The sequence below is a fragment of the Corynebacterium capitovis DSM 44611 genome (assembly GCF_030440535.1).
GTDB classification, from domain to species: domain Bacteria; phylum Actinomycetota; class Actinomycetes; order Mycobacteriales; family Mycobacteriaceae; genus Corynebacterium; species Corynebacterium capitovis.
This window is the reverse complement of the sequence record NZ_CP047117.1, coordinates 1-57,671: the sequence shown is the minus strand read 5'-3', so window position 1 is coordinate 57,671 and position 57,671 is coordinate 1. Positions and strand designations below refer to the sequence as shown.

At 64.5% G+C, this 57,671-nt stretch carries 49 protein-coding genes, 3 tRNA genes and 1 pseudogene (1 of these 53 running past the window's edge); 21 read left to right on the top strand and 32 right to left on the bottom strand.

Translation table 11 applies throughout. The annotated features are described in order from the left end of the window. Positions 1-1,459, bottom strand: partial view of a DUF885 domain-containing protein gene (locus CAPI_RS00265; RefSeq protein WP_040356665.1) — the 5' portion only. 143 nt of this gene lie to the left of the window's left edge; only the first 1,459 of its 1,602 coding nucleotides appear in the window; it begins with the start codon at positions 1,457-1,459; its stop codon lies off the left edge, out of view. A gap of 37 nt (positions 1,460-1,496) precedes the next feature. Between CAPI_RS00265 and CAPI_RS00260 the strand changes: the two genes are divergently transcribed. Continuing rightward, on the top strand, positions 1,497-2,567 hold the full coding sequence (locus tag CAPI_RS00260) for an ROK family protein (RefSeq protein ID WP_026157090.1): 1,071 nt from the start codon (positions 1,497-1,499) through the stop codon (positions 2,565-2,567). 109 nt (positions 2,568-2,676) lie between these two features. After that, complete coding sequence (locus CAPI_RS00255) at positions 2,677-3,942, top strand: dicarboxylate/amino acid:cation symporter (RefSeq protein ID WP_018017270.1); 1,266 nt, start codon at positions 2,677-2,679, stop codon at positions 3,940-3,942. Here the strand turns inward: CAPI_RS00255 and CAPI_RS00250 are convergent. From CAPI_RS00250 to bioB, 4 genes are read right to left on the bottom strand one after another with little or no spacing between them, the layout of a single operon-like run. After that, positions 3,910-4,839, bottom strand: a complete 930-nt coding sequence (locus tag CAPI_RS00250; protein ID WP_018017269.1) for a Sir2 family NAD-dependent protein deacetylase — start codon at positions 4,837-4,839, stop codon at positions 3,910-3,912. The two genes, CAPI_RS00255 and CAPI_RS00250, sit on opposite strands and share 33 nt — an antisense overlap. Further along, on the bottom strand, positions 4,839-6,194 hold the full coding sequence (amn, locus tag CAPI_RS00245; RefSeq protein ID WP_018017268.1) for an AMP nucleosidase: 1,356 nt from the start codon (positions 6,192-6,194) through the stop codon (positions 4,839-4,841). Before amn ends, CAPI_RS00250 begins: the two co-directional genes overlap by 1 nt. Before the next feature lie 13 nt (positions 6,195-6,207). Further along, positions 6,208-6,402 (bottom strand): biotin synthase auxiliary protein BsaP, encoded by a 195-nt coding sequence (bsaP, locus tag CAPI_RS00240; RefSeq protein WP_018017267.1) that lies wholly within the window; start codon positions 6,400-6,402, stop codon positions 6,208-6,210. Then, complete coding sequence (gene bioB, locus CAPI_RS00235; RefSeq protein WP_018017266.1) at positions 6,399-7,409, bottom strand: biotin synthase BioB; 1,011 nt, start codon at positions 7,407-7,409, stop codon at positions 6,399-6,401. Before bioB ends, bsaP begins: the two co-directional genes overlap by 4 nt. A 58-nt stretch (positions 7,410-7,467) precedes the next feature. Between bioB and CAPI_RS00230 the strand changes: the two genes are divergently transcribed. Then, complete coding sequence (locus CAPI_RS00230; protein WP_018017265.1) at positions 7,468-8,757, top strand: M20/M25/M40 family metallo-hydrolase; 1,290 nt, start codon at positions 7,468-7,470, stop codon at positions 8,755-8,757. Here CAPI_RS00230 and CAPI_RS00225 read toward each other — a convergent pair. The 7 genes and pseudogenes from CAPI_RS00225 to CAPI_RS00195 all read right to left on the bottom strand — a co-directional run bounded on the left by CAPI_RS00225 (position 8,746) and on the right by CAPI_RS00195 (position 16,255). Continuing rightward, positions 8,746-9,912: an alpha-amylase family protein gene (locus CAPI_RS00225; protein ID WP_018017264.1), complete on the bottom strand. Its 1,167-nt coding sequence runs from the start codon at positions 9,910-9,912 to the stop codon at positions 8,746-8,748. The genes CAPI_RS00230 and CAPI_RS00225 overlap by 12 nt on opposite strands. A 295-nt stretch (positions 9,913-10,207) precedes the next feature. Then, a pseudogene (glsA, locus tag CAPI_RS00220) lies at positions 10,208-11,416 on the bottom strand (glutaminase A); the annotation flags it as partial. A gap of 493 nt (positions 11,417-11,909) precedes the next feature. Continuing rightward, the gene (locus CAPI_RS00215) at positions 11,910-12,320 is read right to left on the bottom strand and encodes a DedA family protein (protein WP_425393251.1); all 411 of its coding nucleotides are present in this window, start codon (positions 12,318-12,320) and stop codon (positions 11,910-11,912) included. Positions 12,321-12,413: 93 nt separating this feature from the next. Next, positions 12,414-13,766 (bottom strand): MFS transporter, encoded by a 1,353-nt coding sequence (locus CAPI_RS00210; protein ID WP_018017260.1) that lies wholly within the window; start codon positions 13,764-13,766, stop codon positions 12,414-12,416. After that, positions 13,756-14,766: a S66 family peptidase gene (locus CAPI_RS00205; RefSeq protein ID WP_018017259.1), complete on the bottom strand. Its 1,011-nt coding sequence runs from the start codon at positions 14,764-14,766 to the stop codon at positions 13,756-13,758. The genes CAPI_RS00210 and CAPI_RS00205 overlap by 11 nt, the downstream gene beginning before the upstream one ends. Positions 14,767-14,789: 23 nt before the next feature. Then, on the bottom strand, positions 14,790-15,779 hold the full coding sequence (locus tag CAPI_RS00200; protein WP_018017258.1) for a cation diffusion facilitator family transporter: 990 nt from the start codon (positions 15,777-15,779) through the stop codon (positions 14,790-14,792). Next, positions 15,779-16,255, bottom strand: a complete 477-nt coding sequence (locus tag CAPI_RS00195; protein ID WP_018017257.1) for a transporter substrate-binding domain-containing protein — start codon at positions 16,253-16,255, stop codon at positions 15,779-15,781. Before CAPI_RS00195 ends, CAPI_RS00200 begins: the two co-directional genes overlap by 1 nt. A 136-nt stretch (positions 16,256-16,391) precedes the next feature. Here CAPI_RS00195 and CAPI_RS00190 point away from each other — a divergent pair, with 136 nt between their 5' ends. Further along, the gene (locus tag CAPI_RS00190) at positions 16,392-17,567 is read left to right on the top strand and encodes a zinc-dependent alcohol dehydrogenase (RefSeq protein WP_026157088.1); all 1,176 of its coding nucleotides are present in this window, start codon (positions 16,392-16,394) and stop codon (positions 17,565-17,567) included. Between the two features lie 162 nt (positions 17,568-17,729). On the opposite strand, the gene CAPI_RS00185 is transcribed toward CAPI_RS00190, so the two are convergent. Then, positions 17,730-18,089 carry a hypothetical protein gene (locus CAPI_RS00185; RefSeq protein ID WP_018017255.1) on the bottom strand — a complete coding sequence of 120 codons (360 nt, stop codon included), beginning with the start codon at positions 18,087-18,089 and terminating at the stop codon, positions 17,730-17,732. Between the two features lie 486 nt (positions 18,090-18,575). Continuing rightward, positions 18,576-18,659, bottom strand: a tRNA-Leu gene (locus CAPI_RS00180). 196 nt (positions 18,660-18,855) lie between these two features. Between CAPI_RS00180 and CAPI_RS00175 the strand changes: the two genes are divergently transcribed. From CAPI_RS00175 to CAPI_RS00135, 9 genes are all read left to right on the top strand, one after another. Next, entirely contained in the window at positions 18,856-19,710 is an 855-nt protein-coding gene (locus CAPI_RS00175) for an FHA domain-containing protein (RefSeq protein ID WP_018017254.1), read from the top strand. Positions 19,711-19,727: 17 nt separating this feature from the next. Beyond that, entirely contained in the window at positions 19,728-20,174 is a 447-nt protein-coding gene (locus tag CAPI_RS00170; protein WP_018017253.1) for an FHA domain-containing protein FhaB/FipA, read from the top strand. Beyond that, positions 20,171-21,490, top strand: coding sequence for a PP2C family protein-serine/threonine phosphatase (locus tag CAPI_RS00165; protein ID WP_018017252.1), 1,320 nt, complete (start codon positions 20,171-20,173; stop codon positions 21,488-21,490). Before CAPI_RS00170 ends, CAPI_RS00165 begins: the two co-directional genes overlap by 4 nt. A gap of 1 nt (position 21,491) precedes the next feature. Continuing rightward, entirely contained in the window at positions 21,492-22,838 is a 1,347-nt protein-coding gene (locus tag CAPI_RS00160) for an FtsW/RodA/SpoVE family cell cycle protein (RefSeq protein ID WP_018017251.1), read from the top strand. Next, complete coding sequence (locus tag CAPI_RS00155; protein ID WP_018017250.1) at positions 22,835-24,265, top strand: penicillin-binding transpeptidase domain-containing protein; 1,431 nt, start codon at positions 22,835-22,837, stop codon at positions 24,263-24,265. Before CAPI_RS00160 ends, CAPI_RS00155 begins: the two co-directional genes overlap by 4 nt. After that, positions 24,266-25,711 (top strand): serine/threonine-protein kinase, encoded by a 1,446-nt coding sequence (locus CAPI_RS00150; RefSeq protein ID WP_018017249.1) that lies wholly within the window; start codon positions 24,266-24,268, stop codon positions 25,709-25,711. It abuts the gene before it with no gap. Next, entirely contained in the window at positions 25,711-27,621 is a 1,911-nt protein-coding gene (gene pknB / locus CAPI_RS00145) for a Stk1 family PASTA domain-containing Ser/Thr kinase (protein WP_018017248.1), read from the top strand. The genes CAPI_RS00150 and pknB overlap by 1 nt, the downstream gene beginning before the upstream one ends. A 26-nt stretch (positions 27,622-27,647) precedes the next feature. Beyond that, positions 27,648-27,920 (top strand): cell division protein CrgA, encoded by a 273-nt coding sequence (gene crgA / locus CAPI_RS00140; RefSeq protein WP_018017247.1) that lies wholly within the window; start codon positions 27,648-27,650, stop codon positions 27,918-27,920. A gap of 149 nt (positions 27,921-28,069) precedes the next feature. After that, positions 28,070-29,446: a hypothetical protein gene (locus CAPI_RS00135; RefSeq protein WP_018017246.1), complete on the top strand. Its 1,377-nt coding sequence runs from the start codon at positions 28,070-28,072 to the stop codon at positions 29,444-29,446. A 389-nt stretch (positions 29,447-29,835) separates the two neighbouring features. On the opposite strand, the gene CAPI_RS00130 is transcribed toward CAPI_RS00135, so the two are convergent. Then, entirely contained in the window at positions 29,836-30,360 is a 525-nt protein-coding gene (locus tag CAPI_RS00130) for a peptidylprolyl isomerase (protein ID WP_018017245.1), read from the bottom strand. Between CAPI_RS00130 and CAPI_RS00125 the strand changes: the two genes are divergently transcribed. Then, entirely contained in the window at positions 30,359-31,798 is a 1,440-nt protein-coding gene (locus CAPI_RS00125) for a lamin tail domain-containing protein (protein WP_156806815.1), read from the top strand. The genes CAPI_RS00130 and CAPI_RS00125 overlap by 2 nt on opposite strands. A 52-nt stretch (positions 31,799-31,850) precedes the next feature. Here the strand turns inward: CAPI_RS00125 and metE are convergent, their stop codons facing one another. Both metE and CAPI_RS00115 read right to left on the bottom strand, forming a co-directional pair. Next, positions 31,851-34,106 carry a 5-methyltetrahydropteroyltriglutamate--homocysteine S-methyltransferase gene (gene metE, locus CAPI_RS00120; RefSeq protein WP_018017243.1) on the bottom strand — a complete coding sequence of 752 codons (2,256 nt, stop codon included), beginning with the start codon at positions 34,104-34,106 and terminating at the stop codon, positions 31,851-31,853. A gap of 11 nt (positions 34,107-34,117) precedes the next feature. Next, positions 34,118-35,074, bottom strand: a complete 957-nt coding sequence (locus CAPI_RS00115) for a methylenetetrahydrofolate reductase (protein WP_018017242.1) — start codon at positions 35,072-35,074, stop codon at positions 34,118-34,120. A gap of 244 nt (positions 35,075-35,318) precedes the next feature. Here CAPI_RS00115 and CAPI_RS00110 point away from each other — a divergent pair, with 244 nt between their 5' ends. Further along, a complete protein-coding gene (locus CAPI_RS00110; RefSeq protein WP_018017241.1) occupies positions 35,319-35,963 on the top strand; it encodes a hypothetical protein in 645 nt (214 codons plus the stop codon). Here CAPI_RS00110 and CAPI_RS00105 read toward each other — a convergent pair. Next, a complete protein-coding gene (locus tag CAPI_RS00105) occupies positions 35,960-36,535 on the bottom strand; it encodes a TetR/AcrR family transcriptional regulator (RefSeq protein WP_245531622.1) in 576 nt (191 codons plus the stop codon). The genes CAPI_RS00110 and CAPI_RS00105 overlap by 4 nt on opposite strands. A gap of 80 nt (positions 36,536-36,615) precedes the next feature. Between CAPI_RS00105 and CAPI_RS00100 the strand changes: the two genes are divergently transcribed. The 3 genes from CAPI_RS00100 (at position 36,616) to CAPI_RS00090 (ending at position 39,917) form a co-directional block, all read left to right on the top strand. After that, on the top strand, positions 36,616-37,269 hold the full coding sequence (locus tag CAPI_RS00100; protein WP_018017239.1) for a P-loop NTPase family protein: 654 nt from the start codon (positions 36,616-36,618) through the stop codon (positions 37,267-37,269). Continuing rightward, the gene (locus CAPI_RS00095; protein ID WP_018017238.1) at positions 37,266-39,389 is read left to right on the top strand and encodes a YhgE/Pip domain-containing protein; all 2,124 of its coding nucleotides are present in this window, start codon (positions 37,266-37,268) and stop codon (positions 39,387-39,389) included. The genes CAPI_RS00100 and CAPI_RS00095 overlap by 4 nt, the downstream gene beginning before the upstream one ends. A gap of 66 nt (positions 39,390-39,455) precedes the next feature. Beyond that, the gene (locus CAPI_RS00090) at positions 39,456-39,917 is read left to right on the top strand and encodes a hypothetical protein (protein ID WP_018017237.1); all 462 of its coding nucleotides are present in this window, start codon (positions 39,456-39,458) and stop codon (positions 39,915-39,917) included. Between the two features lie 133 nt (positions 39,918-40,050). Here CAPI_RS00090 and CAPI_RS00085 read toward each other — a convergent pair whose 3' ends face one another. From CAPI_RS00085 to gyrA, 7 genes are all read right to left on the bottom strand, one after another. Next, positions 40,051-40,350: a metal-sensitive transcriptional regulator gene (locus CAPI_RS00085; RefSeq protein WP_018017236.1), complete on the bottom strand. Its 300-nt coding sequence runs from the start codon at positions 40,348-40,350 to the stop codon at positions 40,051-40,053. Continuing rightward, on the bottom strand, positions 40,347-42,602 hold the full coding sequence (locus tag CAPI_RS00080; RefSeq protein ID WP_018017235.1) for a heavy metal translocating P-type ATPase: 2,256 nt from the start codon (positions 42,600-42,602) through the stop codon (positions 40,347-40,349). Before CAPI_RS00080 ends, CAPI_RS00085 begins: the two co-directional genes overlap by 4 nt. A 101-nt stretch (positions 42,603-42,703) precedes the next feature. Then, the gene (locus CAPI_RS00075) at positions 42,704-42,847 is read right to left on the bottom strand and encodes a hypothetical protein (protein WP_156806813.1); all 144 of its coding nucleotides are present in this window, start codon (positions 42,845-42,847) and stop codon (positions 42,704-42,706) included. Positions 42,848-42,977: 130 nt separating this feature from the next. Next, positions 42,978-43,050, bottom strand: a tRNA-Ala gene (locus CAPI_RS00070). 1 nt (position 43,051) lies between these two features. Beyond that, a tRNA-Ile gene (locus CAPI_RS00065) sits at positions 43,052-43,128 on the bottom strand. Between the two features lie 65 nt (positions 43,129-43,193). Continuing rightward, a complete protein-coding gene (locus tag CAPI_RS00060; RefSeq protein WP_018017233.1) occupies positions 43,194-43,541 on the bottom strand; it encodes a DUF3566 domain-containing protein in 348 nt (115 codons plus the stop codon). Positions 43,542-43,543: 2 nt separating this feature from the next. Continuing rightward, the gene (gene gyrA / locus CAPI_RS00055; RefSeq protein ID WP_018017232.1) at positions 43,544-46,162 is read right to left on the bottom strand and encodes a DNA gyrase subunit A; all 2,619 of its coding nucleotides are present in this window, start codon (positions 46,160-46,162) and stop codon (positions 43,544-43,546) included. A gap of 77 nt (positions 46,163-46,239) precedes the next feature. On the opposite strand from gyrA, the gene CAPI_RS00050 reads away from it, so the two are divergent. Then, positions 46,240-46,449 carry a CopG family transcriptional regulator gene (locus tag CAPI_RS00050; protein WP_425393250.1) on the top strand — a complete coding sequence of 70 codons (210 nt, stop codon included), beginning with the start codon at positions 46,240-46,242 and terminating at the stop codon, positions 46,447-46,449. Continuing rightward, on the top strand, positions 46,446-46,715 hold the full coding sequence (locus CAPI_RS00045; RefSeq protein WP_026157085.1) for a hypothetical protein: 270 nt from the start codon (positions 46,446-46,448) through the stop codon (positions 46,713-46,715). Before CAPI_RS00050 ends, CAPI_RS00045 begins: the two co-directional genes overlap by 4 nt. Positions 46,716-46,730: 15 nt before the next feature. Here the strand turns inward: CAPI_RS00045 and CAPI_RS00040 are convergent, their stop codons facing one another. Then, on the bottom strand, positions 46,731-47,618 hold the full coding sequence (locus CAPI_RS00040; protein WP_018017229.1) for a 3-hydroxyacyl-CoA dehydrogenase: 888 nt from the start codon (positions 47,616-47,618) through the stop codon (positions 46,731-46,733). Between the two features lie 725 nt (positions 47,619-48,343). On the opposite strand from CAPI_RS00040, the gene CAPI_RS00035 reads away from it, so the two are divergent. Then, a complete protein-coding gene (locus CAPI_RS00035) occupies positions 48,344-49,471 on the top strand; it encodes an ROK family transcriptional regulator (RefSeq protein ID WP_018017228.1) in 1,128 nt (375 codons plus the stop codon). On the opposite strand, the gene CAPI_RS00030 is transcribed toward CAPI_RS00035, so the two are convergent. The 6 genes from CAPI_RS00030 to dnaA all read right to left on the bottom strand — a co-directional run bounded on the left by CAPI_RS00030 (position 49,468) and on the right by dnaA (position 57,671). Then, positions 49,468-50,343, bottom strand: a complete 876-nt coding sequence (locus tag CAPI_RS00030) for an alpha/beta fold hydrolase (RefSeq protein ID WP_018017227.1) — start codon at positions 50,341-50,343, stop codon at positions 49,468-49,470. The two genes, CAPI_RS00035 and CAPI_RS00030, sit on opposite strands and share 4 nt — an antisense overlap. 53 nt (positions 50,344-50,396) lie before the next feature. Then, positions 50,397-52,472 (bottom strand): DNA topoisomerase (ATP-hydrolyzing) subunit B, encoded by a 2,076-nt coding sequence (gene gyrB, locus CAPI_RS00025; RefSeq protein ID WP_018017226.1) that lies wholly within the window; start codon positions 52,470-52,472, stop codon positions 50,397-50,399. A gap of 135 nt (positions 52,473-52,607) precedes the next feature. Next, complete coding sequence (locus CAPI_RS00020) at positions 52,608-53,195, bottom strand: DciA family protein (RefSeq protein ID WP_026157083.1); 588 nt, start codon at positions 53,193-53,195, stop codon at positions 52,608-52,610. Continuing rightward, positions 53,179-54,360, bottom strand: a complete 1,182-nt coding sequence (gene recF, locus CAPI_RS00015) for a DNA replication/repair protein RecF (protein WP_018017224.1) — start codon at positions 54,358-54,360, stop codon at positions 53,179-53,181. The genes CAPI_RS00020 and recF overlap by 17 nt, the downstream gene beginning before the upstream one ends. Before the next feature lie 16 nt (positions 54,361-54,376). After that, a complete protein-coding gene (gene dnaN, locus CAPI_RS00010) occupies positions 54,377-55,564 on the bottom strand; it encodes a DNA polymerase III subunit beta (RefSeq protein WP_018017223.1) in 1,188 nt (395 codons plus the stop codon). Positions 55,565-56,096: 532 nt separating this feature from the next. Then, on the bottom strand, positions 56,097-57,671 hold the full coding sequence (gene dnaA / locus CAPI_RS00005; protein WP_026157082.1) for a chromosomal replication initiator protein DnaA: 1,575 nt from the start codon (positions 57,669-57,671) through the stop codon (positions 56,097-56,099).

Genomic DNA, 57,671 nt, shown 5'->3' with positions numbered 1-57,671 from the left:
CGCGGTCGAGTTCGAAGCCAAGACGGCTTTCCGACGTCGCGGCGTTGTCCCGCAAGAAGGCCTTCGCGTACTGCACGTCCCACGTTCCGGTCTTGTCCGGTGTCTTCTTGCCCAGGTGCACCCCGATGTCGAGGAGGACCTTGGCAAAACTCGCGCGGCGGCTGTCGTAGAGGCCGAGTCGTAGCGCCGGCTCGTCGAACATCCCGAGCTCCTCTAGCAGGTCCTCGGAGTAATGTGCCCAACCTTCGCTGTGCGCGTAGTTGACGTTCACGGACCGGCGCCACAGGTTGAGCCCGCGCGGCATGATGGTCTGCAGGTGGTGCCCGGGCGCGCCGTCGTGCGCGAGGCGGGCGGCAGCCCACCAGGTGTGGAAGCAATCCTTGGGGGTGGTCCACCTCACGAGAGCGGGGCGCGCCAGGTCATCGCTGGGGGGCAGGTAGGTCACGCCCTCGGCACCACTGTCGTCGACGCTGCAGCTCACCGAGCACGCGGGCACGGCGGTGAACTCGCTGCCGAGCCGGCCCAGCGCTTCTTCGGTGAAGCGCTCCATCCACTCGAGTAGCTGATCCGAACCGTGCAGGGTGTACCGCTCGTCCTCGTTGAGGCGCCGGTAGGCCTCGTGGATCGTTATCCCGCGCCCGAACATCGACTCAGCGAGGGCACGTTGCTTATCGACGACCTCATGCAAACCGTCCAGGGCCCAGGCGTAGGTCTCGTCCGGGTTGATCTCGCTTCCCACGAAGGACTGGGAGAACAGCTCGAAGCGGTCGCGTCCCACGGCATCGTCGTAGGGTGCGCGCGGCGAGAGCTCCGTGGACAGCCAGTCCGCCATCTCCTCGAAGGCGTCTTTTGCCTCGGCCAGCGCGGCGCTGTCTGCGGGAACGCCGAGGGTGTCCAGGACGGACCCGATCGCCTCGCACTGGTCGATCACGGCGTCGATCTGCCGGTGCGGCGCGACGTCGCCCTGCGCCGCGGCCTCCGTGAGGGATTCGCGGTAACCGTGCAGTGACTTTCGCACGATGGAGAGGCGTTCTTCGAGGCAGGCGGGGTCCATCATCAGCAGGCTGTCGCGAATGTGCTGGACGGGCGAATCGACGTTGTTCAGTAGGCGGAGGTTCTCACCATGGTGGTGGAGGTCAAGCTCGGTGGTCATGCGCTCGCGCAGGATGGCGACGGTTAGCAGATCCGCCTCGTCGAAGTCGTCCTCGTCATCGGAGCAGTCGGTGCAGTCGTTGAGGGCGTCAACGTCGGCAATGAGGTCGCGGGTCCTGTCGGCAACAGCCTCCCAGTATGACGGGCTGTAGTCCTGCAGCTCGTGGTCGTGGCCCGCCAGCCCGAGCCGGGTGGCCAGGGTCGGGCTCAGCTGCGCCAGGTCGTAGACGTAGTTCTCGCAGGTTGCGTCAAGGAGTGAGGGGGATCGGTCCGTCGCCAAAGCGGACAGATCCGTGTCTGTCGTCATGTGGGCGCAGTGTATCACTACCGTTACTATTCGGCTTATGCCCGACTCCTTTTCCCACCCTCAAACGCCGGCGGCGAAGTGCTTGCACTTGATCCGGTTGCGCGAGTTGACGTCGAGAAGTGAGCTGGTGGAAGCGACCGGCTTATCGCAGCCGACGATCACGCGGGCGGTGGCGGCGCTGGGGAGGTTTGGGTACGTCGCGGAGCGCACCGATCTGACGCGGTCGAACGGCCGCGGCCGCCCGACGATCCCGCTTGAGCTTGGGGAGCCTGCGGCGATCCACGCGGGCGTGTCCGTGGGCACGCTGTCGACGTACATCGCGCTGTTCGACCTGAAGGGCCACACGCTGCGCAGCATGGACCTGGATATCGAGGTGGCGCGCGTGAGCGAGGACGACTTCATCCAACACATCATGGCCGGATTGAACCGGCTGACGGCCGGAATCAACCGGCCGCTGGCCACGGTGGGAGTGACGACGTCGGGCACCGTGACGTCAGGAGGCGTGATCTTCGCGCCGAACCTCGGCTGGCGAGGGGTCGACATCGGTGCCCAGTTGCGGGAACAGTTCTCGGTTCCGGTGATGGTCACGTCGGCGGCGGCGGCCATCGTCGGGTCGGAGGTTCAATCACACGACCACCTCGATGTGCCCCGCATCATGGCGCTGTTCGCGGACGACTCCCTGGGGTGCGCCGTGTTCACCGGCGAGGAGGTCGTGCCCGTCGCCGTGGACCGCGAGGACCTCACCACCGCGGGGTTGCTCGAGGCGCTCGAGGGCATCGACACGCTTGCCGACGCCGTCCGCGCCGCCCAGGACACGCCCACCGTCCGCGCCTGTCTGGACGACCGTGCGCGCGGGCTCGGCGAGCTCACCGCGCAGCTGTGGGCCGAGCACCAGCCGAGCGTGGTGGTCGTCGCCGGTTCCGCCTTCATCGACGACCCGCGAGCCCCGGCAACGTTCGCCCGCACCGTGCTCAAGCAGGTGCCGGACGTGGACCTGCGCATGATCCCCACCCACCGGGAAGTCGTGCGCGACATCGCGCGGGCCGCGGCGCTGGATCTCGCGCTGCGCGAGCCGCTCTCGGTGGCCACCTCCGACTTCGACATATAGACCAGCCTGTCTATTTTTGCTTCGGGAATGTTCGGGGAGCATTATGCGTAGTGAATACACGTAAGCATTTCCCATGTAGACCGATCTGTCTACACGCCAAGGAGTTCCCATGAAGAAATTCGGGTTCGGAGCCCAAGTTATCACCGGCCTCATCGTCGGCCTCGTGCTCGGGTTCATCGCCCGCGCCGGTGATGTCCACTGGCTCTCCGGCATCCTCACCTGGACGGGGTCCACCTACGTCCAGCTGCTCAAACTGCTCATCCCGCCGCTGGTGTTCACGGCTGTGGTGACGTCGATAGCAAACCTGCGAAAGGTGACCAACGCGGCGCGCCTGGCGGGTCAAACCCTGCTTTGGTTCGCGATCACCGCGTTCTTCTCCGTAGTCATCGGCATCGTCGTGGCACTGGTACTGCAGCCGGGTGTGAACTCGTCCGTTGATGCATCGGCGGCCGCCGATCCTTCTACGACCGGGTCGTGGCTCGGTTTCATTCAGTCCGTGGTTCCGGCCAACTTCCTGGGGTTGGGCACGAACGGCGAGACGGTCTCCTTCAACGTCCTGCAGATCTTGGTGGTGTCGCTGCTACTGGGCGTCGCCGCCGTCAAGGCCGGCAAGAAGGCCGAGCCGTTCATCGAGTTCTCGGCATCGTTGCTGTCCGTCGTTCAGGTGGTGCTGTGGTGGGTCATCCGCCTGGCACCGATCGGCAGCGCCGCGCTGATCGGCAAGGCCGTGGCCACCTACGGCTGGGACGCCCTCGGCTCCCTGGGCATGTTCGTCCTGGCCATCTATATCGGCCTGGCGCTGGTCATCTTTGCCCTGTACCCCGCCGTGCTGGCACTCAACCGCCTGCCTGTGCTGGACTTCTTCCGCCGCGTCTGGCCGGTCACGACCCTGGGCTTTGTCACGCGCTCCTCGATGGGCGTCATGCCCGTCAACCAGCGCACGGTTGAAAAGTCGATGGGCGTGCCCTCCGAGTACGCCTCCTTCGCCATGCCGCTCGGCGCCACCACCAAGATGGACGGCTGCGCGTCAATCTACCCGGCCGTCGCCGCGATCTTCGTTGCCCAGTTCTATGGTGTGCCGCTGAACTTCACGGACTACCTGCTCATCATCATCGTTTCCGTGCTGGGTTCCGCGGCGACCGCGGGCACGACAGGCGCGACCGTCATGCTCACCCTGACGCTGTCTACGTTGGGCCTGCCGCTGGCCGGCGTTGGCCTGCTGCTCGCGGTCGAGCCGATCGTGGACATGGGCCGCACCGCCGTCAACGTCACCGGCCAGGCTGTCGTTGCGGTAGTCGTGGCGAAGCGCGAACACATTATCGACGATCGCGTCTGGGAAACCTCAGAGCCCGAGCTGGTCAAGCAGGCTGTCTAGGGCGTCGCCGACGCTCGAGCGCCACAGCGTGCTGACCTTCGCATCGGCGCGGCCCGGACCGCCGTTGATCACGGCAACCGGTTTTTCCTGCTTGAGCGCGTCGAGCACCAGCTTGTAGCCACTCATCACCGCCAGCGAGGTCCCCAGGGCAATCACGCTTGTCGACGCCTCAAGCCACGCCCCGGCCACCTCCCGGCGGCCCCGGGGCACGTTCTCCCCGAAGTAGACCACGTCCGGTTTGAGGCGCTGCCCGCCGCAGCGCGTGCAGGAGACCATGCGGAAGCGCTCGACGTCCTCGGGCGCGAGCTCGACGTCGCCGTCCGGGTTGATCATGGGCCCGGTGATGGTGACCGACTCGAAGTAGCTGGGGTTGGCGGCGGCCAGGCGGGCGTCGAAAAGCGGGCGTGCCTCGACGTTCCCACAGTCCAGACACACCACGTGTTCCATGTCTCCGTGCAGCGCCACCACGTTCTTCGTGCCGGCCTGGCTGTGCAGCCCGTCGACGTTCTGCGTAATGACCCCGGTGAGCAGCCCGGCGCGCTCCAGTTCCGTGACGGCGAAGTGGGCGCGATTCGGAGTCGCGGCGCGCATGAAGCGCATGCCCACAAAGGCGCGCGCCCAGTACCTGCGCACGTGCTCGGGGGCGTGCGCGAACTCCTGGTAGGTCATGGGCCGGCCCTTGGTTAGCCGCCCGTTTTTGGAGCGGTAATCGGGGATACCCGACTCCGTGGACATGCCCGCGCCGCTGATAACCAGGACTTTCGGGTGCTGCAGTTGGTCGACGACGCGCTGCAGCGCCACCTCGGGGTTCGTGGGGGTGGCGGTTTCTTCTACGACGCGCTCAATGGAGCGCAGCGCGCTTCTGTGGGCCAGGGCGACGGCCGGATCCTCAAACATCAGCGGAAGGGTACTTCGCCGATGGTGCGGCGCAGCTTGCGGGTGCGCAGGCGGCCGGGGTTCTTGGCCAGGCGCTCCATCGCCTTAACCGCGCACATCACGTGGGCCTCCTTCGAGTTGGAGTAGAACGCCTGCGCGGCGGCCGGCAACTTGGGTACGGCGTGCAGCGGCAGATCGGACACTGCCAGGAGCGTGCCGTAAGGGATTCGGTATCGGTACCCGTTCGCGGCCAGGGTGCACGATTCCATATCGACGGCGACGGCCGTCGACCCGCGCAGCCATTCCCACAGGTCGCGGCGGGTTTTCCACTCCCAGTTCCGATCGTCGGTGGACAGCACCGTGCCGGTGCGCAGGAGGGAGGCGTCCTCACCGTAAATCTTCGCGACGGCCTTTTCCAGCGTGCGTTGGATCTCGGGGACCGCGGGGATGGGGTGGTCGCGGTTGATGTGCTCGTCGAGGACGTGGTCGTGGCGCTCGTAGGCGTTGCCGAGGATGAGGTCGCCGATGCGCATGCGACCGTCGAGGCCCGCGCAGTGCCCAATCATGATCCAGGCCTCGGGGCGCAGCACCGCCAGTGAATCCGTAATGGTCTTGGCGTTGGAGGGACCGACACCGATGTTGATCATCGTGATGCCGTCGCCGGAATCGGTGACGAGGTCATAGCGCGGCATTTGATAGCGCGACGCGAGGTCCAAATCCTCGACGGCGACGGTGTCCGACACCGTTTCCCCATTCGGCAGGCGCAGCGCGCTGTAGCGCGAGCCCTCCCGCGACAGCTCGGCGAGCCCGAAGCGCACGAACTCGGTGACGTGCATCGCGTAGTTGGTGAACAGGATGTATTTCTGCAGGCTGTCCACCTCGATGCCGGTGTAGTGCTCGAGGCGGGCGCACGCAAGGTCGAAGCGCTGCGGCCCGAAGTGGAACAGGGGCTTTTCGGGTCCGTGGAAGGCTTCCCAGTCAGCATCGATGATCGCGTCGTCGACCGCGTCCAGCGAGGGGCGCGGGGCCAAACCATCCGCCGGGCGTGTGGCACCGCGAATGTATTCCGGCGGAATCGGCACGTCGGAATAGCCCACGTAGAGCTCGCACTCGTAGTTGCTACAGAGGGCGCCCAGTTGCGTCCTTAGGTACGGCGCCATGAGATCGGGCCGCGACAACACAGCGGAGTACGTCCCAGCCTCGTCGACGTACCCAAAGGGGGCGCTGCGGTCGATCGGTTCCCACCGCGGAATCCTCACCACAATTTTCGGGTACAAGACCTCGGAAAAGTCGGAAGCAAGCGCACGCTCGCACGAACCCGCATAAAGCTCAATTAGCTTATCGACGGCCCCCGCAACGCTTGTCACCCTGTCCATGGGCCCCACCCTACTAACGCTCTAGCCACTCCGAGCGGAACTCGCCGTGGCGCGAGCAGGTCGCCTCCCAACCGACGGGGTTGATCTTGACCACCATGCGCCGCCCGCACAGCGGGCAGATGCGCGGGGCGTCATAGGATCTGCGGTCGAAGGTGGCCGACCCGGACAGGATGGCGTCGGCAAGCTCCGTGCTCTGAGGCGTCCTCACAGCGCCTTCAAGGTGGAATACACGGAAGGAATCCCCAGGCTGGTTACGCGGTCGACGGCGTCGCGGTCGCGCTCGATCGGGCGGCCCAGGGTGGTGAGGTAGTTGCCACCAATGATGGCGTTTGCGCCGCCGAGGAGGCCGGCTTCGGTGCCGTCGTCGCCAAGAGCGAGCTCGGTGCCGCCCGCGAAGCGCAACTGGGCGGTGGGCATGGCCAGGCGGAAGGCGGCAACCGCGCGCAGCGCTTCGCCCTGGGGGACAAGGGGCCTATCGGCGAAGGGGGTGCCGGGGCGAGGGTCGAGGAAGTTTAGGGGAACCTCGTGCGGTTCAACCTCTGCGAGCTGGACCGCGAACTCGGCGCGCTGCTCGAGTGTTTCGCCCAGCCCGATGATGCCACCGCAGCAGGTCTCCATGCCCTCGGCCCGCACGAACTCGAGGGTGTTCTTGCGTTCCTCCCACGTGTGGGTGGTCACGACGTTGGGGAAGAAGGAGCGCGCGGTTTCAAAGTTGTGGTTGTAGCGGCTCACGCCCATGTCCCGCAGCTGCGCAGCCTGGTCGCGGGTGAGGATGCCCAGCGAGGCGGAGATAGAAATGTCTACCTCGGCGTCGATCGCGGTGACGGCCTCGCGCACCTGGTCCAGCAGATTCTGGGTCGGTCCCTTCACGGCGGCGACGATGCAGAACTCGCTGGCACCCATCTTCTCGGACTGCTTCGCGGCCTCGACGAGTTCCGCGATGTTGAGCGTCACGGCGCGCACCGGGGACTCGAACAGACCAGACTGGGAGCAGAAGTGACAGTCCTCGGGGCACCCGCCCGTTTTCAGCGAGATGATGCCCTCCAGGCTCACCTCGACGCCGCAGTGGCGGATGCGCACGTGGTGGGCGAGATTGAGCAGGTCCTGCAGGTCCTCGTCGGGGACGGTAAGCGCCTGGTAGACCTCGTTTTGGTTGAGGCCGATTCCCTCCTCGAGGACTTTGTCACGGGCGATGTCGAGAATGTTTGCCGGCATAATTGAACTCCGTTCAGTTGGGATGGCCTCACTATAAACGGTTGTAGGGTTGGTCACTATGAGTGACCTCGCCGCATCGACCATTTCCCTGCTCGAAGAGCTGATCCGCAACGCCTGCGTCGGCGAGGGCGAGGTGCGCAACGCGGACACCCTGGAGAGGTTCTTCGCCGGCAGCGGTGCGAGGGTGCAGCGCTTCGAGCCCGAGCCCGGCCGGGTAAGCATCGCGTTTACCGTCGAGGGCGGTCCGAGTGAGCCACTCACCCTGCTCGGACACACTGACGTCGTCGCTGTGGATCGCCCGAAGTGGACGGTTGACCCCTTCGCCGCCGAGGAGCGAGACGGGCGCATCTACGGTCGCGGCGCGACGGACATGCTCTACATCACCGCCGCCATGGCCGCGGTGACGCGCGAGGTGGCGCGGGCCGGGAAGCCCTCCGGCACCCTCACCTTCGTCGGGTGCGCGGACGAGGAGGCCCGCGGGGGCCTGGGCGCCGGGTGGCTCGCCGAACAAAACCCAGCGCCGTTCAGCTGGCAGAACTGCCTTTCCGAAGAAGGCGGGTCGCACCTTCCTGTCGACGGTGACGCCCTCGTCGTGGTCGTCGGCGAAAAGGGCGCTGCCCAGCGTCGCCTCGTCGTGCACGGCGACGCTGGGCACGGCTCCACCCCGTACGGCAAAGAGCTTGCCGTTGCGCTCATCGGGGAAGTTGCGCAACGCATTGCGGCGATCGAGCCCGCGGTCCAGCGCAGCGACCTGTGGGAAGGCTACGTCCGCGCCTTCCGCTTCGACCCGGCCACGGAGCACTCGCTTCTCGACGGCCACGGGTACGACTCCCTCGGTGAGCTCGCCCGCTATTCCCACGCGATGAGCCACCTCACCATCGCGCCGACGGTGCTAAGAGCGGGCTCGTCGATCAACGTGCTGCCGTCCACCGCGTGGCTGGAGTTGGATATCAGGCCCCTGCCCGGGCAGACACAGGAGGAGATCGACGATATGCTGCGCGAGGCGCTCGGCGACCTAGCGCCGGCGGTTGAGATCGAGCACCTCATCACTGAAGACGCCACCGTCTCCACCACCGATAGCTCCCTGTACCGCGCCATCGTGGACACCTACGCCGAATTCTTCCCTGGCGCGCCCGTGGTTCCCATCCTCTCCGCCGGCGGCTCCGACCTGCGCTTCGCCCGACGCCGCGGCGGCGTGGGTTACGGCTTCGCCCTGCACGACCGCGAGCGGACCTTGGGCGACGTGTTGGATCAGCTGCACAGCCACGACGAATACGTGGACGTGCGTGATGTAGAGCTGACGGCGCAGGCGTACCGCTCGCTCGTGGGCCGGTTTTTAGGCGTCTAGGTCACCCCACTCGTAGGCAGTCTCGTCGCCCGCCGAAATGCGCACGCCTGGGAGGGGCGCGAGGTGGGCGTCGAGAAGAAGCTCGTTGCTCGCGCCGAAAGTGCGCAGCGAGATGGACTCGTTGGTCTTTTTAAGGACTTCGACGCGGGCGTGGGTGAGCCACGAGTTGCGGCGGCGCAGGCCGATGAGCGCTTGGTGCTCGCGGAAGATCCACCCACCACGTGGCGAAAGGTCGGCGGGCGTGGCGGGAAGGGCGGGGCGCACCGCGTCGTCGGCTGCGAAGCCCTCGGCGCGCAGGCCCTCGAAGCCTTGCTCGTCGCCGTAGTAAATGCTCGGCATGCCGGGCAGCGTCATGAGGATGGCCAGCGCGATGATCTCACCATCCTGGCCAATTGTGCTGGCGATGCGGTCGACGTCGTGGTTTCCGATGAACGTGTTGGGCACAATGGCGTTCGAAAGTCGGCCGAGCGCGTGGTCGAGCTCCCAGAAGTTCACGTCCTTAATGGAGGACCACAACGCCTTCCACAGCTCGTACTGCGTGACGGAGTCGAGCGTGCCGGCTTCGGCGATTCCCGCGTAGTCGCCGTGGATGACCTCACCAAGGAAGAAGGCTTCGGGGAATTCGGCACGGACCCGCGAGAGGACTTCGCGCCAAAACGCCAGGGGCACGGCGTAGGCAACGTCAAGGCGCCATCCGGCGATGCCGCGGCGCAGCCAGTGCAGCATGATGTCCGTGACCATGTCCGCCACACGGGGGTCGTCATGGTGCAACGTGGCCAGCTCGCCGTGGCCCTCCCAGTCGGTATTGCCCGCGAACCCCGCCGCGACCGCTGGGTGGGTACGCGAGACGTGGTTGAACACGCCGTCGAGCATGACGTTGATTCCGCGGGCGGAGCACTCGGAGATGAGCCAGTCGAAGTCGGAGTCGTCGCCAAGACGAGAGTCCACTGTGTAGTGGTCGAGGGTGTCGTAGCCGTGACCGATAGACTCGAAGATAGGGCCCAAGAGAAGGCCGTTGCAGCCCAGCTCAATGAGGTAGTCCAACCAGGGTCCGAGGTTGCGGAGACGGTGGCCGGCGTCGTCGCTACGGCGGTCGCGCACGGGCGCTCCCGTGGCGCCCAGCGGATAGACGTGCCACCAAATCGTGTCTGACATCACCGCGCCCAGCCTACCGGGTCACATTGTGCAACTTGCCTACGATGCGCTGCCGGAGGTTCTCCATCATCTCGGAGCTGGGCTGCCCGTCAAACGTAAGCGTGACGCGGGTGCCGCCACTCGAGGCGTCTTCGAGGTCAAAGACTAGCTCGGAATCACCCAGATCCCACACCAGCCGATCTTGGCTCGCCGACGTGCAATCGGCTTGCTCCCAACCTCCCGGGTTGGCAATAGCCTCGTGAACCTTAGAGAGCGGAGCACCCACGACAAAAGAGAAGTCTTTGCTCGCTTGCACGCGGGTGCCGTCGGAAAACTCATAATCCGGCATGGCACCTTCGGGATCGAATACGCGCACGTGCCCCATCTTCGTCAATCCCCCCATGATTAACGTCAATCCGGCGCGGTTGAAACTGGTCACAGCGGAGACATCAAGAAGCAAATCGCGCGTGACACCCATCTTCTTGAGGTCGTAGAGGATCTTCTCGGCGGCAACAAAGTTGATCGTGCCCTGCAGCTGGACCAGGGTTTCCTCTCCGCAGCGCTCGACGGACTTGATGCACGGCGCCGCGTAATAATCAGCTGCCACGAGGTTCAACCCCAGAGAGTAGGACAGTTCGCGGAAGATTTTCACCCCGCGCACCGAGTTTCCCTGGCGGTCAAGCCGCGGACTTAGCGACGCCATCCCCAACTGCCCCGGCATCGTCCCGATCAATCCGCCAGACACCCCGGATTTCGCGGGAATGCCTACATTGACCATCCAGCGACCGGAGGCGTCATACATTCCAGCTGAGATCATCACCGCCTGAGTGACCCGTGCGGACGGCGTGCCGATGACGCGTTCACCTGTAACTGGCTGAACGCCTCCGTTGGCCAAGGTCGCGGCCATGACGGCAAGGTCACGCACCGTGACCAGGATCGAGCATTGCTGCGTGTAGCTTTCGACGGCATCTTCTACTTCATCCTGCAGCATTCCGTATTCGCTGAGCAGGTGCGCAATTGCTAAATTGCGATGTGCGGTGCCCCTTTCGGTTTCTGCTAGGCCATGGTCGATTGTCAGTTCGCGCCCTGCTAAGCGGGACATGAAGGCCCGGATCTTCTCCACCCGCTCGTCGACGGTGGAATCAGAGCCGTTGATGAGCTGGTTCACCGTGATCGCGCCAGCGTTGATCATTGGGTTCGCGGGGCGGTGCGTGTCCTCCTCCAGGGAGATGTCGTTGAATGCCTCGCCAGAGGGCTCGACACCGACGCGGCTGTGCACTTCTTCCGCTCCGAGCTCTTCTAGCGCGAGGGCGTAGACGAAGGGCTTGGATATGGATTGGATCGAAAACTCGCAGGTGTCATCGCCTGCAGAATAAAGGTGTCCCGTGGTCGTGCACACCGCTAACCCCAGCTTGTTGGGGTCGGCCATGCGCAGCTCAGCGATGTAATCCGCGACCTGCCCGGAGTCATCTGCCCGCACGTGGTCCAAGATCCGGTCGAGGTATTGGTGAACTGGTGTCGGCATATGGGCAAGCCTACGGACGGGCCAGGGTTTGTGCGTGGCGTAGCTTTATCCAACGAAACAGCGGGCCGAAGCTTTTGATTCAGCGTCTCCATACCCCCATATTGGGGTACTACCCGCTACCTATTGATTAGTCGAAACTGCGCCATCGGCTGGCGATTTTGGGCTCGGCGACCTCTAGTTATGTGTCGAAAACTATTTACCCGAGAGCTCAAACACAGCGATTTTTTACAATTTTTTGAGGGTTAGTGTCGGGAATTATGCGATATCTCCCAGCCTTCGCCGGCGGTGAATTAAAATGGAGCACGCTCGATCCACTACCCGAAAGGAAACAACATGAGCTCTTTCGTCGATGCCCTCCAGGAAATCATCAACTCCGTTTTCAGCGCCCTCCTCGCAGCTCCGAACGGCCTTCTTGACGCCCTGCAGGCGCTGTCTTCCAAGGTCGCTCAGTAAGACCGGTGCACGATCCCGCACCCGCTGGGTGTGGGATTTTTTATGCCGTCGTCAGGACAGACATGCCCACAACAACCATCATGATGAGGTCAATCGAGTGCGCAATCCCCGGAATGCCGCCAAGTAGCACCCCGACGGCCACCATAAGGACAACCCAGCCCACCGCGCCCGTGAAGCGACGGTAGGGCATGTCGGCCGTCCCTGCGGCGAAAGGGACGTAGGTGCGCACGATCGGAAGAAACCGGCCCAGAACCAGCGCGATTGGGCCGCGCTGCGCAAAGAAGGCTTCTGCCGCCTCGAGGCGGTCGGTGCGCAGGATTGCCGCCGTAACTAGCAATGAGTCGCCTGGCACGAACGGAAAGAGCACCCCCGATTCGATGAAGACAATCGCAGCGAGGCCAAGGAGAACGTAGGGGCCCATACCAGCTAGGAGAGTCTCCGCGTCCATCATGGTACTCAAGGTGGAGAGTGGGGATCAGGAAGGCCCTACTCTCGGCGAGGACGCCGCTACCCATCGCTCCGGGGGTGCCGGGCCGAAAAATGACTAAGCATATTCTCCGGACTTTGGGTTGCCCTGGAAGAGCCAGAGGCTAAGCACGCAGAACACCAACGCTGCGACGGCCAGCAGGCCGACAACCGACTGGTAGGCCATCATCGGCAACAGCGAACCCGTCACAGCGACGGTGAGCAGCGTTCCCAGCTCGTAGGAAACCTCCTCGACACCTGCGGCCATCCCCGAACGGTAGCGAGGTGCCGAGCCGATGATCGCCGTCGAGGAGACCGACATGACCGACCCGGTGCTCCACCCGAGCACCGCCAGGGCGACAAGGGCCGTCGACAGGCTGTTGTGCTCGGTAGCCCAGGACAGCAGCGTGGCGCCTGCAGCCGCGCCCGCGAAACCGCCAGCGATGAGCGGGAGAAAGCCCCAGCGATGCAGGTTTGCTCCCCCAATCGTTGAAGCCGGAAACGCCGCGACAGCCATAACGACAACGATAAGACCGGCGTGCAGGGGCGAGAGGCCGTCGACAAGCTGCAGCTTTTGCGTAGTCATGAGCTCAACGCCCGCGGTGACAAACATTGCCCCCGCCGCGGCGATGATACCGCCCGAGAAGATGCGGCTGCGGAAGACGTCCAAGGTGAGCAGTGGTTGCGCCAGCCGCGGTTGGCGGCGGGCGAAGAGCACCGCGCCCACGACACCCGCCACTACACCTCCAGCGAGCAAAAGCAGGGTGCGATCGGGATTCACAGCCTCCTTGATAGTCATGGTCAACCCGGTCAGGGCAAGCAGCGCCCACAACGAAGAAACCGCGTCCCATTGCTTTTCCGGATTCGGAAGGTTTTCCGGCGCCAGAACAAAGGTCAACGCCAGGGCGATGACCACGATGGGCACGTTGATGAGGAAGATGGACCCCCACCAGAACATCTCGAGGAGCAGGCCGCCCAGCACTGGGCCGAGGCCGGCGCCCACCACCGCCACCGAGCCCCAGATGCCGATGGCGGTGTTGCGCTCGCGCTCGTCGTCAAACGTCAGCCGAATGAGCGCCAACGTGGCGGGCATCATTGCGGCGGCACCCACCCCCAGAAAGGCCCTCGCAGCGATGAGCGCACCGACACCCGGCGCAAACGCGGCGGTCAGCGAAGCAAGGCCGAAGACGGTCAACCCCACAACAAACATGAGTCGGTGGCCCACCTTGTCCCCCAACGTGCCCGTACCTAGCAACAAACCCGCCAGAACGAGCGGGTAGGCATTGATGATCCACAGGCTTTGTGTCGACGTCGCGCGAAGCTGCTCGGTGAGCACTGGGAGGGCGGTGTAGAGGATGGAATTGTCCAGACCTACCATGAGCAGGCCGAGCGAAACGACAGCAAAGAATCCCCAGCGCTGGCTAGCGGTCATAAAGCTCCCTTGGAAAGCAGATCGTGGTTTCGTTTTGAGCTACGTTTAGCTCAACGTCCCCGCCCACGGGGAAAGTGAGCAAGGGGTTCGTGTGCCCGAAGTCAACATTAGCCACGACGGGGATGCCCTCCAGCAACGGAATGGAATCGATGGTGGACTCCAGCTCCTCCCGCGTCACGCCGCTACCGGTTTGGAAACGGCCGATCACCACAGCTCGAATGCCTTCACCACCAGGCTGCTGGATGACGGACATGAGGCGGCGTCGGAACTCCGTGATGTCTGAGTTCATCGTCACCTCCGCAAACAGCACCGCGCCGTCTAAGTCTGGGATGTAATCCGTGCCGTGAAGCAGGGTGAAGATACTCAAGTTGGAACCCACGGCCGTTCCCGTGGCTCGTCCTTCGCGAATAGGCCACCAGCCTGTCGTCTCCAGCGTGGGGCGGTTGTCCTGCTCGACGTACCAGTCGTCGTCGGTGTACCAAGGGCTTGCCTCCCACACAATCGGCTCGGTTGTAAAAGCCGCGTTGGCAAAGGACTGGCGCGTCAACTCACTGTGATCGCGCATACCGAAGGTGGACCAGTGTGGACCCGAATACGTGACGAGCCCAGTGCGGGCGTAGAGCGCATTCTGCAGCGCGGTGACATCGGAGTGCCCGCAGAGGAACTTCGGGTTCGCAGCAATTAAGTCGTAGTCGAGGAATGGCAGCAATTCATTACTGTTGAACCCACCGATGACGGACATGATTCCGTCGACCTCAGGGTCCGCGAACGCGGCGTGAATGTCGCGCACCCGCGATTGCACCTCTGACGTGAAGAACTCATCTGATTCGTTGACGTGCTCGCCGAAAGTGACGGTCAGCCCCAATTTGTTAAGGCGTCGGGTTGCAAGCTGTGCGAGGTAATCTCCCGTTGTGCCGTCCACGACGAATGGAAGGGACAACGACGGGGTGACAACTCGAACGGTAGAGCCGGGGGTCAAGGGCGCTGGATAAACAGTCATTATTCTGAGGAGCCTAGCGGGAGCTACCTGTCTTCCTCCCTGAGGTAGACAGGTATGGAGTGCACCGGCGCAACCACCACGTCGTGGACCCTAAAACTCAGCTGGTGCAAAACATTGCGCAGCTCGCGGATCTGCTCGACGGTCGGGTCCTGGCCTTCACGCGGCACCGCGAAGAGCTCGACGTGGAAGACGTGGCCCTCGTCGCGCACCCTGGCGGCCGCTTCTTCCACCCAGCCAACGTTGTGGGCGGTCTCTTCGATCGTGGCAATGCACGGTTCTTTGTTGCCGTCCAGATCGGTCGCGCGGGCGTCGGTAAGGTCTCTGATCGCGGTGCGCAAGTTGGACACCCCGTCGCGCACGATGGACAAAGCGACGATGATGGCGGCAACCGCATCCATCCACCACCACCCCACCCCGATGCCCAGCACACCGATGATGGTGGACAGCGATGTCATCCAGTTCGCCTTGTTCATGTCGGCATCTGAATAGAGCACTTTGTCGTGCAAAGGTTCGGCCAGGCGCTGCTTCAGGCGACCGATAAAGATCGGCGGGATTCCCGTGATGACGAGCGCCGCAACCATGAGCCATCCCAGCCACACGCTGTGACCGAACAGCACGACGGTCCCGATCGGCGGTTTTTCCTGGTTGATCAGGTTGCTCACCGCGCCGAGGATGAGGAACGTACCCATGGCTAACAGTGCCGAGGCCGCCACGACGTGCCCCACCCCGATCGCACGGTGGTGGCCGTAGGGGTGTTCGGCGTCCGGTCGCCGCTTGATCACGCGTGTAGCGACGAGAAACGCGATCGGCGGGAGAAACGAGAGAAGATCCTCGTACCACGCGGTTTTCATGGCCTGGGACTGGCCGGCAACGACGCCCACCAGCGCAACGGTCAGGGCCAAGACGAGGATGCTGATCCAGTTCAGGCGCACTGCCTTGCGCATCGCCACAGCTTGCTCGTCGGGGAGGGCCTCGGTGCCGGAACCTGTGCTGGCCTCATTGACATCCGCCATCAAATCTCCCCCTCCTCGCGTGCCAAGAAGCGCTCAAGCTCCACGAGCAGCTTGTTCTCTCCCATCGGCACGGCCATGACCATCTTTTCTTTCTTGCCGTCCTCGTTGTCAACGGTGGTGTACCCCCGCGTCAGCGCAATCTTGGACGACCACGGTGACGTGGAGGTCAGGCCCCCGATCATCACGTCAACTTCCCCGTGGTCCATCCAATCGACGAGGACGCTTTCAGAGGCCGTTTTCCACTCGATGTCCGCGTCGATCGACTCCGCGAAACCCCGCACTAGGTCGGCCTCGGTACCGCTGACCGAACCGGAATCATCGACATCGGTCCACGGGTTGTTCTCGGAAACGCCAACCACGAGCGTCCCGTTCTCCGCCCGGTTATACGTCCCATCCGGATCGGCGGGGATTGACCCGCAGGCGGTGAGTGCCACGGTGCTGAGGGAGAGCGCCACCACCCCCATGAAGTTGCGCACCTACGTCTACCTCCGCTCGCTCATTTCCAATTGTTTTTCATTCCGACACTACACAAGCACCGACCGGGTTTGTGTGGGGTTCGGGGCCTCCGGCGCGGCCCAGCACCCGTCGCAAACTCCTATTACCCTAGGGCTCATGAAAGCACTCACCTGGCAAGGAAAGCGATCCGTGAGCGTCGAAAACGCCCCGGACCCCACCATCGTTGACCCCACTGACGCGATCGTGCGCATTACGTCCACCGCTATCTGCGGCTCCGATCTGCACCTCTACGAAGTCCTCGGCCCATTCATGGACGCCGGCGACATCTTAGGCCACGAGCCGATGGGGGTCGTGGAAGAGGTAGGCGCCGACGTCACCAACCTGAAACCCGGCGACCGCGTCGTCATCCCCTTCACTATCTCATGCGGCGAATGCTTCATGTGCCGCAACGGCCTCCAATCTCAGTGCGAGACGACGCAGGTGAAGGAGTACAACAGCGGCGCCCGGTTGTTCGGCTTCTCTCGCCTTTACGGCTCGGTGCCCGGCGGGCAAGCCGAGTATCTCCGTGTTCCTTTTGCCGACTATGGCCCCATCAAAATCCCTAGCGTCGGCGAGGACGAGCGTTTCCTCTTCCTCTCCGACGTCATCCCCACCGCTTGGCAGGCCGTCCAATACGCCGCCGTGCCGGAAGGTGGAACGCTCGCCGTGCTGGGTTTGGGACCGATCGGCCAGATGTCAGCACGCATCGGTCGCCACCTAGGCTACCGAGTCATCGGCGTCGAACCGCTGGAGGAGCGCCGCGAGATGGCGCAGCGGCATGGCATCGAGACGATTGAGGAGGGCGACGGTGTCGTCGAGAAGCTTCGCGAGATGACGCAGGGCCGCGGGCCCGACTCGGTTGTCGACGCCGTGGGCATGGAAGCGCACGGCTCGCCCGTCGCGGGTGTGGCGCATGCAGCCACCAATCTGCTCCCGCCCGCTTTGGGGCGCGCGGCAATGCAGAACGCGGGCGTCGATAGGCTCAATGTTCTCTACACTGCGATCGACGCGGTGCGACGCGGCGGCACGATCTCGCTCAGCGGTGTTTATGGCGGGATGAAGGACCCGCTGCCCATGCTGACGATGTTCGATAAACAGATTCAGCTGCGCATGGGCCAGTGCAATGTACGTCGCTGGGTCGATGACTTGCTGCCGCTTGTCGACGACCCCTCGGACCCGCTCGGGGTTCTCGACTTGAAAACCCACACTGCGCCACTCGATGACGCGCCCGCTATGTACGAGAAGTTCCAGAAGAAGGAGGACGGCTGCATCAAAGTTGTGCTCAAGCCGTGACGTGGCGGTGCCTGTCGGTGCCTGTCGGTCGTTACTCGCACGCGCGCGGGAACCCGGCCGCTTGCCGAGGAGACTAGGAGGCAGCCCGGCTAGCACGCGAGATTTATAACGGCGTCGGACCCCGGAACCTGCTGCGGTTCCGGGGTCCGACGTGTCTCGCCTTTAGGCGAACGGGATGAAGCTCTTGACGATCTTGACGATGGACGAGATCACCTTGGTGATAACACCGGTGACGTCCTCGAACTTCTGCTTGCCGGTGGTGTCATCGTTCCAGCCGAAGAAATCTTCGCTGGAGCCGGAAGCGGACGAACCATTCTCGTCCTTGGTGTCGGAGCTGGAGGAGGTGGTGCCCTTGTCGTCGGAGGAGCTCAGAGCGGAAGAACCCTGATCCTCGGCGGGAGCGGTGGTGGTGGTACCCGCAGCGGGGTCGGTGGTCCCTTCGGCAGCGGACGCGAGCCCAGCACCGGAGAGAGCAACGAGGGAGGCGGCGGACAGGGCCAAGAGGGAATTCTTAATCTTCATGACATCTCCAAGTAGGTCGACGGGTGGGGAGAACTGCCGTGGCCTTCGGTGCCGTGGCATGCCAAGAAGCTACCGCCGCCCGAAACCGCAGGGGAAGAGACGTAACCATCTGGTAACGTTCTGTTTACCTTTGAGGTGTGCACGAAAGTAGAAACAAGTAGACTCGTTCTGAATAGAAGCACTTCACGGGGATTCGGCCCTCTCGGCGCTGTGACGTGGCGGGTGTAGCGCTTTTGCTGGGGGGATGCGCGAGTCGTTGGGGCCTTTGACCTAGGCAAATGGGTTTCGGGGCGTATCTGTGCGCCGTGCTATGTGAACTGTTATTCAGCGGGGGAAAGGGTTTCGAGGGCTCTCGGTCCGGGGGTACGCAGTTAGTCGCAGTTAGACGCAGTTAGACTCTGCCTTCAGGCTAAGAACCGAAAACCGCCGCCGGTAGGCGTCGAAAAGCAAAAAGCTCGAGCCCCACGAAGAAGCTCGAGCAAGGTGTGCCCGGGGGGGGACTTGAACCCCCACGTCCTTTCGAACACTGGCACCTGAAGCCAGCGCGTCTGCCAATTCCGCCACCCGGGCGGGCGACTTGATAAATATAGCACCGCCCTTAATCGCAACACCAAATCCCGTGGCCAAAGCCATTTTTAACCGCAAACGCGCACGTGAGACGTCTCTGGCGTCTAGGTTCAGAGGGTTCGCACACTTATACTGTCCTAGTTGTTAAGAACTATCAACCACGCCGACAGCTGGATCGAAGGAGAGGAGGTGCAGGTCAATGGCTCTCATGGACAGGTTGGCGCGTCTAGACAGCGCGATGCAGCGCGGGCTGGATAACAGTATGGCCGCCGTCTTCGGCGGAAAAGTGGTTCCCGCCGAAATTGAAGAGCTGCTCAAGCAGGAGGCCCAAGACAGCCTCGTCATGACTGACCACAACGAACTCGTCGCGCCCAACGTGTTCGCGGTGGGTGTCTCGTCAAAGGACCTCGAGAACTTGTCGCGCAGCCCCGGCCTGCCCACTGAGCTCGCCGACCAGCTGGGGCGTTACATCCGGAACCAGGGCTGGCACCTCGGCGCCACAGTTGTTGTGCGCGTTGCTGAGGAATCGGGGTTGCGCACCGGGCAGCTTCGCGCCTCGTCGTACATGGACGCGGCGCCAGACATCGAGAGCGGGTTTGACGCGATCGACACCGCTGACGCGTCCCCCCGCCCATCCAAGCAGGAGAGTTTCATGACACAGTCCACGCCGACCACCTCGCCCGCAGAGCGCACAGTGAGCCTCCTCCTGCAGGACGGTTCCTCGCGCACCTACCTCGTGCACGAGGGATCAAACATCCTGGGCCGTTCGAACGACGCGGACTTCCGCCTCCCGGACACCGGGGTCTCCCGCAAGCACGCGGAGATCACGTGGGACGGCGACGTCGCCGTCCTGGTGGACCTCCAGTCCACGAACGGCACGACCGTCAACGACGAGCCCGTCGAGAACTGGTTGCTTGCCGACGGCGACGTCATCACCGTCGGACATTCCCACATCGAGGTCCGTATCGTTGAGCCGCACCCAGAGGGTCGCCTGCCCGATGACATCGCTCGCCCGGAGACGGAGATGTTCCCCGGCCAGCGGCCAGTTGACTAACCAACGTAAGGAGCCTGATGGATTCCGCACTCATCCTGAGCGCACGCTTCGGCCTGCTAATCCTGCTCTGGCTGTTTATCCTGCTCGTGCTGTGGGCACTGCGGCGGGAGGTGGTCGCGGCGGCCGGTGTGCGTCGACAAGCGGTGGCTCCCGCTCCCATCCGGCATGAAAAGGCCCAGCAACTAGTGGTCGTGGAGGGCCCGCTGCAGGGCTCGCACATGGACATCACCTCCGTGGAGGACCTGTCCATCGGCCGCGCAGAGGGCAACGACTTCGTGCTGGGGGATGACTTCGCCTCCGCGCGGCACGCCCGGTTGTTCCGGCGCGGCAGCGACTGGTTCGTGGAAGACCTCGACTCGCGCAACGGCACATTCGTCCAGGGAAGCCGGATCGACCAGCCCGAACGGGTGGCCGTGGGCACGGATATCAAGATGGGTCGGACGATCGTGAGGCTAACCGCATGAGCTTGACTCTGAATTTCACAGCAGCCTCGGACCGCGGCCTCGTGCGCGGCAACAACGAAGACTCCGCCTACGCGGGCCCTCACCTGCTGGTTTTGGCCGACGGGATGGGTGGCCACGCCGCGGGCGAGGTCGCCTCCCAGCTGATGGTGGAGCACCTCGAGCACCTTGACCGGGACCCGGGTGACGCCGACATGCTCGCCCTGCTCGGCGCTGCGGCAGACGACGCGAACGCCGCGATCAGCGATTCCGTGGCGCATCACCCGGACCAGGAGGGCATGGGCACGACGCTGACGGCCCTGATGTTCAACGGCTCCGAGCTGGGACTGATCCACGTTGGCGACTCGCGTGGGTACCGCCTGCGCGACGGCGCCCTGACGCAGATCACCGTCGACGACACCTTCGTCCAGTCCCTCGTCGAGGAGGGCAAGCTCGACCCCGCGGACGTGTCCAGCCACCCGCAGAAGTCGCTCATCCTCAAGGCCTACACCGGCAGGCCGGTCGAACCGGGCTTATCGCTTCTCGACGCCCACGTCGGCGACCGCTACCTGCTCTGTTCGGACGGACTGTCCGACCCCGTGACGGCGGCGACCATCGAGGAGACGCTGAGCCAGGGCACCCCCGACGTCGCCGCCCAGCGCCTCATCGAGCTCGCGCTGCGCTCGGGAGGGCCCGATAACGTGACTGTCGTCGTGGCCGACGTCGTCGAGGCGGGTGACTCGCCAGCCCCGCACGCGCCCGTCGCGCCGGTTGTGGCCGGTGCGCTGGCACCGCCGTTTGAAAGCACCCCCGCCACCTCGGCCGGGCGGGCGGCTGCGCTGATGCGAGCCTCCGCGCAGCGCGAAGCGGAGCACTCCCCCGCCGCCGCGGAGGACGCCGAGCCCGAACCGGAGCCTCGACGACGTCGCTCTCTCTGGCCGTGGCTTGTCGCTGTTCTCCTGCTCGCGATCGCGGGCGTCGGCGGTTACGCCTGGCTGGACAGCCGGGCAACCGATACGTACTACGTTGCTGCCGGTGACAACAGCGACATCACCATTCAGCAGCAGAAGGGTTCCGTCCTGCGCTCCCACGACCGCGTGGGCATTCAGGTGGCGTGCATCAACGAGAGAAACGAGCTGCGCATCATCGGCGCAGATGAGGACCGTGCCGGGTGCCACGTGTTCAGCGTCAACGACCTGCCGCCCGCGGAGCAGTCGGCGCTGGAGAACTTCGGCGGTGGCTCCTACGAGGACGCCGCCGCTGTGATGAACAGGCTGGCGGAGCGCGCGCTTCCCGTGTGCGTCGACCAGCAGAGCAGCAACTGCAGGACGGTGAAGTGACGTGACGAGGATTCTCGCCCGCAAGAAAGAGCTGGTCCTGCTCATCGCAGCGGCCCTGCTCTTCCTGCTCATGCTGTTCAGCGTGGAGATGTCCCAGGGACGCACCCTCTCGACGGAGATGCTCTACCTTGTCGGCGGGTTCGTCGGGGTCTACGCGGTGGCACACCTCGCTTTGTGCATCTTCGCCCCGTACGCGGACCAGGCGCTGCTGCCGGTCGCCGCCACGCTCAACGCGATCGGGCTCGTAGTGATCTATAGGCTCGACCTCGCGGAACGCCCAGGCTACGGCGCCCTGGCGGAGCGCCAAGTGATGTGGTCCTTCGCCGGTATCGTCTTGCTTGTGGCCACCCTTGTCGCCGTCCGCGACCACAAGTCGTTGGCGCGGTATTCCTACCTGCTTGGCGTGGCGGGGCTCGTGCTCCTCGCGCTGCCGCTGGTGTGGCCGCAGCCGCCGGATTTCGCCGACGCGCGGATCTGGATCTGGCTCGGGCCCTTTTCCATCCAGCCGGGTGAGTTCTCCAAAATCCTCCTGCTCATCTTCTTCGCACAGCTGCTGGCCCAGAAACGGTCCCTGTTCACCGTGGCGGGACGCCGGATCCTGGGTGTGTCCTTTCCCCGCTTGCGCGACCTCGCGCCGATCCTCGTGGTGTGGGCCATCGCCATCCTCATCATGGCGATTTCCAACGACTTCGGCCCGGCCCTCCTTCTTTTCGCCACGGTGCTTGGCATGGTCTACTTTGCGACGGGCCGCACGTCCTGGCTGCTCATCGGGGTCGGCCTCGTCGCCGTCGGCGGCTACGCGGTGTACCAGGTGTCCAGCAAAATCCAGGAGCGCGTGAACAACTTCATGGACCCGCTCGCCCACTACGACACCACAGGCTACCAGCCCTCCCAGGCGTTGTTTGGGCTGAGCTGGGGTGGGGTCACCGGCACCGGCCTGGGCTACGGCCACCCGGACCTAGTGCCCGTGGCGCACTCGGACTACATCCTCGCCGCCGTGGGTGAGGAGCTCGGTTTCGTCGGCTTGGCCGCCGTGATCATCTTGTTCGCCGTTTTGACCACTCGCGGCTTCGCCGCCGCGCTGCAGGTGCGCGACACCTACGGCAAGCTGCTCGCCGCCGGGCTGGCCACCACCATCGTCATCCAGATCTTCGTCGTTGCCGGCGGCATCTCGGCCCTGCTGCCCATGACGGGCCTGACAACTCCGTTCATGTCCGCCGGTGGCTCGTCGATCATGGCGAACTACATCCTGCTCGGGATCCTGCTGCGCATTTCCAACAGCGCGCACCGTCCCGCCGAATACGACGCTGCCGCAGCGCCCGACACCCCCGTGGAGGTGGCTCGATGAATAAAGCAATCCGCTTAGGCGCGGTTCTGTCGCTCCTGCTCACCGTCGTACTTCTGATCAACTTCACCGTCATCCAGGGGTTCCGCGAGGAGCGGTACGCGCAGAACCCGTTGAACTCGCGCACCTTCATCGAGTTGAAGCAGATCAACCGCGGCAACATCAACGCCGGCGGCCAGGTCCTCGCCGAGTCCTACCGCGACGCGGACGGGCTCTACCAGCGCACCTACCCGAACATGCCCTTCTCCTTCGCGCCCGTGGTGGGGTACGTCTCGGACCAGTACGGCACCGCGGGTTTGGAGTCCGGATTGAACTCCGAGCTCATCGGTGAGGGGGCCTTGTCCAACCGCTTCACCCGCACGGGTAACGACGCCTCCGCGGTGGGCAATTCCGTGGAACTGACCGTCGACCCGCAGCTCCAGGCGCTGGCGTACGACCAGCTTGACAGCCGCGGTTACGACGGCGCTGTGGTGGCGCTGCGGCCGTCGACAGGCGCGGTGCTCGCGATGGCCTCGACCCCCTCCTTCGACCCGAACTCGGTAGTCAACGCGGACACCGCTGAGTCCGCGTGGGCCACGCTGACCTCCGACCCAGACAGCCCGCTGCTCAACCACGCCACGCAGGAACAGCTGCCGCCCGGTTCGATCTTCAAGATCATTACCACCACCGCTGGCCTCCGGGGTGGCTACACCCCGGACTCACCGCTGACGGGTGCGTCCCAGATCATGCTGCCGGGCACGACTACGTCGCTGACCAACTACAACGGGCAGACCTGCAGCGGTGGCGGCACCGTCACGCTGCGCACCGCCTTCGCGCTGTCGTGCAACACCGCGTTCGTGCAGATGGCCCTGGACGTGGGCACGGATAAACTGCGCGAGGCAGCCATCGCGTTCGGCGTCGGCGAGCAATACGACCTGGGTCTTCCCACCGCGGCGGGTTCTCTTGGCGATATCCCGGGCCAGGCCGAACTGGGTCAGTCCGCCATCGGGCAGCGCGACGTGACAATGACGGCGTTGCAGGCTGCCGTGATGGCCGCCGTCGTCGCCAACGACGGCAAGCGCATGGAACCTTACGTGGTGTCCCGCGTCGTGCGCCCCGACCTGACCACCGTCAGCGAGAACCAGCCCCACCAGCTCAACGAGGCCCTGAGCAGCGATGAAGCCGCCACGATCAAGGACCTCATGGACGGTTCGGAGCGCTCCACCTACGGCTACGACGGCAACTCCTTCGCGTCCAAGACCGGTACGGCCGAGCACGGCGACGGGGCGGCCCCGCACGTCTGGTACGTGGCCTTTGACCCGTCCAAGGATGTCGCGGTGGCCGTCGTCGTGAAGAACGGCGGCGGTCTGGGAACGAGCGCAACCGGCGGCCAGGTGTCCGCGCCGATCGGCCGCGCCGTGCTCAACGCGGCCACCGCAGGAGGGAACTAGATGAACATTTCTAACAGGGACGACCTGCAGGAACTCGTCGGTGAGGATTACCGCCTACAGTGGATCATCGGCCACGGTGGGATGTCCACCGTGTGGCTGGCCGACGACACCCGTCACGACCGCGAGGTGGCCATCAAGGTGTTGCGCGCCGAGTTCTCCTCCAATGAGGAGTTCCTCACGCGATTCCGCAACGAGGCCCTAGCCGCCGAAGGCATCGCGTCCCACAACGTCGTCGCTACGTACGATTACCGGGAGGTCGACACCGGCGACGGTTATGCCATGTGCTTCATCGTGATGGAGTACATCCGCGGGGAAGCACTCGCGGACCTCATCGCGCGCGAGGGCAAGCTGGAGGAAAGCTACGCCCTCGATATTCTCGAGCAGGCCGCGCGGGGTCTCGCCGCGATCCACTCGATGGGCCTCATCCACCGCGACATCAAGCCCGGCAACCTGTTGATCACCCAGAACAGGCAGGTCAAGATCACCGACTTCGGCATCGCCAAAGCCGTCGCCGCGGTGCCGCTGACCCGCACGGGAATGGTCGTGGGAACCGCGCAGTACGTCTCGCCGGAACAGGCGCAGGGTGCCGCGGTGACGTCGGCAAGCGATGTGTACTCGCTCGGCGTGGTGGGTTACGAGATGCTGGCCGGGCGCCGGCCGTTTACCGGGGATTCTTCGGTGTCGGTCGCGCTCGCGCACGTGTCGAACGTGCCGCCGGCGCTCTCCACCGCGGTCTCGGCGCCCGCGCGCGAGCTCATTGCCGTGACCCTGCGCAAGGAGCCGACGAGGCGCTACGCGGACGGCGACGAGCTCGCCGCGGCCATCGCGCAGGTCCGTGCGGGTCACCGCCCGCCGCAGCCGAGCGGCTCGCGGACAACTCAAGTTGCTACGCAACGTATCGACGACGCGTCCCCCACCGCCTCCACCCGGGTCATAAGCTCCGCGCCGGTGCCGGAGCGAACGCCCACGCCGGTGCCGACCCCCGCACCCGCCCCCGATGGGATGGCAGAGAAACGCGGCGGGTTCGGGCTGGGGGTGGCGCTTGCCGTGGGACTGTTGCTCCTGCTGGGCGGCCTGGCGTGGGCCGTCGTCGCCGGTCCGCTCAGTGGTACCTCGGAGCCGTCGACGACGCAAACCCCGACCGTCGTGACGCAAACGCGTACGGTTGCGCCGAGCACCACCAGTCGCACAACAGTGACAAACCCGTCCACCACCAGTGTTGCCCCGCGCTCCACTTCTGTGCCACCGGCGACGATCAGCGTGGAGCCGACGCCCTCGCAGACGGCGAACCCAACGCAGGCGCCGACGCGCACCCCCACCCCAGGTGCGACCGGGTCGAATGCAGCCACGCCAAGCCAGACGGCCAACCCAGGTGCGCCGGTGACCAGCGCAACCTCTAACCCGGGGGACCTCATCGATTCATTTCCCCAGATTGGCGGTAACTAATGACTCTTATCGCTCACCGATACGAGCTCGGGGAGATCATCGGCACCGGCGGGATGTCGGACGTCTACGCCGTAACGGACACCGTCCTTGGCCGGCGCGTCGCGCTGAAGATGCTCAAGATCGACATGGCGCGCGATGAGAACTTCCGCGAGCGCTTTCGCCGCGAGGCCCAAAACTCCGCCCGCCTGAACCACCCGAACATCGTCGCTGTCTACGACACCGGTGAGGTGGACACGGAGGGCGTGGCGGTTCCCTACATCGTGATGGAGCTCGTCCACGGCCACAATCTTCGTGACATGATCCGGGGCGACGGCCCCTTTGACCCGCACAGCGCCGCCGAGTTGCTGTGCCCGGTGACCCAGGCGCTGCAGGCCAGCCACGACGCGGGGATCATCCACAGGGATATCAAGCCGGCGAACATCATGGTGACCAATACCGGCGAAGTGAAGGTCATGGACTTCGGTATCGCCCGGGCGCTGAACGATTCGACCTCGGCGATGACGCAGACGTCCGCGGTGATCGGCACCGCCCAGTACCTTTCGCCGGAGCAGGCACGGGGGAAACCCGCCGACGGCCGAAGCGACGTCTACGCCCTTGGCTGCGTGATGTACGAGATGGTTACAGGCCGCCCTCCATTCGAGGGTGAGTCCCCCTTCGCAGTGGCTTACCAGCACGTGCAGGAGGACCCCGAGCCACCGAGTTCGCTGATCCCGGGGTTAGCGGAAAACGAGGCCGTCAACGTCGATGCCGTCATTCTTACCGCGATGGCCAAGCACCCGGCGGATCGCTATCAGTCCGCCGCGGAAATGGGTTCCGACCTCGAGCGACTCGCGCGGGGCGCCGTGACGCAGGCAGCGCGCAACCACTTGGCCTTCGACGATGCCGAGGACTCGACCGTCGTTGTCGACGCGCCGCCCACGCGCTACGAGCAGCATCGCGCTGTGACAACCCGCAAGTCCAACCTGGGCAAGTGGCTTGCCGCTGGCCTCGCTCTGGTGTTGGTGGGTGTGGTGACTATCGCGGCCGTTGAGTACTTCTCGGGCAGACCCAGCCCGGAGCAGACGGCGGAGCAGATGGTCGAGGTCCCCGACTTGCTGGGCCAGCCGCGCGACTCGGCCGTCGCCACGCTCGAAGGCTTGGGTCTGAAGGTCGCTGTCAGCGACGCGCCGAGTCCCGACGTCGCACGTGGCAGCGTGATCGGTTCAAACCCGACAGCCGGTTCCCAGCTGCGCCCCGGCACGTTGGTGACCCTGACGGTCTCATCGGGCCGCGAGCTTACCGACGTCCCCGACGTGGCCGGGTTGACTGCCCAGGACGCGGCCGCCGTGTTGGCCGAGGCCGGCCTTGAGCTCAACACGGATATTCAGCGCGAGGCGAGCGACACCGTGGCAGAGGGCGTCATTTCCTCCCAAAACCCCGCGGCGGGATCCCAGATCTCGAAGGGTTCCAAGGTCTCCGTTGTTGTCTCCACCGGCCGCGAGACCGTCACCGTTCCGTCGCTTGCCGGGATGGACGTCAGCCAGGCGACGTCGACGTTGACGTCGTTAGGCTTGAAAGCGACAGTGACCACCGTCGACTCCGCGCTGACCCAAGGCCAAGTCGTGGCGGTGGCGGGTGAGAACACCGAGGTGGACAAGGGCACGGCCATCGAGGTCCAGGTGTCCAACGGGATGCTGATGAAGATGATCGGCATCACCCGCATGACGCCCACTCAGGCCGAGCAGGCGCTGCGCACCGCCGGCTGGAACGGGCGACTCGTGGCAGGGCCCGTCGTGGGCACGGGCTCGCTCGTTGACCAAGGTTTGATCGGCAACCAGGACGTCGCCGCCGGCCAGACAATCCGCAAAGATCAAACGCTGACGTACAACCTCTGGCAGTTCGACGCCCTGCAGCTCGTCCCGCGGGGTTAAACGGCCCGGGTGGTAGGATGTGCCGCATGCCAAAGGCAAAGGTTTCAAAGGACTACCGCCCGGCTCCCGCCACCGAGACGGCGGCGTCGCGCACCCCCGTCAAGATCAACACAGGTGGCACGCCCCTCTGGTACAAGATTCTCATGTTTGGACTGATGGTCCTGGGCCTGGCCTGGCTGATCGTCTTCTATGTTGCCGGTGACAAAATCCCGCTCATGATGGACCTGGGCCCGTGGAACTACCTCGTCGGTTTCTCCGGCCTCGTCCTCGGCCTGCTGATGACCATGGGCTGGCGCTAACGTCAACCGCTGCGGCAACATTGGGTACTAAAGTACCACGATTGGGAACGAAAGTACCGAGTTACCCAGAATCCGTTGAACCCCCTCTCAGGCGGTCGTACGTTTTTGTGCGAACCAATTCCCGCTTCCCTCCTGAGAAAGGTCCGGATATGTCACTCAGCCGTTTCGGCCGTACGGCCGCTACCCTCCTCGCCGCTGTGGCGCTCGCAGCACCCGCCTCCCCTCACGCGATCGCGCAGACGAACGAGGAGTCCCAGCCGGAGACCCCGGCCACGAATTCCGCACTGCCGATCATCCACACCTACCGCGGCAGCGACCACCTCAAGGCCAACATCCTCAACCCCCACCCGGTGTGCAACTCCACCGAGGACTACCGCACGGTCGTGTACAAGGTGACGGACAACTTCCTGCCGGTCGGCACGATCTCCACGACGAACCTTTCCGACAAGCCCGTCAACCTCACCCAGGACCTCGCCCGCACCGCGTCGGTGAGCGCCTCCATCAACGGCTCCAAGACGGAGACCCTCAACATCGGCGGCTCAGGCTCGAAGGACGGCCTGCAGGGCAGCATCGGCTACGCCCTGGCCAAGTCGCTGGGCTTCAGCGTTTCCGGCTCTCTGTCGTGGACCGTTGGCCAGAAGATCGGCCCCTACGAGGTCCCGGCTGGCAACACCGGGGAGGCGACCTACGGCTTCCGCACCATCACCATGACCGGCACCCAGCAGCGCTGCCGCCCGAATGGCACCTGGGCAACCCCGACCGCGTGGATTGCCAACATGCCCATCAAGAACGAGGTGCGCGTGAAGAACTACGCCACCCCGGCCGGTTCGTGGGCCCCGAACAAGGGCGCGCAGGTCACCGAGACCAAGGAGATCCCGAACACCTCCTACAGCGCGGACGTCGAGGAGGCCACGAAGGGCGAGTCGCTTAACGACGTCACCCCCGTCCCCGACGACAAGGCCGCCGACGTCTCCAACCGCGACGATTCCTTCAAGGCCGACGCTGCTGCCGAGAAGACCGTGAAGACCCTCGCGGCGGACAGCACCGCCCCCAAGCTTGACCTTGAGCCCTACTTCACGACGTCCGGCGCCAAGCACCCCGGTTTCGCCGGCTCGGTCGCGCTGCGCGTGAAGAACAACGGCACCCAGCGCTACTGGGCCGAGTTCCCCGTGGTCTCCTTCCGCGTGGAGATCAAGACCGCGGAGGGCCCCCAGGGTGTTGACCGCCTGATCACCGCCTACGGCGCCCACGGCTCCTACGTGCGCGACCTGGGCTACAACTTCGACACCAACGCCCGCATCTTTGAAGTCACCCTGTCCAACCCGGTCAACGCAGGTGACGACCTCTTCCTTGGGGCCTTCAGCTTCGGCGACGGCAACACCTCCGAGGGCCGCCTGAAGAACTACATGACGGTCACCCAGGTCGGCCGCATCGCAGGCGACACCTCCGACAACAACGACCAGAACGTCGACTCCCGCCAGCACACCGTTACCGACTTCGGCCGCCCCAACCCGGGTCTGTTCTAGGCCTCCCCGCTATATAACGCCGGCTCCCCGCGCGGGGGGGCCGGCGTTGTGGCATTTCCCCCCTTCTTGTGACCCGTCGGAGTTGTGGGGGACGAGAGGAACTTATCCACAGCGGTGGATAACGGTGTGGAAACAGCACTTATCCCCGCCTGTGGATAACTCTGTGCACTATTCGGAGGAGTGCGAATGGGATCCCACCTACATCCTCGAATTGCCCGGCACGAGGGCGGGCTTTCGGACCTCTGTTCACTAATCACACGGCTGTAGTTATCCACAGTTTCCACACCTGTTGTGTACAAGCCACCCTGGGGACAAACCCGTGAACAGGACTCCACAGCGCATGAAAAACTCCCCGCCGGTTCAACCGCGGGGAGTGAGGAGCTTGCGAATTACTTCTCGATGTCAATGGACTCGATGATGACGTCGTCAACCGGGCGGTCCATGCGGCCGGTGCGGACGTTCGAGATCTCCTCCACAACCTTCTGGGATTCGGGGTCGGTGACCTCGCCGAAGATGGTGTGTCGGTTGTTCAGGTGCGGGGTCGGCGCCACGGTGATGAAGAACTGCGAGCCGTTCGTGCCCGGGCCAGCATTAGCCATGGCCAGCAGGAACGGGCGGTCGAACTGGAGCTCCGGGTGGAACTCGTCGGCGAACTGGTAACCCGGGCCGCCGGTACCGGTACCGGTCGGGTCACCGCCTTGGATCATGAAACCGGAGATGATGCGGTGGAAGATCGCCCCGTCGTAAAACGGGCCCTCGGTCGTTCCGCCGGCGTTCTTGGTGGAGTAGTCGGCTCCACCGGTGGCCAGGCCGGTGAAGTTCTCCACGGTCTTCGGCGCGTGGTTGCCGAAGAGGTCGATGCGAATGTCGCCGTGGTTCGTGTGCAGAACAGCAGTCTCAGTCTTTTGAGTCATGCGGCCAATCCTAGTGATGATGTTCATGCTCGTGTCACGGCGGCGTCGGCAAGAGTTCATGCCCCGGCGCTACCGTCACGGCATGCATGTAACAAAAGCCGCCTGCCTGGCGTTGTCCCTCACTTTTTCCTACGCAGTCAACCCTGTCGCCCACGCGGCGACCGGCCCCGTCGTGATCAACGAAGTCGAGTCCAACGGCGACGCCGTCGGAGACTGGGTCGAGCTGGCCAACACCGATAAGAACAACAGCATTGACATCTCCGGCTGGTCTATCCTCGACAATGACGATACGCACACGCCCATCACCTTCCCCGCTGGCACCACCATCGAATCGGGCGGCTACCTCGCCGTGTACACGGACACCGACGGCGGGTTCGGGCTAGGCAGCAACGACGCAGTTCGGCTTTTCGACGCCACCGGCGCCCTCGCCGACTCCACCTCCTGGCAGGCCCACGCGTCCACCACCTGGGGCCGCGTGCCCGACACGACCGGCGAGTTCACGGGCACCGCCGAGCCGAGCCGCGGCACACGCAACCCGGGCGGTGACACGCCCGCGACGACCGCCGAGGCGTGGCCCTTCGACCCAATGGACATCACCGACCTCCACGTCGACGGCCTAGCCTCGGAGGACTTCTCGGGCCTCGACTTCGACGACGCGGGAAACCTCTGGGTAGTCAACAACGGTGACGGCTCCCTGCTCAAGCTCGCTGAATCGGGGCAGCGGTGGGGCGTCGAGAAGAAATGGACGCTGCATTACGCGGACGGCCCCGGCAAACCCGATGCCGAGGGGGTGGCAGTGGGTCCCGACGGGCGGATCTACGTGGCCACCGAGCGCAACAACGCTGCGAAGAGCACCTCCCGGCCGTCGATCCTGACGTTTACGCCGGACGAGGCAACCGACGAGCTCGCCGCGAGCCAGGAGTTTAACCTCTCCGACCTGGTGGGGTCCGTCGGCGCGAACGCCGGCCTCGAAGCAGTCGACTACGTTCCCGGCGCGTGGGGCGGCGTTTTCGCCGTCGGCGTCGAGGGCACCGGGGACGTTCTCTTTGTCAGCCTGGGTGAGACCGCCGAGCTCAAGCAGCGCTACGACTCCCCCTTCGCCGGCGTCATGGCCCTGGATTACCGCCCGCAGGACGCTCAGCTGCGCATTCTTTGCGACGAAGCCTGCGACGGTCAGTCCCAGCTCGTCTCCTTCAACGGCACGGAGTTCACCGCCGCATCCGAAATCCAGGCGCGCCCGGCCGCGATGAACAACGTGGCCAACGAGGGCTTCGCTTCCCGCACGACGGAGTCCGCGTGCGTCAACGGCTCGAAGACCACGCGCGAAACATTCGTCTGGGCCGACGACGCGTACACGGGCGGAGTTGCCCTGCGCCAGGGAGCGCGCGAAACGAGCACGTCGTGCTCTGCGGCACTGAGCTCCCTGAGCAGCTTCTAGTGTCCGCGTTGCTCTACTTTCACGCCAGGGTCGCGCGGGCAAAGTAGAGCAACTAAAGCCCCGCAGCAACCTCGTCGCGCGCGGCGACCAGGTTGCGCAGCGAGGGCTCGACTTCGGCGTAACCGCGGGTCTTCAAGCCGCAGTCCGGGTTGACCCAGAGCCGGTTCGCCGGCACGTTCTCGAGGGCAGCGCGGATGAGCTGGGAGATCTCCTCCGTCGACGGCACGCGCGGGGAGTGAATGTCCCAGATGCCGGGGCCGATTTCGGAGTGGAAGGTGTCGTCGATGTCCTCCAGCAGCTCCATCCGCGAGCGTGCGGCTTCGATCGATGTCACGTCGGCGTCGAGACCTGCGACGGCGTCGATGATTTGGCCGAATTCTGAGTAGCAGAGGTGGGTGTGGATCTGCGTCTCGGGCCGAGCCTGCAGCGCGACCAAGCGGAAGGCGCGGACGGCCCAGTCCAGGTAGGCCCGCCGGTCGTTGGCGCGCAGAGGGAGAAGCTCGCGCAAGGCGGGTTCGTCGATCTGGATGACCTTGATGCCGGCATCTTCGAGGTCGCGGACTTCGTCGGCAAGAGCGAGCGCGATCTGGTCCGCGGAGACGGACAGGGGCACGTCGTCGCGCTTGAAAGACCACGCGAGAATGGTCACCGGCCCCGTGAGCATGCCTTTCACCGGACGGTCAGAGAGGGACTGGGCATAGGTGGCCCACTCCACCGTCATCGGGCGGGGGCGGGAGACGTCGCCGACGACGATCGGCGGGCGGGTGCAGCGCGAACCGTAGGACTGGACCCAGCCGTTTTCGGTGACGACGAAGCCGTCAAGAAGCTCGGCGAAGTACTGCACCATGTCGTTGCGCTCGGCTTCGCCGTGCACGAGGACATCGAGGCCGATCTCTTCCTGCAGCTCAATAACGTTTTTGATCTCCGCGCGCAGCGCCTCGGTGTATTGCTCGTCGGTGAGCTGGCCGGCCTTGTGGTCGGCGCGCGCCTTGCGGATCTCCGGGGTCTGCGGGAAGGAGCCGATCGTCGTGGTCGGCAGGTCGGGCAGCCCCAGCGCCTCGCCTTGGACGCGCTTGCGCTCGGTGAAATCGGGGGCTCGCGTGACGCGACCGGCAGGAAGCTTCTCGACGCGCTGCGCCACCTCCGCATTGTGAATGCGCTCCGACTCCGCCCGGGTGCGCACGGCGCGGTCCGAGCGGGCAAACGCCTCGGCGGCGGCGTCCGGGCCTACGACCAGCGCGAGGACCTCGCCGACCTTTTCGTCGGCGAAGGAGAGCCAGTTCGCGGCGTCGATGGGCAGGTTCTTTTCCACGTTCAGGGAGTGCGGAACGTGCTGGAGGGAGGTGGAGGTGGACACGGAGGATGCAGTGCGCCCCAAAGACTGCAGGACGTCTGTACGCTCCCGGAGGTTTGCGGCCCAGACGTTGCGGCCGTCGATAAGTCCTGCAACGAGGTGGGTGCTGGCTGGGATGGCGTCGGCGACGCGCTGCGGATAGTCGGGGGCAGCGGCGAGGGTCCAGGGAGAGAGGTCGACGTGCAGGGCCTCGGGCGCGAGGCGGCCCAGCACCGGGAGGGCTTCGCGCGCGGCGCCGTAGGGGGTGGTCAGGTACACCGAGGGGCGGTCCTCGCTGGCCAGGAGCTCGGACCAGGCGGTCTCCAGGTGGCGGGCGATCTCCGCGTCCGGGGTGGTGAGGTCGGCCACGACCGCGGGCTCAGCCACCTGCACCCATTCCACGCCAGCGGCTTTGAGCGCCGAGAACACTGCGGCGTAGGACTCGACTAGCGCCGGGAGTAGGGACCACTCAACAGGCTTGGCCAGGGCAAGAAGCGTTACCGGGCCGACCAGATAGGGGCGCACGGTGTGCCCCGCGCCGGCGGCCTCCTCCACTAGGCGCAGGATCCGTTCCGGGGCCGCGGTGATGTCTTGACCGGCGGACACCTCGGGGACGAGGTAGTGGTAGTTGGTGTCAAACCACTTCGTCATTTCCAGCGGTACCCGCGTGGCGGTGCCGCGGGCGAGGGCAAACTCCTCGTCAAGGTCCGTGCCACCCGCGATCAAGCCAACGGTCAACGCGGTTTCCAGCACGTGGTCGTAGTAGGCGACGTCAGCGGGGATGGCGTAGTCCTCCGCCAGGCCGAGGTCGCGCAGGTGATTATAGGTGTCGATGCGCAGGGCCCGGGTCGTGGAGCGGAACGTCTCAGCGTCGATCCGCCCCGCCCAGTAGGACTCCAACGCTCGCTTGAGCTCGCGGTTCGCGCCAATACGCGGGTAGCCCTCGATCGTGGCCGCGGGGAAAGTCGTGGTCATGAAGGGTCCTTTCAGGAAATATCGATGCGGCGCAGCAGGTCCTGCGTCACCGCCAAGTTGTTGTGGGTGTAGATGTGCAGGCCGCCCGTTCCGGCGTCGAGGATTGCGCGGGCGAGCTCGGCGGTGGCCGCCATGCCCGCCTCGTACTCCTCCTCGGGCCCGCTGGCTGCGGCGAACCGGGCGGTCACGTGGTCGGGAACCGTGATCCCGGACAGCACGCCCATGCGCTCAACCCGTTTCAGGCTGGTCATAGGCATGATGCCCGGGATCAGGGGAATGCGTACGCCGGCGAGGCGGGACTTTTCGACGAAGCTCAGGTAGTCATCCGCCTCGAAAAAGAGCTGCGTGATGGCGAAGTCGGCGCCGAGGCGCTGCTTAGCCAGCAACACGTCGAGGTCCTCGTCCTCGTTCCTGGACTCGGCGTGGCCCGAGGGGTAGCACGCCACGGACAGGGCGAGCTTTCCCGCCGCCAGGCGGAACTCCTCTTCTTCCTCCACCTCGTGGATGAGGTTGAGCAGGTCCGTCGCATGCTGCAGGTACCCCTCGGGAAGCTGGGTCTCGCCCGGGGGAAGATCACCGCGCAGGGCGAGGAAGCCGCGCACGCCGGCGTCGATAAGTGTGCGAATCCACCCCGTGAGTTCGGCGCGGGTGCCAGCGGAGCACGCCAGGTGGGCGATGGGCCGCAGGTCGGACGTCTGGGCCACCCGCGAGATCAGCGCCGCCGTTCCCGCGAGCCAATCGGAGCGGCGCGAAGACGTCACCGCGATGTAGTCTGGGCGGTAGAGGGCGAGGCCGGTGACGAGGTCGTCGAGGAGCGCGAAGTCCGCATCGTGGCGGGGCGGGATAAGCTCAAAGCTCAGAGCAGTCCGCGCGCGGCGCGCGCTGGGCCGGGTGCGGTTGGTGTCTTCGTCGAGGCGATCTAGCGGAGCGGAGGCAGAAAGCCGCGTCGAAGGGTAGTTCCCACGCAAGAGAATTAGCCTTTCGTCGTGCGGTTTTTCCGGGCCGGGCTCGGCGCTTACAGATCAACGTTGGTTATGAAACTTAAGCCGGGAAGCTTTGCGTGGACAACGGTCCAACCGAACGCAGGTACGTTCCCGCAGCTCACCGCGTTGCGAGCGATGAATATAAATGAACCGCTCTGTCCATTAGCGAAACGCTCACATCGGCTAGGCTGGTGCCCACGGTCCCCCATCAACCACCCGAGGAGCGACGATGAACCTCACCACCGCAAACCTGGCCCTCAAGGGCGCGAAGTCCGCCTACAACTACGTCCGCAAGCTTGACGACGAAAAGCAGCGCGACATCTACGACGCCATCATCGGCGCGATCAAGGACAACAACATTGACCGCGTTCACGGCGTTGCCAGCCTCCCCGAGCTGGAGGAGCTCTACGGTGCCGCCCGCGCTCAGGCCGGCGATGTCACGCGCGCCGCGCACGACCGGTTAGACCGCCGGCGCGCCGCATTCACCGCCACGGCGCCCGACCGCGCCGCCCGGCGCGCGGCCCTGAAGAAGGAAGCGAAAGGTAAGAAGAGGGGGTTCGGCGCACTCGGTGTCCTCGCCGCTCTCGCCGTAGCTGGCGGCGCCGCGTGGGCCGCGTATACCTACCTGAGCAAAAAGGGCAGCACTGGCATCTCGGACCTACCCACGCGGCCGGCAGCCCCACGCGAGGAAACCGACGAAGCGGGGCGGGCGACCCTGGTCTACTCCACCAAGACGGAGGACGACCGCGCCACGGGGCGACACGCCGCGGGCCCGCTTGGGGAAGAACCCGCCGAGCGTGACGAGGAGCTCCTGACCAGCCTGGAGGAGCAGCTCACCACACTCGACACCCTCGATAAGGACCAGCGCAGCTAGGCCTGTCGCCACGCCGCGAGCAGGTGCCCGACCAGCCTTTTCTGCACGTCAGGGAAGAGCTGGTCCATGTGCTGCCCCTGCGGGCGCGTCACCACTATCAGCTCAGACGCCATCTCCAGTGGGCCGAGTGCGGGGTTAACAAGCCCGTGGTCGCTGGCCTTGTCCAGCAGGACTTCCACGTCCGCGAAGAACTGGTCGCGTTTGTCCGTTACCTCCGGCCCGACGCCCTGGGATTGCCCGTCGACGAACGCCCAGACGAGGGCGCCCACCCCGTAGTCGACGAGGCGCCAGACGAACCCCTCCCAGTGCGCTTCGGGGTCATCGTCGAATGTCTCCAGCGTCTCGTCGAGAAACCCCCGCAGGGTGTCGATGAAGTTGAGCGCGCACGCGAGCCGAAGGTCAGCCCGGGAGGGAAAATGGCGGTACAGTGTGGCGATGCCGACGCCGGCGTCCTTGGCGATGCCTTCCAGTGTCGTCTCGGAGCTCGATCGCCTGCGAAAGCGTTCCGTGGCCGCTTCGATGATCTGCTGACGCTTCCGCCTCGCGTCCGCCCGCACGCTGCCCTCTTTCATTGTTGACATCCAGGTATCAGCTGAGCAGAATACCCCTTGGTTAACTGATAGTCCACCCTACGTTTAGCGATGGGGATTTTATGACTCCACTTCTCACCGTGCGCGACCTCACCCTCACCAAAGGGGCCACGTCGTACACCTTCGACGCCGGCACAGGTCTCACCCTGCTCAAAGTCGCCCGCGAATCGGGCGCGTCGACCGTGAGCATGGCCATCGCCGGGCGCTACAAGCCGGTCGCGGGAACCATCGCGGTTGGTGACGCCGAAACCACCCGGGAGCGTTTCCGCAGCGTGGCACTCGCCGGCGTGACCCTGATCGACTCCTTGGAGCGCTCCGTCAGCGTCCGCGAGGCCATTCGCGAACAGGTGGCGTGGGCGCAGCCATTCTTCTCCCGCGTGCCGAAGGACATTCTGAGCCACCGGTTGGTCGAGCCCTGGCTCGAACCGCTTGGGCTCGCGGACCTCGACCCCGCCGTACCCGTCGGCGACCTCCACGCCCTCGATCGCCTCCGGCTGCGTGTCGTGCTCGCGCTCATCTCCCGGCGCGACGCCCGCCTGCTCGTCGTCGACGACCCCGACCAGTTGCGCAGCATCTCGCTTCGCGACGAGTTGCTGGCAAACCTCCACGACCTCTCCGAATTGATCCCTGTGGTGGTCTCTTCCGTGAATCCCGACCACGCCGGAATCGCAGACGCCGTCATCGACCTCGCACACGGAAAGAGAGCCACGAAGTGATCTCTGGTACTCACCTCGGCACGAACTTCCGTAAGTTCGGACACGGCACGCTGCCGCCGCTCGCGGCGCTCGTCATCGTGCTCCTCCCGCTGCTCTTCGGCGGTCTTTTTGTCTGGTCCTACTACGACCCCCTGGGGAACCTGAGCAAGATGCCCGTCGCGCTGGTCAACTCTGACGAGGGAGCCGTGGGCCCAGACGGCTCCCCCCTCAACGCCGGGGAGCAGGTGACCCAGCAGCTGCTGGAGAAGCGTCCTCTCGACTTCCACGTCGTCTCTGCTGAAGAGGCCCGCCAGGGTGTGGCGGACGGGACCTACTACCTAGGGGTGGAGATTCCCACCGACTTCTCCCAGGCGGCGGCGTCCGTCTCCTCCGACAATCCTCACCAGGCGAAACTCAACGTCACCCTGAATGAGACCAACGGTTTCATCCCGACGATGCTGGGCAACCAGGCGACCGTCGTGATGAGCAACGTTATCTCGGACACCGTCGGCGGGAATGTGATCAACCAGCTCTTCGTGGGCTTCAACACGCTTGGCGATGGCCTCGACCAGGCGGCCGACGGCGCATCCCGCTTGAACGACGGGACCGGGGAAGCCTCCGACGGCGGAAAGCGGCTCAGCGATGGTGCCAACGAGCTCAACAGCGGCGCCCACCAGCTCGACAGCGGAATCGGCCAGCTCAGCGATGGTGCCACCCAGCTCGACAACGGGATCGGCCAGCTCCAAGACGGCGCAAACCAGCTCGACGCGGGCATCAACTCCGCGGCAGACGGCGCGAACCAACTTGCCGACGGCATGACACAGCTCCAAGGCGGAACCGACCAGCTCGGCAGCGGCGCGTCGCAGGTCGCCGGGGGCGTCGACCGCATCGCGTCGGTAGCCGACCAGCTCAACGTCGCGCAGCGCACCCTGGACAGCATCAACGCCTCGATCGACCAGGTCATCGCGGGCCTCGAAGCCGCCCCGGTCCCGGGTACCGAGGGCCTCATCGCCCAGGCCCGCAACATCCAATCCCAGCTGGGCAGCAGCGAGCTGGCCTTCGCGCTCAACCCGGAGGTGGTCAACCAGCTCCTCCTGCTGCAGTCCGGCGCCCACCAGGTCGCTGACCAGCTCAACGACCCGACAGCCCAGTACCGCTCGGGCATTGACCAGGCAGCCGCCGGTGCGCAGCAGCTCGCCCAGGGCCTGGGGTTGCTGAAGGATGGGTCGGGGACGCTGGTTGCTGGCGTCGCCAAGTTAAAGGATGGCTCCTCGCAGCTCGTCGTGGGAGCGCGCGCGGCGGCGGACGGGTCGTCTAAGCTCGCGGCCGGCACGGATCAGCTGGTCGTCGGGGTCGGGACGCTTAACGATGGGCTTGTTCAGCTTGACGACGGCGCCGGGGAACTGTCCCTCAAACTCGGTCAGGGCGCGCAACAGGCGCCGCGCTGGGAGGGTGACCGCTTGACCGCGGCGACGAACGCCGCCTCCACGCCCGTGGTGCAAAACCAAGCGGGAGACGGCCTGACGTTCTTTGGCAAGGGGTTGTCGCCCTTCTTCCTCTCCCTGGCTCTGTGGGTCGGCGGCCTCGCTTTGTCGATGGTGCTCAGCCCGATGTCCCGGCGCGCGGTCGACTCCGGAGTGAACCCGGTGCGTGCCCTGCTGACGGCCCTTCTCCCCGCCTTCGTCTTCGGCGCGGGCCAGGCGTTGCTGCTGTGGCTCGTTCAGGTTGTCGTCATTGGGGTGGAGCCGGCGCACCCGCTTCGCATGCTCGGCGCCCTCCTGCTCGTGTCCTGGTCGTTCATGTCCTTGATCAGCGCCATCAACGTCATTTTCGGGGCCGCGACGGGCCGGTTGCTCACGATGGCGCTGATGTCGTTGCAGCTCGTGGCCTCCAACGGTTTGTACCCGCCCGAAGTGCAGCCGAAGTTCATCCAGTGGGTGCATGCCGTCGACCCGATGCGTTTCTCCGTGGATCTGCTGCGGCACGCGATGTTCGGTGCGAGCGCCGACGACCCGCGCCTTTTTACCGCTATCCTGGCGTTGGTGGCGTTCGCAGCGGCAGGCATTGTGGCCTCCGCGCTGGGCAACTTTAAGCATCGCGTCATCATGGGTAAAGACATCCACCCGGAGTTGTCCGTCTAGGGGTTGCGATTCTCGTGGCCCCGCGTAGAATGTTGACACATCATCAAAACTCTCGAAGGAGCCCCCATGTTCAACCCCCTGAAGCTCATCCCCACCGGCGTATCCACCAAGCAGGATAAGACCGACCTCGGTTTCGCCTCCGCGGCACTGCGTGTGCCTACCGGCCTGTTCATCCTCAACTCGGGTCTAGGCAAGTTCAAGGCTGACAAGCAGACGGCCGAGTTCCTGCAAGGCATGGCCGCCTCCGGCATGCCTTTTGTGAAGGAAATGGACGCGGAGAACTTCGCCAAGCTGCTCGCCACCGCCGAGACCGGCCTCGGTGCCGCGCTGCTTCTCCCCTTCGTTCCCAACCGCCTCGTCGGCCTGGGTTTGATCGGGTTCTCCGGTGGCCTGCTGTCGATGTACTTTGCCAACGACGCGATGACCGAGTCCGACGGTATCCGCCCCAGCCAGGACGGCACCTCCTTGGCCAAGGATTCTTGGCTCGCCGGGATTGGCGCCGCCCTCGCCGCGCTGCCGAAGAAGTAACTACGGCCTCCCTCTGGTACCCCCTGGTCGTACCCGGGGGGTCTTTGTCGACCCTGCGCGGTCAATACTCCTGGCGCCTTGGTCGCAAAGCAGGTCTCCACAACATCAGCAGAGCTGCAGCAGAGTTGGAGCTCTAGGAGCGCACGAGCCTGGCGATGGCCTGGCTCGCCTCCCGCATTTTCTCCTCCGCCTCCTCGCCGCCCGCCTTGGCAGCGTCGAGGACGCAGTGCTTCAAGTGGTCATTCAGCAGGGCCGTCGCAACGCCCTGCAGCGCCCGGGTGAGCGCGCTGACCTGCGTCAAGATGTCGATGCAGTACGTGTCTTCCTCGATCATCTTGGAAATACCACGCGCTTGGCCCTCGATGCGCTTCATGCGCCGCAGGTACGCCTGTTTGTCGCTGATGTACCCGTGCTGGTGGAGGGTGTCGGTCATGAGTGCGGACCTTTCGCAGAGTGAGGGATGACGCTTCTAAAACGGCGGAGGCGGAGACTGTTGCCCACCACGAAGAGGCTGGACAGCGCCATCGCGGCGCCGGCGAGCATCGGGTTGAGCATTCCCAGCGCGGCTAAGGGGATAGCCGCAACGTTGTAGGCAAAGGCCCAGAACAGGTTGACTTTGATCGTCGACAAGGTGGCGCGGGAGAGACGGATCGCGTCGGCGGCGGCGCGAAGATCCCCGCGGACCAGCGTGATATCGGAGGCCTCGATGGCAGCGTCCGTTCCTGTTCCCATCGCGAGCCCGAGGTCCGCCTGCGCGAGAGCCGGCGCGTCGTTGACGCCGTCGCCGACCATCGCTACGACCTTCCCCTCGCTTTGCAGCCTCTTCACCTCGTCCGCTTTGTCCTTCGGCAGGACCCCCGCGATGACGCGCTCGATCCCCACCTCAGTGGCGATCCGCCGGGCCACTGTCTCGTTGTCTCCCGTGAGCAGGATGGGTAACAGGCCGAGGCGCGTGAGCTGCTCAACCGCCTCAGCGCTCGTCGGTTTGACCGTGTCGGCGACGACGAGAACGCCGCGTGCTGCCCCTCCCCAGGCAACGGCCACCGCGGTCTCGCCCCGCTCCTCCGCCGCCGCTTGTGCCTCGCGGACCGCGGTGGGCAGATCTACCGACTCCTCGGTGAGGAAGCCGCCCCGGCCGAGGAGAACCTCCGCCCCGTCGACACTGGCGCGGACGCCCTTGCCTTCGATGTTGCGGAACCCACATGGCTGCGGAAGTGTTCCCAGCTCGCGCTCCGCCCCGCGCGCGATCGCCCGCGCGATGGGGTGCTCAGAGGCGCTTTCCACAGCGCCCGCGTAGCGCAGCAGCTCCGCGCGGTCGACCCCGGGCGCTGGGATGGCGTCGACAAGCGTCATGCTCCCGCTTGTGACCGTGCCCGTCTTATCCAGCAGGATCGTGTCGACGCGGCGCGTAGATTCAAGCACCTCCGGCCCCTTGATCAGCACACCCAGCTGGGCGCCGCGGCCGGTTCCCACCATCAATGCGGTCGGAGTTGCCAACCCGAGCGCGCAGGGGCAGGCGATGACCAGCACGGCCACGGCGGCCGTGAACGCGCTGGAGGCAGGGTAACCGGCCGCGAACCAAGCGAGGAGCACGGCAACCGCGATGGCGATGACAACCGGCACGAACACCCCGGAGACTTTGTCCGCGAGGCGCTGCACGCTCGCCTTACCCGCCTGCGCATCAGCGACGAGCGCGGCCATCTGCGCCAGCTGCGTGTCCGCCCCGACGCGAGTCGCCCGCACGACGAGGAGCCCGCTCGTGTTGATGGTCGCCCCTGACACGGCATCCCCCTCAGCGACGCTCACTGGCACGGATTCCCCCGTCAACATTGACTTATCGACGGCCGACGCACCCGACACCACCACCCCGTCAGTGGCGATCTTCTCCCCCGGCCGGACGACGAACTCGTCGCCAACTCGCAGCTGGGAAACGGGGATGCGCACCTCGGACCCGCCGTGGTGGCGAACCGTCACGTCCTTCGCTCCGAGCTCGAGAAGGCTACGCAGGGCCGCTCCCGCCTGGCGCTTCGCCCTATGTTCGAAGTACCGGCCGGCGAGGATGAACATGGTCACGCCCGCGGCGACCTCGAGGTAGATGTTGTCGGATCCGTCGGAGTGACCCAGCTCGAAGGTGTGTTTCATTCCGGGTGCCCCAGCCGTGCCGAAAAAGAGCGCGTAGAGCGACCAGAGAAAGGCTGCGAGCGTGCCCATTGAGATGAGCGTGTCCATAGTCGCCGCGCCGTGGCGGAGGTTGACCCAGGCCGCCCGGTGGAACGGCCACGCTGCCCACACGACCACGGGGGCGGCGAGTGTGAGGGAGGCCCACTGCCAATATGTGAACTGGAAGGCGGGGACCATCGCCATGGCGATGACCGGCACGCTAAGCACGATGGAGCCGACGAGCCGGTTCTTCAGCGGGTCTGGGGTCTCGCTTGGCTCGGGGGCCTCTTCTTCCCCGCGCGCCACGCTGGCGGAATACCCGGCCTTTTCGACTTCGGTGATGAGCAGGTGGGGGTCGTACCCGCTGGGAGCGAACACCCGGGCGGTCTCCGTGGCGTAGTTGACGCTCGCGCTCACCCCTTCGAGCTTGTTGAGCTTTCTCTCGATGCGGTTCGCGCACGAGGCGCACGTCATCCCGCTGATGTCGAGGTCAATTCCGGTGTGTGCCGCCGGCAGCGTCTGCATAGTCCGTGTGCTCACGACGCGCCTCTTCTCCTCACGTCACTGCGACGATTCCATTCGCACCAGTGACCATCCTATACCCCCGGGGGGTATAGGATCAACGGCTAACACCGTGTGGTTATGCCCGCCGCTACCGCGTTTTCGTATCCATCGACGTTCCGGAACTGCTTCTCCTCGTCGGAATGAAAGGTGCCCCTCCGGCCCTTGAGCTCGTCCCTGATGCCCGGATCGTGCGTGCTGTCGCTCATGGTTGATAGGCTGAGCACAGCGCCTTCCCCGTCTACTCGGGCAAGTGATAAGAGAAAGGGCTATGGCAGAGAAAGTGAACGCTGAGGAGATAGCCGGGGCCCGCGCGGCTTTCCAACACGCTTCTAATTGTGGAGGATAGGAGAATCGAACTCCTGACATCCTGCTTGCAAAGCAGGTGCTCTACCAACTGAGCTAATCCCCCATGGTGGGCCTAGCAAGAATCGAACTTGCGACCTCATCGTTATCAGCGATGCGCTCTAACCGACTGAGCTATAGGCCCTGGGAACGAGATAGAACATTACCCAGGGCCCTCGACAACTCCAAATCTGCAGCTCAGAATGCGTTTTAGGTGCGGGGACGGTTGGCCATCGTCACGCCGAGCCCGCCGGCCAGGTCCGCCACGGCGTTGTAGATGATGGCCGTCAGCGGCGCCACCACCGCCACGAACACCACCCAAACGAGACCGAGCAGGGCCGCCGCGGACAGCAGCAGCGGGAAGTCGACAACCTGGTCCCCGCCGACACCGCCGATGAGGGAGTTGATGTGGTCGATCACCCCTGCGGAAGCCAGCCCGAGGTAGATCAGTACGGCTGCCAACATCCACACGATAAACCCGATTCCGGCCAGGCTGGTTGCCAGCTTGAACACGGAACCCGCGCTCACGTGGGTGATCGTGACGTTACGCGCGGCCATATTTACTCCTCGTCCCCATCGTCGCCGGTGTCGCCATCGTAGCCCGCGGCGGCGTCATCTGCCTCCACGCTGTTGACGTTGACGGGTTTCAGCGGCGCGGGCGGTGCGGTCTCCATCGCCTCCATCGCTTCTTCGACGGTCTTCTCGCCCTTGGCCACGGCCGTGGCTTCGACCTCGCCTTCGTCCTCGACGTTCTTATCGATGGCCAGCAGCTCCACGCCGTCGTTAAGATCGACCAAGCGAACGCCCATCGTCGCGCGTGACGACGGTCTGATCTGGCTGACCTCCGTACGGATCACCCCACCCGCGGAGGTAATGGCCAAGATCTGGTCCTCTTCGTCAACGGAGAGCGCGCCGATCAACTTGCCGCGCTTCGGCGTGTACTTGAACGTCATGACGCCCATTCCGCCGCGCCCCTTCGTCGGGTACTCCGCGATCGGGGTGCGCTTGCCGTATCCCCCGGAGGTGGCCACGAGCAGGAATTCGCCGTCGTGAACGACCGTCATGGCCAGCAGCTGGTCGTCGCCGCGGAAGCGCATGCCTTTCACGCCCGCGGTTGCGCGACCCATCGGGCGCAGTTGGTCGTCGCTGGCGGTGAAGCGAATGGCCTGGCCCTGCTCGGAGACGAGCAATATGTCCTCGTCTTCCGCGGCGAGCGACGCGCCAATCAGCGAATCCCCCTCGTTGAGGTTGATCGCGATGAGCCCGGCGGAGCGCGCCGACTCGTAGTCCGTCAACCGCGACTTCTTCACGCGGCCCTCCCGGGTAGCTAGCACCAGGTACGGCGCATCCCGGTAGGACTGAATCTGAATGACCTGCGCGATCTTTTCTTCCGGCTGGAACTCCAGGAGGTTGGCCACGTGCTGCCCGCGCGCGGTGCGCCCGGCCTCGGGCAGCTCGTAGGCCTTGAGGCGGTACACGCGACCGAAGTTGGTGAAGAAGAGGATCCAGTCGTGCGTGGAGCAGATGAAGAAGTTCTTCACCACGTCGTCCTGCTTCAGCTCCGCACCGCGCACGCCCTTTCCACCACGCTTCTGAGCCTTGTAGGAGTCCACCTTGGTGCGCTTGGCGTAACCAGTAGACGTGATGGTGACCACCACGTTCTCGCGGGCGATGAGGTCTTCCTCCGTCACGTCGCCGGTCGCCGCGACGAGCTGGGTCCGGCGGGCGTCGCCGTACTTGGCCACGATCTCCCGGAGCTCGTCGCCAACAATGGCGCGCTGGCGCTCGGGGCTGGCCAGGATGTCCTTGTAGTCGGCGATTTCCTTTTCAATCGCAGCAAGATCGTCGACGATTTTCTGCCTCTCCAGGGCCGCGAGCCGGCGCAGCTGCATGGCCAGGATGGCGTCGGCCTGGATCTCGTCGACGTCGAGGAGAGACATCAATCCGGAGCGGGCCTCGTCGACAGTCGGAGACCGGCGGATCAGGGCGATGACCTCGTCGAGGGCGTCGAGAGCCTTGACCAAGCCGCGCAGGATGTGGGCGCGCTTCTCTGCTTCATCCAGGCGGTACTGGGTGCGCCGGACGATGACGTCGATCTGGTGCTTAACGTAGAAGCGCAGCATCTGGTCGAGGCGCAGGGTGCGGGGCACTCCGTCGACGATGGAGAGCATGTTGGCGGAGAAGTTCGTCTCCAGCTGCGAGTGCTTGTACAGGTTGTTCAACACCACGCGCGGAACGGCGTCGCGCTTGAGGCTGACTACGATGCGCATGCCGACACGGTCGGAGGATTCGTCGTCAATCCGCGAGGCCCCCGGCATCTTGCCGTTGTTGATCTGGTCGGCGATGCTCGCGATGAAGTTGTCCGGGTTGACCTGGTAGGGCAGCTCGGTGATGACGATGACTTGGCGGTTGCCGATCTCCTCAATCTCCGTCACACCCCGCATGCGGATTGAACCGCGGCCCGTGGTGTACGCATCCTTAATGCCCTGGTCACCGACGATCAGGCCAGCCGTGGGGAAATCAGGCCCCGGTATGCGCTCCATCACCGCATCGAGGGTCGTCTTTTCGTCGGCCTCGTGGTGATCCAGGATCCAGTAGATCGCCTCGGCCAGCTCGCCGAGGTTGTGTGGCGGGATGTTCGTGGCCATGCCGACGGCGATGCCGCCGGAGCCGTTCATCAGCAGGTTCGGCACGCGCGAGGGCAACACGTCCGGTTCCCGGGTCTTGCCGTCGTAGTTCGGGGAGAAATCAACGGCGTTTTCACGGATGTCCCGCACCATTTCCATGGCCAGGGGGGTCAGCTTACACTCGGTGTAGCGCATGGCTGCCGGCCCATCGTTGCCTGGGGAGCCGAAGTTGCCCTGGCCGTCGACAAGCGGATAGCGCATCGCCCACGGCTGGGCCATACGAACGAGGGTGTCGTAGATCGCGGAGTCACCGTGCGGGTGGTAGTTACCCATCGTGTCCGCGACCGGCTTCGCGCTCTTCACGTAGGAGCGTTCCGGCCGGTAGCCGTTGTCGTACATCGCGTAGATAATGCGGCGGTGGACAGGCTTCATCCCATCGCGCACGTCCGGCAGGGCGCGACCAACGATCACGCTCATCGCGTAATCGATGTAGCTGGTCTGCATCTCCTCATTGATGTCAATGGGATGAATGCGATCGTAATCGTCGCTCATAGTCACCTTTCTCAGAAGCGTTCTGAGCCATTCTAGCGGCCTCTACCCCGAGGCCGTGGTATCACAGTGGTATGGCCATGACCCTTCGCCTCACCGCCGATGAGGATAAAGCGCTCGTTCTCCTCGCCTCCGCGTGGAGTTGCTCCAAGCATGACGCCGTGCGCCGGGCGGTCATCAGCGCCGCATCGCGCACGCTTGACGACGCCACCGTCACGGCCCTCGCCCGCACCCGAGTGGAGGAGTACGCCGCCACCGAGGCTCGGATCCGGCGGACCCGCGGCCAGTGAGAGCTTTCAGCAACGAACAACTACTCGCGGTGGCCGACGAGGTGTGCGCGCAGTATCAAGTTCGCGTGCGCTCTTTTTCGGCCCTGGCAGCCTGCGCGGCGGTGCCGGGCGCGCGCATCCACGGCGTGCCGGTGTTCGATTCCGTCGAGGACGCGGCCGCCGCGCTCGCGCGCACCGTCGCGGCGCTTCGCCCGTTAAGCGGCGCGAATCAAGCGCTGGCGGCGGTGGCTGAAGATGTGTTCCGCGCGTGGGCTGAGGCGAACTGACCGTGTCTACTGGGCTTACTGGGCGAGGATATTGCCCTCGCTGTCGTAGGTGTAGAACCCCTTCCCGTCGCCTTGGCCGGAGCGGCCCTCCTCAATCATCTGCTTAGCGATCTCGGTAAACCGCTTCTTCCACTCCGGCTGTTCTTCCTTAGATGCCTCGGCGACGTTGACGATGGAGCGCAAACCGATCATGTCCATGATCTGGAACGGACCCATGTCACTTCCCATGGCGATGCGCCAATCCTTATCGATCTGGTCGACGCTCGCTACGTCGTTGACGTAGAGGTATTGCGCGGCCTGCAGGAACGGGACCATCATCGTGTTCAAAAGGTAGGCACGCTGCTCCTTCTTCATCACGACGGGCTCCATCTTTGCCTCGTTGAAGAACTCCACCACGACATCGCGGTACGTCCGATCCGTCTCGGGGTTCGGCATGATCTCGACGATGTTGTACAGCCACACCCGGTTGGCAAAGTGGGTGTTTATAAAACGGGAAGCGTCACCGCAGGCGTCGGCAATTTCGCTGCCTAGGAAAGAGGACGTATTCGAGCAGAAGATGGTGTGGGACGGCGCCACCGCTCCGACTTTCTTCCAGATCTCGCGTTTGAGCTCCAACTTCTCAGGAGCGGCCTCGATAACGAGGTCCGCCTCGGCTACGGCGGCGTTGAGATCCGTAGTGAGGGAAATGTTGTCGCGGCCCGTGGCAACCGAGCTTTCGGTCACATTCTCTAGGTCGGCGATCATCTTGTTGCCGATGGATTCGAACCGGCCCTTCGCTGCTTCGACTGCGTCATCGTTGATATCCCAAGCGGTGACTTTGAAACCAGCGTGGGCGATAACGAAGGCGATCTGTGCCCCCAGCACCCCAGAGCCGATGACGGAAACATTCTTGATTGCGGTCATATCATTCCTTTCGCGGGTTCCAAACGCGGTGGGCCCCACAGCAGCCAGGCAGGCAGGGCGCCACCGATAGCACCCACTCTAACTGCGTTGACACCCTGGGCGCAGAAGAAAGCCCCCGAGGCAACCGCCACCTCACCGCCACCTCACCGTCCCACGTGTTACAGTTGTGACTCGTGTGGTTGCAGTGACTGGAGCGCGCTGCGGTGGAAGAACCACAGCACAAAGCGGCCCGAGGGTGAAACCCGGGCCGCTTTCTTCAAGTTGCGGAGACGTGGGCGCCGTGAACCCCCCTCAGTGAGCTGCGCGCACGTCCATCAGCTCCGCGTCCGTCCCTCCACATGTGAGCCAGGCGCTCCCCCGCCGATGACGATCCGCTGCAGTGTAGCCAGAATGTGCTGCCACAGGAAGTAACCCTGCACGCCACATGGGATTCCTGCCCCGCGCGCGACGCATCGGTTCGCATCGACGAGGTGCGCCGAAGTCAGGACCCACCACGTTGCAAGGAACCCCGCGAAAACGGCACGTTGGAGCGCCCGCTTGATCCACGGTCCCCCGTCGCGGCTGGCTCCTCTCTGCGGCGTCTCATCATGAGTAGACTAGTCGGTCTATCCCGCCCTCCGCACGTCGATTTCTGCTGAATTTATGCAGGTTGTACCTTTTGAATTGGCCTGAATATAATGACGATACCGCTGCTGCGAATAGACATATCGGTCTATAGTGAGCTCATGACGGCTCCCACCGCAGTCAACAACTCCGTCGCACCCCTGCAATTCGAGGTGCCTTCCTCTCCCCTGGCTCGGGTCCTGCACCAGATCCGGGTGTCACCCGGAACCACCCGCTCCCAGCTCAAAAACGACCTGGGGCTCTCCCAGCCAACGGTTGCGCGCCTGGTCACCCGCCTGAGCCAACTGGGATTGGTAGAGGAACGCCACCCCGGTGTTGACACCACCCAGACCGGCCGCCCCAGCGCACGTCTGGAAGTCGACGGGCGCCACATCGTCACGTGGGGCGCCCACGTCGGGGTGCGCCGCTCCGTCATTTTGGTCTGCGACGGCGCCGGCCGCACCATCCGCCAAGCCCACCTAGATCTGGACGCCACGCGCGGCGCACCCGAGACCCTCTCCTCCCTAAGCCGATCGATGTTCTCGCTAGCAGCGGGATTGCCCGAGCCCGCCGCAATCGGGGTGGCGTTTTCCTCGCCTGTGGACCACAACGGTCACCTCACCTCGCCCGAGTTCGGCTGGCCGGACGTCCCCGTCGGGGCCCTACTTGCCGACGCCTACGGCCGCCACGTCGACGTCGCCACCGGGGTGACCGCTGTGGCAGCAACCGAACTCCTCTCCCGCCCGCTGCCACCGGAGGGAGCCACGGAAACGGCAACCTTGTTCTTCTACGCCCGCAACGTAGTCACCCACGCCTGGATGTTTAGCGGCGCCGTCCATCGACCCCGCGCGCCCCGCCACCGCCCTGACTCCAGTGTCCCCCTGACTAACGGGGATGTCGTGCGCAATGCGCAGAAGGACGGGTTAGACGTATCCTCCTTCGGCCAGCTCACCGCCTTAGCGTCATCCTGCCCCCACGCGGAGGCGATTCTGCAGGAACGCGCGTACGAGCTGGCGCGCACAATCCTCACCGCTGTGGATGTGCTGGATCCAGGAACGCTCGTCCTCGCCGGGGAAGCCTTCACGGCCCACCCCGCTACTCTCAAAACGGTTGTCCGCCACGTCCGCGGCCACCTGGAAGGGCGCTGCACGCTGCGCATCCAGCGCGCTAGCCCGGGTACTCTGCCCTCCGCGGCGCGGATGATGGCGGTGTACCGGTTGTGGAACGACCCGGCTCGGGTCGTCGCTTAGGCCAGTACCTCCTCGTAAAACCGGATAAAGCGCCGTCCTACGATCTCCGGCTCCCGCGCCCAGCGGTTATGGCCTAGGTCGCCGGGAATTTCTTCGACAACAGGGTCCGCATCAGGGAAGTGCTGGGCCAAGGCCTGCGCGGAAGCGATTGTGCAGTCGCCGTCGTTGGAGAAACGCGTTAGTAGTACGGGCGTTCTTATGCCGGGCAGCACATTCTCATAGTCTGCACCCGCGAGGTGGGTGAACTCATTCGTCCGGGACAGCTGCGCCCATTCGCGCACGTGCCTGCCCGCCTGGCGCCCATAGCCCGCCAGATCAATCCGGCCACCCGGCCAGTAACCGAGGACTGCGGACACCGCTCCCATCATGGGCGCACCAACGGTGAGCTTGAGTTTGTCCCGTCCACGAAAAGCGTTGCGGTACGGGCTCCCCGTCCCAACACCCATCATTCCCACGACGTTCAGCTCGCGGGCAACCGGATTGGACAGGAACAGCACGCCGATCTGCCCACCCATCGAGTGAGTTAACAGCACAACCGGATGATCATCACCGAGACCACAGGCTCCTTTGGCGACGCGAATGGTCAGAGGGTAATCCTGCGTGACCATCTCGTGGTACCCCCACTGGTGCGAGCGGGTGGGAACTGCCGTGTTCGTCCCCTGGCCGCGGAGCTCACCGATCGCCACCGGGAAGCCATGGTCCGCGAGGAAACTAGCCATCGGCTGATAATAACGACCACCGATCCCGAACCCGGGCCAGATGACCACGAGCGGTGCGGAGGACGTGTGAGCGGGGTCGAAGAGGAGCACGGTTGTGGTGGAACCGTCGGGAAGCGAAAGCTCTAGGGAACGCGGTTGACCTGTGATCGTCATCTCACTGAGTGTAGACGGGCACAGGAACGGTCGCTCGGAATGAGCTTCGCTTTTTACACGTCGAGGAAGCGGACGTCTTTGGCTTTCCGGGTGATGAAGGAGCGGCGGGCAGAAACGTCGTCGCCCATGAGGACGGAGAACAACTCATCGGCGAGCTGCGCATCCTCGAGGTCCACGCGGCGCAGGATGCGGTACTCTGGGTCCAGCGTGGTCTCCCACAGCTCGCTCGGGTTCATCTCGCCGAGACCTTTGTAGCGCTGGATGCCGTCGTCGGTGTTGATCTTGCGCCCCGCCTCGAGGCCCGCCGCGAGCTCGCTGTCGCGCTCGGCGTCGGAAAACGCGAAGCCCGGCTCTCCCTTCGCCCACTTGAGCTTGTACAAAGGCGGGTTCGCCAGGTAGACGTGGCCCTGCTCGATGAGCTGCGGCATGAAGCGGAACAACAGGGTGAGCAGCAATGTCGCGATGTGCTGTCCATCCACGTCGGCGTCCGCCATGAGCACGATCTTGTGGTAGCGCAACCGGGAAATATCGAACTCGTCGTGGATACCCGTGCCCAGCGCGGTGATGATGGCTTGGACCTCGGCGTTTTTCAACACGCGGTCCATACGTGCCTTTTCCACGTTGAGGATCTTGCCGCGCAGAGGCAGGATCGCCTGGTACATCGAGTCGCGGCCCTGCTTGGCTGAGCCACCGGCGGAGTCGCCCTCCACGATGAACAGTTCAGACTTCTTGGGGTCCTTCGACCGGCAGTCGGCGAGCTTGCCGGGCAGCCCGCCCATATCGTTCGCGGACTTGCGCCGGACGAGGTCGCGGGCCTTGCGCGCCGCCTGGCGAGCCTGCGAGGAGGACACCGCCTTGTTCACAATCGCCTTGGCCTCGGCCGGGTTGGCGTCAAACCAATCAGAGAGGTGCTCGTTCACGGCGCGCTGGACGAAACCCTTGATCTCGGTGCTTCCCAGCTTAGTCTTCGTCTGCCCCTCGAACTGCGGGTCGGACACGCGCACAGAGACGACGGCAGAGATACCCTCTCGGCAATCGTCACCCGTGAGGTTCGGGTCTTTGTCCTTGATCATCTTGTGCTCGCGGGCGTACCGGTTCATCAAGGAAGTCAGCGCGGCGCGGAACCCTTCCTCGTGAGTGCCACCCTCATGGGTGTTAATGGTGTTGGCAAAGGTGTGCACCGACTCCTTAAAACCGGCGTTCCACTGCATCGCCACCTCGGCCTCGTGGTCGGTGGCCTTTGCTTCAAAGCCAATCACCGTGGGGTGGACGACGTTCTTATTGCGGTTCAGGTAGTCGACGTAGTCGATCAACCCGTTCGGGTAGTGGAAGGTGACCTTCTTTTCGCGCTTCTTCTTCGTGGCGGGGGCGACCTGCTCCGCGGCGTCGGTGGAATCGGCTGCCGAGTCTGTGATGGCCGTGTCGTCGAACGAATCGCCGTCGACAAGTGCTGCCGTCTCGCCCTCTTCCGCGATGGCTTCGAGCTCGAGCTCCTCCTCGGTGACCCTCTCGTCTTTGAGCGTGATGGTCAGGCCCTTGTTCAGGAAGGCCATTTCCTGCAGGCGGCGGGAGATGGTGGTGTAGTCAAAATCGACCGTTTCGAAAATCTCCGCATCCGGCCAGAAGCGAATGGTCGTCCCAGTTCCGCGGGCGTTGCCCCCCTCCTCAAGCGGCTCCGGTACAGCATCGGTGAACCTTTGGTACCAGTGCTTGCCATCGCGCTTGATATCCGCCTCCACTCGCGTGGATAGGGCGTTGACCACAGAAATACCCACGCCGTGCAACCCGCCAGAGACGGCGTAAGAATCGGAATCGAACTTGCCGCCGGCGTGCAGCTGCGTCATCACAACCTGCACCGTGGGGGCACCGGACGGGTGCATGTCCACGGGGATACCGCGGCCGTTATCGATGACCTCGATTCCCCCGTCTTTCATAATGGTGACGTCAATGCGATCGGCGCACCCGGCCATGGCCTCGTCGACCGAGTTATCAACGACCTCCCACACCAGGTGGTGCAGGCCGCGTGAGCCTGTGGAGCCGATGTACATACCCGGCCGTTTGCGCACTGCCTCGAGGCCCTCGAGGATCGTGATCGACGACGCATCGTAGTGCGGTTCTTGAATAGCCACGGTGGATGGTCTCTCCTGTTGCGCTTGGCGGGGTTGTAACCTGTCCTAGTTTACACCTAGTGGGGACCACCACCGGCACCCGCTGCGCTCGCGAGACGGCGTTGCAGGGCCGAATTTGGGCGTGCGGCCCGCAGCTTAACCGTACGTGTCGCGCGGGCCGCGCCCCTTGACGTGCAGCGGCCCGTACCGCCAGTTCTTTGTTTTCGGCGGGTACACGTGCAACTTCGTGATGATCCCCGGCCCAACCTTCCTCGCGATCTCCCCCAGCACGGTCGACTGCATGTACTTCAGCTGCGTGGCCCAGGCGGTTTGATCGCAGGAGACAAACACCTCGCCCTCTTTGATCATCTCCACCGTCGTGTGTTGCGCGATCTTTTCACCCACGAGGCCGGCCCAGTTTCCCATTACCCACCCCGCGGCGAGGTTGTCATTCCACTCCCTCTTCCGAATCTCCTTGCGCACCAGCTGTCCAAACCCGCTGACCTCGTACCCAGGCACGCGCGCCCGTCCATCTGGCCCGGTCGGTCGACCCGGGCCGCGCCACTTCTTCTCCTCGCCCCCGAGCTCCAGACCCGCAAGACCAGGCACTCGAGCCCCGCTTTTCGACGCGCTACGCCGCGGCACCACACCTCGGCCCTGCCGGCTCAGATCCGGTAACCGGCCCGAACGCTGGCCGGCCTGCGCGCGCAGACTGTCAAAAGTCGACTTAATCAGGTCGCTCAATCTGGGACACCCCCTCCTCCATCACCACCGAGTACCTGGCGCTCACCGCATCGGCGAGGTTGGGGGGAAGGTCATCACCCACCGCCGCGGTGACAAGTACCTGCTCGGCCCCCTCCGTGACGGCGACGAGCCTCTCGCGCCGCTTCGCATCGAGTTCCGCGAACACGTCGTCCAAGATGAGAACCGGCCCTGGCCCTTCCGCTGCCAGCAGAGCGTACTCCGCGAGGTGCAACGCGAGCGCAAAGGACCACGTTTCTCCGTGGCTGGCGTACCCCTTGGCGGGTTGCTCGCCTAAGAACAACACCAGGTCATCGCGGTGGGGGCCGACAAGTGTGATGCCGCGGTCGATCTCGTCTCTCCGGCGGCGACCGAGCTCAGCTAGGACCGCCGCTTCGATCACCTCCGGGTCCCGGCTTGCTTCGCCCGCGAGGGAGAAAATCGCATCGTCCACCGTGGACTTGTACGTCACGGTGGCGGGGCGCGACTCGGGGGCCACAGCGGCGTAGGCCTCGGAGATGGGTGACGCGAGGGCGTCGATAAGCGATAGTCTGCTCGCGATTACTTGGCCTGCTGCGCGCGCGAGCTGCAGATCCCACGCGTCAAGGGTGCTCAAAGCCGACGCCCCACCCCCGTCGTTGTAACCACGCCGCAGGTCGGAGGAGGAATGGCGGAGCAAAGCGTTGCGCTGCCGCAGGATCCGCTCGTAGTCGGCGCGGGCGCCACCGAGACGGGGTGCGCGCAGACCGACGAGGTCATCGAGGAAACGCCGCCGCTCCCCGGGCTCACCGTTGACAAGTCGCAGGTCCTCGGGGGAAAACATCACCGCGCGCAGTACCCCTGCTATCTCGCGCGGGGACTTAAGCCTGGTTCTATTGATTTGGGCCTGGTTCGCCCCCGCCGAGTTGAGGAGCAGGTGGGTGGTGAGCTCGCGGCCGTCGTTAACAACGGTCGCGGAGACGCGGGCGCTTGAGCAGCCGCTTCTAATCAGGGGAGCATCGCCGGAAACTCGATGGCTGGACAGCACCGAGGTGTAGTGCACCGCCTCGACGATGTTCGTCTTACCGTAACCGTTCCGGCCCGAAAACACCGTCACCCCCGGCGTCAGCGACAGAGACAACTCCGGCCAAGAACGGAAGTTGCGCAGGTCAAGTTCGCGGACGTACACGGTTGTGGGTAGGGGACTAACCGGGCAGGCGAACGGGCATGAGCAGGTAGGTGAAGTCGGTGGCGGGAGTTGGGAACGTGCCGTCCGCTTCTGCCTCGGGCAGCTGCTCGGGCTCGGGGATCATGATGGCAGGCCGGGAGGGCTCGGTGAAACCAAAGACCACGCGCTCAGTCGGGATCACACTCAAGCCGTCTTTGAGGTAGCCGGAGTTGAACGCGATCAGGAGCTCGTCGACACCGCTGAACACGGCGGGAAGGGTTTCGGTCGCCTCGCCCGAATCGACACCGGAGGCATACAGCGTCACCTCACCGTCTTTGAAGTGCATGCGTACCTGCGAGTTTCTGTCCGCGACCAGGCTGACGCGGCGGATCGCGTCGACAAGAGGGGCAATCTCCACGGTGGCCATCGAGGTGTGCGTCTTGGGCAGTAAGGGCTGGATATTCGGGAAGTCTGCGTCGAGCATGCGGGTTGTTGTTTCGCGATTCGCGGAGTGGAGACCAAAAAGCCCTTCCGCACCCACGTTGGTGTGGCCGCCTACGGCGATTTCCACCGGGTCATCTACGTGAGTATCCAAGGTGCGGGCGTTGTCTACCAGCGTCTTCGCCGGGACGAGGAGTTTGGCGCGCACGGCCTCCGCGGTGGGTTGCCAGGCGATAGTCCGCAGAGCCAAACGGAAGCGGTCCGTCGCGGTGAGCTGAAGAGAAGAACCATCAATCTCGATGTGGATGCCTGTCAGCATGGGGAGAGTGTCATCGCGGCCTGCGGCGGAGGCGACCTGGGTGACAGCTCCGACGAAATCTGCCGGTGAGATCGTGCCCGTCACTTCGGGCAAGGTGGGCAGCTGCGGGTAGTCGTCGAGGGGCATGAGGGGGAGCTCGAAGCGAGCGGAGCCTGCGAGGAGCAGCATGCGGGAGCCGTCGGTGGAAACCTCGACGGGCTTGGTGGGCATGCTGGCAACGATGTCCGCCAGTAGTTTGCCCGCTACTGCGACGCGACCCGGCTGGTCCACCTCTGCTGCAATGCGCACACGCGAGGAGACCTCGTAGTCGAAACCAGCGAATTCCAAACCCGCGTCATCTGCGGTAATCACCGCGGCGCGCAGGATTGGCTGCGTGTTTTTTGTCGGCAGGCTCCTGGCCACCCATGACACTGCATCAGCGAGATCGTCCCTATGGACGCGAAACGACACCCGGTCGTCCTCCATGCCTGCTCCCTTGCACCATGAGGCGCCTCCCCGGGGTTCCCCGGAAGCGCGAACGGAAATTGCAAAACTCGGCTCCACTTTAGGCGGGGCGCCAACTCTTGTCATTTGCCGGGGTAGCCCTCTCGGAGACGGAGCGCACGGAGATTTCACACGCTCTCTTTCTTCTCGTTGAGTTACAAGAAATGAGTCGGGAACTGCAGTAGGTGGTGTGGAAGGTGTGGAATGCCCCGCAAACAGCGTGCTTATCTCGGCGTTTCGCGCTGTGCCCAGGCTTGTGGATAACCTGTGGATAAGAGAACGCTCCTGTGGATAAAAAAGATAGCCTGTTCTTTGTCCACAAGGGTGCGACTCTTATGCACTGGGATTTCACGGCGCCAGGAGGGTTATCCACACTCAGTCGACGGTGTGGTACAGGTCACTAATAATAGGAAATCTCCAAAAACGTGCCGTGGAATTACACGGTTGTGATTAATGCTGTGGACAAAAAACCCGGCCACCTTCAGGAGGCCGGGTTCGTACAGGAATGCAGTGGTCAGCTCATTCTCGCTCTGTTTTTGATCATCTGTGTGAGCTGTTGAATCTCATCGTAGGTGCCGCGGTTTTCGGTCATTTCCTTGCGGATCTTGCGATCGGCGTACATCACGGTCGTGTGGTCCTTGCCACCAAACTCATTCCCGATGCGAGGAAGTGACAGCTCGGTCAACTCTCGGCAGAGGTACATGGCAAGCTGGCGGGCGTGCGCAACCTGCCTGGTCTTGCCCGCTCCTGTGAGCTGCTCGACTGTCACGTTGAAGTACTCCGCCGCCGCCTCTTTGATTGCAGACGCGTCGATGTTGACGTCGCCTTCGTCGGGGAGGATGTCGCGCAACGCAACCTGCGCGACCTCCAAGGTCACCGGCTCGTTGATGAGCGAGGAGTACGCGGAGACGCGGATTAGAGCGCCTTCGAGCTCTCTAATCGACGACTCAAACTGGCTGGCGATGAGCTCGAGGACCGACCTGTCCGCCTGAGTCCCATCCGCCGACGCTTTCTTCATTAGAATCGCGATGCGCGTCTCCAGGTCGGGGGGCTGAACGTCGGTAATGAGCCCGCCCTCGAAACGGGTGCGCAGCCTGTCCTCAAGGGTGGTGAGCTGCTTTGGCGGGCGATCGGACGACAAAATGATCTGTTTATCCTGCTGGTGCAGCGAATTGAACGTGTGGAAGAACTCCTCCTGGGTGCCTTCCTTGCCCTCCAGGAATTGAATGTCGTCGACCATCAAGATGTCGAGATTGCGATAACGCCGCTTGAAGGATTCCTGCCGGTCATCGCGCACGGAGTTGATGTAGTCGTTGGTGAATTCTTCGCTGGAGACGTACTTGATCCGCAGGCCGGGCTGAAGCACCTGCGCGTAGTTACCGGCGGCGTGCAGGAGATGTGTCTTGCCCAGGCCCGAGCCACCCCAGATGAAAAGGGGGTTGTATGCACGAGCCGGGTTTTCCGCCACGGCCACGGCGGCCCCATTGGCAAAGCGGTTCGACGAGCCGATCACGAAGTTTTCAAACGTGTATTTGGGGTTGAGAGACGTCTCGCGGTCGGGGTCGTGGGCCGGTTTTTCCCGGCGGATGCGCTGGGCACGTTCTGCACGATCAGGCGTGCGCGTCCGCTCCGCCTGCTGCTGGGAATGAAGGCGGGCCAGCTCGTCTAGGCCCATGGGGATTTGTTCACCGGGTGCGGTCACCACGTCCTGGTGCGGCGTGGATCGCGTCGAGAACCACTCGTCACCCGCGGGAGTGTGCGCCATGGGTGCGACGGGCTGGGGTGTGCTCTGTGTCGGCTGGGGAACCGCTGGCTGGGTAGAAACGGCAAGGGAAAAGGGTTTCCCCAGCTTCTTGAAAAGAAGATCCGTGATGTGCGGAGCGAGGCTTTCCTCGATGACTGTTTTCGCCGCCGCGTGGGGCGCGGCAAGGATGGCATAACCCTCCACGATCATAACGGGTTTGACCAGCTGAAGGTACGCCCGCTCCTGATGGGTCAACGTGGGGATGCTCGAGCTGGGCCGCTCCGAAAGGGCGAGGAGCTCTGCGACGATATCGCGCCACAATGCTTCGATGTCTTGGTTTGCCAC

Bases quoted from the DNA above. Each gene is read 5' to 3' on its own strand.
- gyrA (WP_018017232.1), bottom strand. From the start codon at position 46,162: ATGAGCGACGATTACGATCGCATTCATCCCATTGACATCAATGAGGAG.
- CAPI_RS00155 (WP_018017250.1), top strand. From the start codon at position 22,835: ATGAATAAAGCAATCCGCTTAGGCGCGGTTCTGTCGCTCCTGCTCACC.
- CAPI_RS00190 (WP_026157088.1), top strand. From the start codon at position 16,392: ATGAAAGCACTCACCTGGCAAGGAAAGCGATCCGTGAGCGTCGAAAAC.
- CAPI_RS00170 (WP_018017253.1), top strand. From the start codon at position 19,728: ATGGATTCCGCACTCATCCTGAGCGCACGCTTCGGCCTGCTAATCCTG.
- crgA (WP_018017247.1), top strand. From the start codon at position 27,648: ATGCCAAAGGCAAAGGTTTCAAAGGACTACCGCCCGGCTCCCGCCACC.
- CAPI_RS00080 (WP_018017235.1), bottom strand. From the start codon at position 42,602: ATGCAGACGCTGCCGGCGGCACACACCGGAATTGACCTCGACATCAGC.
- CAPI_RS00185 (WP_018017255.1), bottom strand. From the start codon at position 18,089: ATGAAGATTAAGAATTCCCTCTTGGCCCTGTCCGCCGCCTCCCTCGTT.
- CAPI_RS00040 (WP_018017229.1), bottom strand. From the start codon at position 47,618: ATGACCGCAATCAAGAATGTTTCCGTCATCGGCTCTGGGGTGCTGGGG.
- CAPI_RS00110 (WP_018017241.1), top strand. From the start codon at position 35,319: ATGAACCTCACCACCGCAAACCTGGCCCTCAAGGGCGCGAAGTCCGCC.
- CAPI_RS00210 (WP_018017260.1), bottom strand. From the start codon at position 13,766: ATGACCGCTAGCCAGCGCTGGGGATTCTTTGCTGTCGTTTCGCTCGGC.
- metE (WP_018017243.1), bottom strand. From the start codon at position 34,106: ATGACCACGACTTTCCCCGCGGCCACGATCGAGGGCTACCCGCGTATT.
- CAPI_RS00090 (WP_018017237.1), top strand. From the start codon at position 39,456: ATGTTCAACCCCCTGAAGCTCATCCCCACCGGCGTATCCACCAAGCAG.
- CAPI_RS00150 (WP_018017249.1), top strand. From the start codon at position 24,266: ATGAACATTTCTAACAGGGACGACCTGCAGGAACTCGTCGGTGAGGAT.
- CAPI_RS00215 (WP_425393251.1), bottom strand. From the start codon at position 12,320: ATGATGGACGCGGAGACTCTCCTAGCTGGTATGGGCCCCTACGTTCTC.
- dnaN (WP_018017223.1), bottom strand. From the start codon at position 55,564: ATGGAGGACGACCGGGTGTCGTTTCGCGTCCATAGGGACGATCTCGCT.
- amn (WP_018017268.1), bottom strand. From the start codon at position 6,194: ATGGACAGGGTGACAAGCGTTGCGGGGGCCGTCGATAAGCTAATTGAG.
- CAPI_RS00105 (WP_245531622.1), bottom strand. From the start codon at position 36,535: ATGAAAGAGGGCAGCGTGCGGGCGGACGCGAGGCGGAAGCGTCAGCAG.
- CAPI_RS00060 (WP_018017233.1), bottom strand. From the start codon at position 43,541: ATGGCCGCGCGTAACGTCACGATCACCCACGTGAGCGCGGGTTCCGTG.
- CAPI_RS00130 (WP_018017245.1), bottom strand. From the start codon at position 30,360: ATGACTCAAAAGACTGAGACTGCTGTTCTGCACACGAACCACGGCGAC.
- CAPI_RS00250 (WP_018017269.1), bottom strand. From the start codon at position 4,839: ATGTTTGAGGATCCGGCCGTCGCCCTGGCCCACAGAAGCGCGCTGCGC.
- CAPI_RS00255 (WP_018017270.1), top strand. From the start codon at position 2,677: ATGAAGAAATTCGGGTTCGGAGCCCAAGTTATCACCGGCCTCATCGTC.
- CAPI_RS00260 (WP_026157090.1), top strand. From the start codon at position 1,497: ATGCCCGACTCCTTTTCCCACCCTCAAACGCCGGCGGCGAAGTGCTTG.
- CAPI_RS00050 (WP_425393250.1), top strand. From the start codon at position 46,240: ATGACCCTTCGCCTCACCGCCGATGAGGATAAAGCGCTCGTTCTCCTC.
- CAPI_RS00230 (WP_018017265.1), top strand. From the start codon at position 7,468: ATGAGTGACCTCGCCGCATCGACCATTTCCCTGCTCGAAGAGCTGATC.
- CAPI_RS00205 (WP_018017259.1), bottom strand. From the start codon at position 14,766: ATGACTGTTTATCCAGCGCCCTTGACCCCCGGCTCTACCGTTCGAGTT.
- CAPI_RS00175 (WP_018017254.1), top strand. From the start codon at position 18,856: ATGGCTCTCATGGACAGGTTGGCGCGTCTAGACAGCGCGATGCAGCGC.
- CAPI_RS00030 (WP_018017227.1), bottom strand. From the start codon at position 50,343: ATGACGATCACAGGTCAACCGCGTTCCCTAGAGCTTTCGCTTCCCGAC.
- CAPI_RS00225 (WP_018017264.1), bottom strand. From the start codon at position 9,912: ATGTCAGACACGATTTGGTGGCACGTCTATCCGCTGGGCGCCACGGGA.
- CAPI_RS00100 (WP_018017239.1), top strand. From the start codon at position 36,616: ATGACTCCACTTCTCACCGTGCGCGACCTCACCCTCACCAAAGGGGCC.
- pknB (WP_018017248.1), top strand. From the start codon at position 25,711: ATGACTCTTATCGCTCACCGATACGAGCTCGGGGAGATCATCGGCACC.
- bioB (WP_018017266.1), bottom strand. From the start codon at position 7,409: ATGCCGGCAAACATTCTCGACATCGCCCGTGACAAAGTCCTCGAGGAG.
- CAPI_RS00135 (WP_018017246.1), top strand. From the start codon at position 28,070: ATGTCACTCAGCCGTTTCGGCCGTACGGCCGCTACCCTCCTCGCCGCT.
- CAPI_RS00085 (WP_018017236.1), bottom strand. From the start codon at position 40,350: ATGACCGACACCCTCCACCAGCACGGGTACATCAGCGACAAACAGGCG.
- CAPI_RS00075 (WP_156806813.1), bottom strand. From the start codon at position 42,847: ATGAGCGACAGCACGCACGATCCGGGCATCAGGGACGAGCTCAAGGGC.
- CAPI_RS00200 (WP_018017258.1), bottom strand. From the start codon at position 15,779: ATGGCGGATGTCAATGAGGCCAGCACAGGTTCCGGCACCGAGGCCCTC.
- CAPI_RS00035 (WP_018017228.1), top strand. From the start codon at position 48,344: ATGACGGCTCCCACCGCAGTCAACAACTCCGTCGCACCCCTGCAATTC.
- CAPI_RS00165 (WP_018017252.1), top strand. From the start codon at position 20,171: ATGAGCTTGACTCTGAATTTCACAGCAGCCTCGGACCGCGGCCTCGTG.
- CAPI_RS00125 (WP_156806815.1), top strand. From the start codon at position 30,359: ATGCGGCCAATCCTAGTGATGATGTTCATGCTCGTGTCACGGCGGCGT.